General features: G+C 70.5%; 59 protein-coding genes and 1 pseudogene (2 of these 60 cut by a window edge). 27 read left to right on the plus strand and 33 right to left on the minus strand.

Going from position 1 to position 55,130, the window contains the following annotated elements; all coding sequences use genetic code 11:
- Positions 1–495 carry the start of an APC family permease gene (locus ABT070_RS23880; protein WP_351763864.1) on the minus strand. Its footprint begins 1,005 nt before the window's first position, so only the first 495 of its 1,500 coding nucleotides appear in the window; its start codon is at positions 493–495; its stop codon lies beyond the left edge, outside the window.
- A 94-nt stretch (positions 496–589) separates the two neighbouring features.
- On the opposite strand from ABT070_RS23880, the gene ABT070_RS23885 reads away from it, so the two are divergent.
- Complete coding sequence (locus ABT070_RS23885) at positions 590–1,480, plus strand: IclR family transcriptional regulator (protein ID WP_351763865.1); 891 nt, start codon at positions 590–592, stop codon at positions 1,478–1,480.
- On the opposite strand, the gene ABT070_RS23890 is transcribed toward ABT070_RS23885, so the two are convergent.
- Complete coding sequence (locus ABT070_RS23890) at positions 1,459–2,214, minus strand: IclR family transcriptional regulator (RefSeq protein ID WP_351763866.1); 756 nt, start codon at positions 2,212–2,214, stop codon at positions 1,459–1,461. The two genes, ABT070_RS23885 and ABT070_RS23890, sit on opposite strands and share 22 nt — an antisense overlap.
- A gap of 142 nt (positions 2,215–2,356) precedes the next feature.
- On the opposite strand from ABT070_RS23890, the gene ABT070_RS23895 reads away from it, so the two are divergent.
- Positions 2,357–2,950: a TetR/AcrR family transcriptional regulator gene (locus ABT070_RS23895; RefSeq protein ID WP_351763867.1), complete on the plus strand. Its 594-nt coding sequence runs from the start codon at positions 2,357–2,359 to the stop codon at positions 2,948–2,950.
- Positions 2,951–3,056: 106 nt separating this feature from the next.
- Here the strand turns inward: ABT070_RS23895 and ABT070_RS23900 are convergent, their stop codons facing one another.
- Entirely contained in the window at positions 3,057–3,764 is a 708-nt protein-coding gene (locus tag ABT070_RS23900; protein WP_351764047.1) for a 2-phosphosulfolactate phosphatase, read from the minus strand.
- A gap of 213 nt (positions 3,765–3,977) precedes the next feature.
- Between ABT070_RS23900 and ABT070_RS23905 the strand changes: the two genes are divergently transcribed.
- Positions 3,978–5,060, plus strand: a complete 1,083-nt coding sequence (locus ABT070_RS23905) for a barstar family protein (RefSeq protein WP_351763868.1) — start codon at positions 3,978–3,980, stop codon at positions 5,058–5,060.
- A 57-nt stretch (positions 5,061–5,117) separates the two neighbouring features.
- On the opposite strand, the gene ABT070_RS23910 is transcribed toward ABT070_RS23905, so the two are convergent.
- From ABT070_RS23910 to ABT070_RS23925, 4 genes are all read right to left on the minus strand, one after another.
- Positions 5,118–5,645 carry a DUF6584 family protein gene (locus tag ABT070_RS23910; RefSeq protein ID WP_351763869.1) on the minus strand — a complete coding sequence of 176 codons (528 nt, stop codon included), beginning with the start codon at positions 5,643–5,645 and terminating at the stop codon, positions 5,118–5,120.
- Between the two features lie 97 nt (positions 5,646–5,742).
- A complete protein-coding gene (locus ABT070_RS23915) occupies positions 5,743–6,822 on the minus strand; it encodes a hypothetical protein (RefSeq protein ID WP_451101467.1) in 1,080 nt (359 codons plus the stop codon).
- A gap of 131 nt (positions 6,823–6,953) precedes the next feature.
- A complete protein-coding gene (locus ABT070_RS23920; protein WP_351763871.1) occupies positions 6,954–7,460 on the minus strand; it encodes a hypothetical protein in 507 nt (168 codons plus the stop codon).
- A 5-nt stretch (positions 7,461–7,465) separates the two neighbouring features.
- The gene (locus ABT070_RS23925; RefSeq protein ID WP_351763872.1) at positions 7,466–8,461 is read right to left on the minus strand and encodes a quinone oxidoreductase family protein; all 996 of its coding nucleotides are present in this window, start codon (positions 8,459–8,461) and stop codon (positions 7,466–7,468) included.
- A 188-nt stretch (positions 8,462–8,649) separates the two neighbouring features.
- On the opposite strand from ABT070_RS23925, the gene ABT070_RS23930 reads away from it, so the two are divergent.
- The 3 genes from ABT070_RS23930 to ABT070_RS23940 all read left to right on the plus strand — a co-directional run bounded on the left by ABT070_RS23930 (position 8,650) and on the right by ABT070_RS23940 (position 10,878).
- A complete protein-coding gene (locus ABT070_RS23930) occupies positions 8,650–9,249 on the plus strand; it encodes a hypothetical protein (protein WP_351763873.1) in 600 nt (199 codons plus the stop codon).
- Between the two features lie 190 nt (positions 9,250–9,439).
- Positions 9,440–10,252 (plus strand): amidohydrolase family protein, encoded by an 813-nt coding sequence (locus ABT070_RS23935; RefSeq protein WP_351763874.1) that lies wholly within the window; start codon positions 9,440–9,442, stop codon positions 10,250–10,252.
- A gap of 110 nt (positions 10,253–10,362) precedes the next feature.
- Positions 10,363–10,878, plus strand: coding sequence for a hypothetical protein (locus ABT070_RS23940; protein WP_351763875.1), 516 nt, complete (start codon positions 10,363–10,365; stop codon positions 10,876–10,878).
- A 204-nt stretch (positions 10,879–11,082) separates the two neighbouring features.
- Here ABT070_RS23940 and ABT070_RS23945 read toward each other — a convergent pair whose 3' ends face one another.
- Positions 11,083–11,274, minus strand: a complete 192-nt coding sequence (locus tag ABT070_RS23945) for a hypothetical protein (RefSeq protein WP_351763876.1) — start codon at positions 11,272–11,274, stop codon at positions 11,083–11,085.
- Between the two features lie 433 nt (positions 11,275–11,707).
- Between ABT070_RS23945 and ABT070_RS23950 the strand changes: the two genes are divergently transcribed.
- The 3 genes from ABT070_RS23950 (at position 11,708) to ABT070_RS23960 (ending at position 12,944) form a co-directional block, all read left to right on the plus strand.
- Positions 11,708–12,238, plus strand: a complete 531-nt coding sequence (locus tag ABT070_RS23950; protein WP_351763877.1) for a GtrA domain-containing protein — start codon at positions 11,708–11,710, stop codon at positions 12,236–12,238.
- 83 nt (positions 12,239–12,321) lie between these two features.
- Positions 12,322–12,561: a hypothetical protein gene (locus ABT070_RS23955; RefSeq protein ID WP_351763878.1), complete on the plus strand. Its 240-nt coding sequence runs from the start codon at positions 12,322–12,324 to the stop codon at positions 12,559–12,561.
- On the plus strand, positions 12,561–12,944 hold the full coding sequence (locus tag ABT070_RS23960) for a toxin Doc (protein WP_351763879.1): 384 nt from the start codon (positions 12,561–12,563) through the stop codon (positions 12,942–12,944). Before ABT070_RS23955 ends, ABT070_RS23960 begins: the two co-directional genes overlap by 1 nt.
- Positions 12,945–12,992: 48 nt before the next feature.
- On the opposite strand, the gene ABT070_RS23965 is transcribed toward ABT070_RS23960, so the two are convergent.
- Positions 12,993–13,610: a MarR family winged helix-turn-helix transcriptional regulator gene (locus tag ABT070_RS23965; RefSeq protein WP_351763880.1), complete on the minus strand. Its 618-nt coding sequence runs from the start codon at positions 13,608–13,610 to the stop codon at positions 12,993–12,995.
- 21 nt (positions 13,611–13,631) lie between these two features.
- On the opposite strand from ABT070_RS23965, the pseudogene ABT070_RS23970 reads away from it, so the two are divergent.
- Positions 13,632–13,817 (plus strand): annotated as a pseudogene (locus ABT070_RS23970) (alkene reductase); the annotation flags it as partial.
- Positions 13,818–13,968: 151 nt separating this feature from the next.
- On the opposite strand, the gene ABT070_RS23975 reads toward ABT070_RS23970, so the two are convergent.
- The 3 genes from ABT070_RS23975 to ABT070_RS23985 are packed head-to-tail and all read right to left on the minus strand — an operon-like array spanning position 13,969 to position 15,519.
- Positions 13,969–14,790 carry a hypothetical protein gene (locus tag ABT070_RS23975; protein ID WP_351763881.1) on the minus strand — a complete coding sequence of 274 codons (822 nt, stop codon included), beginning with the start codon at positions 14,788–14,790 and terminating at the stop codon, positions 13,969–13,971.
- Complete coding sequence (locus tag ABT070_RS23980; RefSeq protein ID WP_351763882.1) at positions 14,787–15,161, minus strand: TraR/DksA family transcriptional regulator; 375 nt, start codon at positions 15,159–15,161, stop codon at positions 14,787–14,789. The genes ABT070_RS23975 and ABT070_RS23980 overlap by 4 nt, the downstream gene beginning before the upstream one ends.
- A gap of 31 nt (positions 15,162–15,192) precedes the next feature.
- On the minus strand, positions 15,193–15,519 hold the full coding sequence (locus tag ABT070_RS23985; protein ID WP_351763883.1) for a TraR/DksA family transcriptional regulator: 327 nt from the start codon (positions 15,517–15,519) through the stop codon (positions 15,193–15,195).
- A gap of 370 nt (positions 15,520–15,889) precedes the next feature.
- Between ABT070_RS23985 and ABT070_RS23990 the strand changes: the two genes are divergently transcribed.
- The 3 genes from ABT070_RS23990 to secD all read left to right on the plus strand — a co-directional run bounded on the left by ABT070_RS23990 (position 15,890) and on the right by secD (position 20,391).
- Complete coding sequence (locus ABT070_RS23990; protein WP_351763884.1) at positions 15,890–16,843, plus strand: HAMP domain-containing sensor histidine kinase; 954 nt, start codon at positions 15,890–15,892, stop codon at positions 16,841–16,843.
- Positions 16,840–17,505, plus strand: coding sequence for a response regulator (locus ABT070_RS23995; protein WP_351763885.1), 666 nt, complete (start codon positions 16,840–16,842; stop codon positions 17,503–17,505). Before ABT070_RS23990 ends, ABT070_RS23995 begins: the two co-directional genes overlap by 4 nt.
- 642 nt (positions 17,506–18,147) lie before the next feature.
- On the plus strand, positions 18,148–20,391 hold the full coding sequence (secD, locus tag ABT070_RS24000) for a protein translocase subunit SecD (protein ID WP_351763886.1): 2,244 nt from the start codon (positions 18,148–18,150) through the stop codon (positions 20,389–20,391).
- A 295-nt stretch (positions 20,392–20,686) separates the two neighbouring features.
- Here secD and ABT070_RS24005 read toward each other — a convergent pair whose 3' ends face one another.
- The 12 genes from ABT070_RS24005 to ABT070_RS24060 all read right to left on the minus strand — a co-directional run bounded on the left by ABT070_RS24005 (position 20,687) and on the right by ABT070_RS24060 (position 32,587).
- On the minus strand, positions 20,687–22,039 hold the full coding sequence (locus ABT070_RS24005; protein WP_351763887.1) for a phosphatase PAP2 family protein: 1,353 nt from the start codon (positions 22,037–22,039) through the stop codon (positions 20,687–20,689).
- Positions 22,040–22,357: 318 nt separating this feature from the next.
- Positions 22,358–22,984: a class I SAM-dependent methyltransferase gene (locus ABT070_RS24010; protein WP_351763888.1), complete on the minus strand. Its 627-nt coding sequence runs from the start codon at positions 22,982–22,984 to the stop codon at positions 22,358–22,360.
- Between the two features lie 120 nt (positions 22,985–23,104).
- Positions 23,105–23,230, minus strand: a complete 126-nt coding sequence (locus ABT070_RS24015) for a hypothetical protein (RefSeq protein ID WP_351763889.1) — start codon at positions 23,228–23,230, stop codon at positions 23,105–23,107.
- 35 nt (positions 23,231–23,265) lie between these two features.
- The gene (locus tag ABT070_RS24020) at positions 23,266–23,634 is read right to left on the minus strand and encodes a low affinity iron permease family protein (RefSeq protein ID WP_351763890.1); all 369 of its coding nucleotides are present in this window, start codon (positions 23,632–23,634) and stop codon (positions 23,266–23,268) included.
- A gap of 17 nt (positions 23,635–23,651) precedes the next feature.
- Entirely contained in the window at positions 23,652–24,074 is a 423-nt protein-coding gene (locus ABT070_RS24025) for a GvpU-like protein (protein WP_351763891.1), read from the minus strand.
- A 64-nt stretch (positions 24,075–24,138) separates the two neighbouring features.
- Positions 24,139–24,990: an RNA polymerase sigma factor SigF gene (locus ABT070_RS24030; protein ID WP_351763892.1), complete on the minus strand. Its 852-nt coding sequence runs from the start codon at positions 24,988–24,990 to the stop codon at positions 24,139–24,141.
- Positions 24,991–25,121: 131 nt separating this feature from the next.
- The gene (locus tag ABT070_RS24035) at positions 25,122–25,595 is read right to left on the minus strand and encodes a GNAT family N-acetyltransferase (RefSeq protein ID WP_351763893.1); all 474 of its coding nucleotides are present in this window, start codon (positions 25,593–25,595) and stop codon (positions 25,122–25,124) included.
- A gap of 276 nt (positions 25,596–25,871) precedes the next feature.
- Complete coding sequence (locus tag ABT070_RS24040; RefSeq protein WP_351763894.1) at positions 25,872–26,717, minus strand: carbohydrate ABC transporter permease; 846 nt, start codon at positions 26,715–26,717, stop codon at positions 25,872–25,874.
- A complete protein-coding gene (locus ABT070_RS24045) occupies positions 26,714–28,072 on the minus strand; it encodes a carbohydrate ABC transporter permease (protein ID WP_351763895.1) in 1,359 nt (452 codons plus the stop codon). Before ABT070_RS24045 ends, ABT070_RS24040 begins: the two co-directional genes overlap by 4 nt.
- A gap of 6 nt (positions 28,073–28,078) precedes the next feature.
- Positions 28,079–29,407 carry an ABC transporter substrate-binding protein gene (locus ABT070_RS24050; protein ID WP_351763896.1) on the minus strand — a complete coding sequence of 443 codons (1,329 nt, stop codon included), beginning with the start codon at positions 29,405–29,407 and terminating at the stop codon, positions 28,079–28,081.
- A 55-nt stretch (positions 29,408–29,462) separates the two neighbouring features.
- Positions 29,463–31,094 carry a glycoside hydrolase family 13 protein gene (locus tag ABT070_RS24055; RefSeq protein ID WP_351764048.1) on the minus strand — a complete coding sequence of 544 codons (1,632 nt, stop codon included), beginning with the start codon at positions 31,092–31,094 and terminating at the stop codon, positions 29,463–29,465.
- 224 nt (positions 31,095–31,318) lie between these two features.
- Positions 31,319–32,587, minus strand: a complete 1,269-nt coding sequence (locus ABT070_RS24060) for an ABC transporter substrate-binding protein (RefSeq protein WP_351763897.1) — start codon at positions 32,585–32,587, stop codon at positions 31,319–31,321.
- A gap of 124 nt (positions 32,588–32,711) precedes the next feature.
- On the opposite strand from ABT070_RS24060, the gene ABT070_RS24065 reads away from it, so the two are divergent.
- The 4 genes from ABT070_RS24065 to ABT070_RS24080 all read left to right on the plus strand — a co-directional run bounded on the left by ABT070_RS24065 (position 32,712) and on the right by ABT070_RS24080 (position 36,857).
- Complete coding sequence (locus ABT070_RS24065; RefSeq protein WP_310431145.1) at positions 32,712–33,227, plus strand: PadR family transcriptional regulator; 516 nt, start codon at positions 32,712–32,714, stop codon at positions 33,225–33,227.
- The gene (locus tag ABT070_RS24070) at positions 33,224–33,973 is read left to right on the plus strand and encodes an ABC transporter ATP-binding protein (protein ID WP_351763898.1); all 750 of its coding nucleotides are present in this window, start codon (positions 33,224–33,226) and stop codon (positions 33,971–33,973) included. The genes ABT070_RS24065 and ABT070_RS24070 overlap by 4 nt, the downstream gene beginning before the upstream one ends.
- 3 nt (positions 33,974–33,976) lie before the next feature.
- Complete coding sequence (locus ABT070_RS24075) at positions 33,977–36,271, plus strand: ABC transporter permease (RefSeq protein WP_351763899.1); 2,295 nt, start codon at positions 33,977–33,979, stop codon at positions 36,269–36,271.
- Positions 36,272–36,407: 136 nt separating this feature from the next.
- Positions 36,408–36,857, plus strand: coding sequence for a hypothetical protein (locus ABT070_RS24080; RefSeq protein WP_351763900.1), 450 nt, complete (start codon positions 36,408–36,410; stop codon positions 36,855–36,857).
- Here the strand turns inward: ABT070_RS24080 and ABT070_RS24085 are convergent.
- The 4 genes from ABT070_RS24085 to ABT070_RS24100 form a co-directional block, all read right to left on the minus strand.
- A complete protein-coding gene (locus tag ABT070_RS24085; protein WP_351763901.1) occupies positions 36,854–37,399 on the minus strand; it encodes a GNAT family N-acetyltransferase in 546 nt (181 codons plus the stop codon). The two genes, ABT070_RS24080 and ABT070_RS24085, sit on opposite strands and share 4 nt — an antisense overlap.
- A 68-nt stretch (positions 37,400–37,467) precedes the next feature.
- On the minus strand, positions 37,468–38,247 hold the full coding sequence (locus ABT070_RS24090) for a class I SAM-dependent methyltransferase (protein ID WP_351763902.1): 780 nt from the start codon (positions 38,245–38,247) through the stop codon (positions 37,468–37,470).
- Positions 38,248–38,252: 5 nt separating this feature from the next.
- Positions 38,253–38,378, minus strand: a complete 126-nt coding sequence (locus ABT070_RS24095) for a hypothetical protein (RefSeq protein ID WP_351763903.1) — start codon at positions 38,376–38,378, stop codon at positions 38,253–38,255.
- Positions 38,379–38,440: 62 nt separating this feature from the next.
- The gene (locus ABT070_RS24100) at positions 38,441–39,298 is read right to left on the minus strand and encodes an alpha/beta fold hydrolase (RefSeq protein ID WP_351763904.1); all 858 of its coding nucleotides are present in this window, start codon (positions 39,296–39,298) and stop codon (positions 38,441–38,443) included.
- Between the two features lie 94 nt (positions 39,299–39,392).
- Here ABT070_RS24100 and ABT070_RS24105 point away from each other — a divergent pair, with 94 nt between their 5' ends.
- Positions 39,393–40,295, plus strand: a complete 903-nt coding sequence (locus ABT070_RS24105; protein ID WP_351763905.1) for a LysR family transcriptional regulator — start codon at positions 39,393–39,395, stop codon at positions 40,293–40,295.
- A gap of 80 nt (positions 40,296–40,375) precedes the next feature.
- Complete coding sequence (locus ABT070_RS24110) at positions 40,376–40,885, plus strand: SRPBCC family protein (protein ID WP_351763906.1); 510 nt, start codon at positions 40,376–40,378, stop codon at positions 40,883–40,885.
- Between the two features lie 119 nt (positions 40,886–41,004).
- On the opposite strand, the gene ABT070_RS24115 is transcribed toward ABT070_RS24110, so the two are convergent.
- Positions 41,005–41,934 (minus strand): oxygenase MpaB family protein, encoded by a 930-nt coding sequence (locus ABT070_RS24115; protein ID WP_351763907.1) that lies wholly within the window; start codon positions 41,932–41,934, stop codon positions 41,005–41,007.
- A 351-nt stretch (positions 41,935–42,285) separates the two neighbouring features.
- Here ABT070_RS24115 and ABT070_RS24120 point away from each other — a divergent pair, with 351 nt between their 5' ends.
- From ABT070_RS24120 to ABT070_RS24135, 4 genes are read left to right on the plus strand one after another with little or no spacing between them, the layout of a single operon-like run.
- On the plus strand, positions 42,286–43,152 hold the full coding sequence (locus ABT070_RS24120; protein ID WP_351763908.1) for an ABC transporter ATP-binding protein: 867 nt from the start codon (positions 42,286–42,288) through the stop codon (positions 43,150–43,152).
- A complete protein-coding gene (locus ABT070_RS24125; RefSeq protein ID WP_351763909.1) occupies positions 43,149–43,994 on the plus strand; it encodes an ABC transporter permease in 846 nt (281 codons plus the stop codon). The genes ABT070_RS24120 and ABT070_RS24125 overlap by 4 nt, the downstream gene beginning before the upstream one ends.
- Positions 43,991–45,190, plus strand: a complete 1,200-nt coding sequence (locus tag ABT070_RS24130) for a sensor histidine kinase (protein WP_351763910.1) — start codon at positions 43,991–43,993, stop codon at positions 45,188–45,190. Before ABT070_RS24125 ends, ABT070_RS24130 begins: the two co-directional genes overlap by 4 nt.
- Positions 45,187–45,810: a response regulator gene (locus tag ABT070_RS24135; RefSeq protein ID WP_351764049.1), complete on the plus strand. Its 624-nt coding sequence runs from the start codon at positions 45,187–45,189 to the stop codon at positions 45,808–45,810. Before ABT070_RS24130 ends, ABT070_RS24135 begins: the two co-directional genes overlap by 4 nt.
- 30 nt (positions 45,811–45,840) lie before the next feature.
- Here the strand turns inward: ABT070_RS24135 and ABT070_RS24140 are convergent, their stop codons facing one another.
- The 3 genes from ABT070_RS24140 to ABT070_RS24150 form a co-directional block, all read right to left on the minus strand.
- Positions 45,841–48,507, minus strand: a complete 2,667-nt coding sequence (locus ABT070_RS24140) for a DUF7824 domain-containing protein (RefSeq protein ID WP_351763911.1) — start codon at positions 48,505–48,507, stop codon at positions 45,841–45,843.
- Between the two features lie 287 nt (positions 48,508–48,794).
- A complete protein-coding gene (gad, locus tag ABT070_RS24145) occupies positions 48,795–50,159 on the minus strand; it encodes a glutamate decarboxylase (RefSeq protein ID WP_351763912.1) in 1,365 nt (454 codons plus the stop codon).
- A gap of 209 nt (positions 50,160–50,368) precedes the next feature.
- The gene (locus ABT070_RS24150; protein WP_351763913.1) at positions 50,369–50,803 is read right to left on the minus strand and encodes a DUF7144 family membrane protein; all 435 of its coding nucleotides are present in this window, start codon (positions 50,801–50,803) and stop codon (positions 50,369–50,371) included.
- Positions 50,804–51,192: 389 nt separating this feature from the next.
- Here ABT070_RS24150 and ABT070_RS24155 point away from each other — a divergent pair, with 389 nt between their 5' ends.
- The 3 genes from ABT070_RS24155 to ABT070_RS24165 are packed head-to-tail and all read left to right on the plus strand — an operon-like array spanning position 51,193 to position 54,134.
- Positions 51,193–51,576, plus strand: a complete 384-nt coding sequence (locus ABT070_RS24155) for a hypothetical protein (RefSeq protein WP_351763914.1) — start codon at positions 51,193–51,195, stop codon at positions 51,574–51,576.
- Between the two features lie 3 nt (positions 51,577–51,579).
- The gene (locus ABT070_RS24160) at positions 51,580–52,473 is read left to right on the plus strand and encodes an oxygenase MpaB family protein (protein WP_351763915.1); all 894 of its coding nucleotides are present in this window, start codon (positions 51,580–51,582) and stop codon (positions 52,471–52,473) included.
- Positions 52,470–54,134: an aldehyde dehydrogenase family protein gene (locus ABT070_RS24165; protein ID WP_351763916.1), complete on the plus strand. Its 1,665-nt coding sequence runs from the start codon at positions 52,470–52,472 to the stop codon at positions 54,132–54,134. Before ABT070_RS24160 ends, ABT070_RS24165 begins: the two co-directional genes overlap by 4 nt.
- A gap of 15 nt (positions 54,135–54,149) precedes the next feature.
- On the opposite strand, the gene ABT070_RS24170 is transcribed toward ABT070_RS24165, so the two are convergent.
- Entirely contained in the window at positions 54,150–54,776 is a 627-nt protein-coding gene (locus ABT070_RS24170) for a TetR/AcrR family transcriptional regulator (RefSeq protein ID WP_351763917.1), read from the minus strand.
- A 133-nt stretch (positions 54,777–54,909) separates the two neighbouring features.
- Between ABT070_RS24170 and ABT070_RS24175 the strand changes: the two genes are divergently transcribed.
- Positions 54,910–55,130: the 5' portion of an acyl-CoA dehydrogenase family protein gene (locus ABT070_RS24175; protein WP_351763918.1), read on the plus strand. 919 nt of this gene lie beyond the right edge of the window; the window shows 221 of its 1,140 coding nt (coding positions 1–221); the start codon lies at positions 54,910–54,912; the stop codon falls past the right edge of the window.

Consider the following 55,130-nt stretch of genomic DNA (forward strand, 5'->3'; position numbering starts at 1 on the left):
GAAGCCGAACAGGACGATGCGAGCCGCCGCCCCCGCCAGCACCACCCAGCGGCCGATCCGCAGCGAGGCGTGCACGACGTACCCGGCGGCGCCGAGGAACAGGGCCCCCGCGACGTACTTCCAGGCGCCGGGCAGCGGGCGGAAGAAGGTCTCGAAGGTGGTGATCGCGACGATGCACAGCGATCCGCCGAGCCAGACCGGGTTGGAGATCCAGTAGAAGACCTGGTTGATGCCTGCCACGAAGCGGCCGAAGGCGAGCTTCGCCCAGACGTACGGGCCGCCCTCGTCGGGGAACGCGGAGCCGAGTTCCGCGATCAGGAGTCCGTACGGGGCGAAGAACAGCAGACCGAGCACAGCCATCCACACCAGCCCCTGCGGGCCGCTCGCGGACACTGAGCCGAGGGTGTCGAGCCCGACGATCGCGCACAACAGCATCGCCAGGATGTCGACGCGTCGCAGGGCCGGTTTCGACGTGGGCGGATCGGCCGAGTTCATACGGCCTCCTTGGTTCGGGGTTGCCCGAAGCATGAGTGCCGCATTCAATATCGTCAAGAGTTCATGCGTATTTTGAACACCATAAGATCGGGGCATGACCACGACCTTCGATCGGGCGCTCACCCTTCTCGACACGATCGTCGCGGCGGAGCTGGGGCCGGGCGGCTACCCGGGGAACGTCCAGCTCGCCGAGCGGACCGGCCTCGATCAGGCGCAGATCTCGCGGATGCTCAAGGTCCTGGCGTCGGCGGGGCTCATCGAGAGGGCCGGCCCCGCGCGGGGCTGGCGGACCGGTCCCGGCTACTTCGCCCTCGCCGCCGCGAGCGGCGACCGGCAACTGCTACGGGAGGCCCGTCCGCTGCTGCGCTCACTGGTGGCGCGCTGGCACGAGCCCGCCTGGCTCTCCGTACGAGCGGGCGCCGTCGCGCTCACGGTGGCGGCCGAACCCAGCCACTGGGGCGCCTATGTGGCGGCTGCGCCCGGGGCCATGACGCCGATCTGGTGCACCGGCCCGGGCCGGGCGCTGCTGCTCGATCACAGCGGGCAGCGGTTGTCGGAACTGCTCGGGCATGTGGAGTTCGTCGGGGGCGGGCCTCGGGCAGCGCGCGACGTGGCGATGCTGGCCGAGCGCAACGCGAAGGCGCGGGCTGCCGGAGTGGTCGTCGCCGACCGGGAGTTCGAGCATGACGTGGTCGACCTCTCCGCTCCCGTACGGGACGCGGCCGGGGCGATCGTCGCCGCGCTCAGCGTGGCGGTGCCGAGATTCCGGCTCGCGGACGGCCCGGATCCGGTCGCGGCCTCGGTCGCCGAGGCGGCCCGCATGCTGGAGTCCAGGCTCGGTGACGGCAGTGACGGCGGTGGCGGTGGCGGCAGTGACGGCGGCGGAGGCGGTGGCAGTGACGGTGGCGGAGGCGGAGGCGGAGGCGGAGGCGGAGGCGGAGGCGGTGGCGTGAGTTCGGCAGGTCAGGTACGCCCTGCGTCATGACCCAGCAGAGCGGACAGCCGCCCGGCCAGCTCCATGATCACCCTCCCGTGCTCCTCGGCCAGCGGCGCCAGCTTCCGCGACGGCCCTTCGGTGTGCAGGGCGCAGATCACCTCGCCGGTGAAGTCCCTCACCGGAGCGGCCACGGCGAACACCGCGGGCTCCGACTCCTCGTCCGCCACCGAGTAGCCGCGCTCGCGGGCCGCAGCCAGCCGCTCGGCGAACTGACCCACACCGCTCGGCGAGTTGGGCCCGTACGCGATGAACTCCGTGTTGGCGAAGACGATGTCGAGCTCGTCCCGCCCGCAGTCCCAGAGGAGCGCCTGGCCCGCGTCGTCGCAGTAGAGCGGGTACGACCTGCCCGCCCAGGAGAGCCCTGTCGGCACATGCTCGGCAAACGCCACCGAACCGTCCCCACGGACCTCGGCCAGGAACGTGGCCGCGCCCGTCGCCTCGGACGCCTCCCGCAGCACCTCCGGCCCCTCGGCCATCAGCCGCGCCCGCACCACCCGGGCCGCCCGACTGTGCAGCCGCCAGTCCAGGTCGTAGGTGAGGCCGACCGGATCGCGCGTGACCACCCCGGCCGCCACCAGGCTCTGCAGGGTCCGCACCACCTGAACACGGTGCCGCCCGAGCCCCTCCGCGATCACCGATCCCGGTGCGGGGCCGGCGCCACGCGCCATCGCCAGCAGCACGTCCAGTCCCCGCCCCAAGCTGCCGGTAGTCTCGTCCGCCATGCGGGAATGGTAGGCGAGACACCGCGCCCGGAGAGACGCGACAGATCGGTCTCCTGCCGTACGCGCGAGGCAACGTCTCCACTGACCGCCCCGGATTCCCGAGACCTAGACGACTGGTCTAATCCGAGCTAAGATTACTGTCATGCCAGTCACCGCACGCAGCGCCGACACGCGCAAGAACATCCTCGACGCCGCTCAGCGGATCATGGCCCACAAGGGCTACTCCGCGGTCGGCCTCAACGAGGTGCTCGCGGAGGCCGGAGTGCCGAAGGGCTCCTTCTACCACTACTTCCCCTCGAAGGACGCCTTCGGCGAAGCGCTGCTGAGCAGCTACTTCGCCGACTACGTAGCGGACATGGACCGCATCCTCGCCGCGTCAGGGAAGCCCGCCGCCGAACGACTGATGGCCTACTGGCGGCAGTGGCGCGAGACGCAGAGCCTCGACGAGTGCCAGGGCAAGTGCCTCGCCGTGAAACTCGGCGCCGAGGTCGCCGATCTGTCGGAGCCGATGCGCCTGCAGCTGAAGGCGGGGACCGACCAGATCGTCGACCGCCTCGAGCGGACCATCGCCGACGGACTGCGGGACGGATCGCTCTCCATCGAAGGCACCCCCCGCGAGATCGCCCAGCCCCTGTACGACCTGTGGCTCGGCGCGAGCGTCATGGCCAAGATCCACCGCAGCCTCGCCCCGCTCGACAGCGCCACAGCCGTGACTCGCACACTTCTGCACGTGTGAAGAGCCCGCCAGTACGCGTGAAGAGCCGCCAGTACGCGTGAAGTGCCCGCCAGGTAGCTCGACCGGCGACTCGCTCTCATATGCCGGGAGTTGGCCTCGCCGGCGATCAGACAGGGTCCTCGTCGGGCAGCGAAGGCATCGCGTGTGAACGCAGGACCATGAGGCCCCCTTCCAGGGTCGCCACCATGGCGAAGGGGAACCGGTCGACCTCGAGGCAGAGCGCGACGTCGTCAGGATGGACTCCTTGACGCACCCCCTCCGCCAGTTCGGCCGCGGCGCGCGACTCGGCAGCGCGGCGGAGGAACTCGGCGGCATCCGTCCCCGCCTCGGTGACCCTCCGAGCGATGTACTCAGCACACGCCAGATCCTCGTCGGCCTGCCCGTCCTCGCCGGTGACCACGAACGTGACACTGTCACTCTTCCGCGTCCGCGTCCGCAGGAGCCGAGCCGTCGCCTCCGCCACCACGAAGCCGGCGCACAGCACCAACGACGCGTCCTTGACCGCGAGGGCGCCGACCGTCCCTGCCGTGGTCTTCTGCACCACGGTCCGCCCGCCGAGGTCGGCAGATCGCAGCAGGCCCGGCGAGTTGACCATGTCGAAACCGGGCGCGGGCGGACCGTCCTTGAGCGCCACCCAATCCCGGTGCCGCGCCTTGAGCGCCACGGCTTCGTCCAGCGACTCGGCGAGAACGATCTTTTCCGCCCCCTGGGCGAAGGCCCAGGCAGCCACGGTGAAAGCACGCATGACGTCGACCACGACCGCCACGGACGGGACTTCGGCCAGATCAGGAATGCCAAGGAAACGAGCGTCCATTCGGATCATGATCGCGTACACCCGACCCGAAGCAGCCGCACAGTGATCCACATCACTCGGGCGACAGCCCGTGCCGACGCCATCCACCATCCACGTCTGCCATCCGCCATCCGCCATCCGCCATCCGCCATCCGCAGAGCTCAGCCTCAAGTCCCTCTGACCCACCACGAAAAGCGCCGCGCGGTTCACTCCCGGCCCGGGCATGATTGCCCTGTGCACAGGGACAGGGGCCGTCGCGAGCAGGGGCGTTACGCGCTGACGGACACAGAGAGCGGCCACGTCTGGGGCGTCTGCGCCGAGGTGGAGGGACTGTTCGGGGAACCCCGGCGCGGGACGTACGAACTGCTCGGCTGGGTTCCCGACGGAGCCGAGGTGCGCGGCTGGGTCGGCAGCCGGGTGTGGCTGGTGCCGGAAGACAAGACGCTCGACGCCTGGCTGCTGGAGGACGCGGAGAGCCTTGGACGGCACCGGGGAACGGACGGTCTCGTCCTCACCGGTCTGGACGACTACGAGGGCCCGCCCGAGGGACACCGGGCTCCTGTCCGACTGCACGACGGACACCGGTGGCTGGGCTCCTGCCGGGAGTTCGCCCGCGTCCTGCCGCCCGAACAGCCAGAGCCCCCGCTCGTTCTACGGGGGCTCACCACGGGTGATCGGCTACGGCAGGCACTGACGACGGGCACCCGGCGCACGCTGGACCTCGGCGAGACCCGGCTGGAGATACGGGACGACCGGGGCGAGCCGCTCACCGATCGGCTGTTGCGGCCCAGAATCCGCACCTGGCACCCGTCCTCCCCCGGGACGGACCTGATCGATCTCGAAATCGACGGACACCTCGCACCCGTACCGGGATACGCCCGGCCCGTCTGGAAGCGCTGGCTCACCGGCCCACCGGACGCCCCCGGCATCTGGGCCGGGCTCGAGACACGGCAGCGAGGCGCCTGGCTCGACCTCGTCCGCGAGCGGGGCTGTCGGCTCGCGCACCGGCCCCGGCCGGCCGGGCACGCATACGAGCTGGACGGCCGGCACATCACCGACGAACCGGGCCTCTATCTGGCACTCGGCGAGGCCGTCAACGGGCCGGGCGGATACTTCGGCGGCTGCCTGGACGCCCTCGTGGACTGTCTGCGCGGCAATTTCGGCTGCACCACCCCCGCGACCTTGCTCTGGCGGGATGCCGCGACCGCACGCGAGCACCTGTCCCGCGTCCTGGCGCCGGAGGGCGAGCAGTACGACCTGGTCGCCCTGGTGCTCGAAGTCCTGACCGAGGGCGGGATGCGCGTGACCCTCAGGTGAATCGGTTTCCACCGCGCCACCGCAGTGGTGGTTCAACGCTGTTGTCGGTCCCGTAAGTCAGTCGAAGAGCGCAACGAGTCCGTTCACCCAGATCGCGAGGAACACGAGGGCCACCGCCAGGCAGCCGACGCCCGCCAGCACACCGCCGACCGTCCACGGCTCGTAGGGCGCCTCGTACTGCCCTTCCAGGTCGTCCCGGTAGGAGGTGGGGTCGTCCCACTCGACGGGGTGCCCCAACTCCACGGCGCAGGCGGTCCGCACCGCGACCAGCTGCCGCTCTGCGAAAGCGGTGGCCGCCTCCGCCTCGGGGCCCCGCCAGGCGAGGGCTTTCATCCGCCACCGAGGAGACCCGTACCGCGCCTCGAAGGCAGCGGTCTCGTCGGCGTGCCGGTCCTCTTCGAGGTACATCCAGCGTCCGGCCTCGGCGGCGTCGCCGTAGAGCCGGTACACCTCGGCCAGACGACGGCGGAGCGTCAGGTCGTGCGGGAAGGACGAGATGAGACCGCGCAGGCGCTGGCGCGCGACGGGAACCCGGCCGGCGGCCAGGTCTGCGTCGACTCGGGCAAGGGTCTCTCTCAGAGGCATGAACGCATGATCGGGTACCGCACGGACCTACGTCGACCTGGTTTCGTCGCTCAGTACACTTCCGCCGCCCCGTGGTGGTGGCGGCCCGTCCACCGGGTCAGGAAGGCCGGCTGATTCCGTTGCCGGGCGATGTGCGGGCGAACCAGGTACGCGTCTCGTCTGCGGTGAGGACGCGGGTCAGTTCGGCCGTGCCGGGGAGATGCGGGAAGAACCGGTCGGCGTTCCAACTGCGCTGGTACGTCGGCTCGTCGAGCACGAGCAGGCGGCGTCCCTCCACCACGGGGATGTCATCGGGCAAGCCCTCGTTCCAGATCCGCTCGCCGTCCGGGGCGAGGAGTTCGAAGGCCCCGGTCGCGATGGCCTGGGTGCGTCCCTGGGCGGGCTCGGGGTCCGTGGCCAGGCGCACGCTCTCCGCCGAGGGCGTGGTGCCGGGCACATGGCCGCCCCCGATGAGGACGTGGGCGAGCAACGTGTGCAACTGGAAGTTGTCCCCGACGCCACCGATGCGTATCTCGAACCCGGTCCCGGTGGGCCTGTGCAGCACCACGAGGGGCTCGTCGTCCAGAACCGCCAGCGCGTAGGCCAGGCACTTGAGGTCGTGCCGGTCCAGGGCCGCCAGTTCGCGGCAGGCGGGAAGGATCGCGGACGCGTGCCGACGGCGCACCTCTGCGCTGCGGCACAGCACAGCCAGCGCGGGCGGCTGCCACTCCTCGATCGAGCACCAGGCCAGCGCCAGCCGCGTGGCCTCGTACGCGTCGCCGCCGAGGCGGGCCGACAGCGCGTCGTCGATGATCTTTTCGTCCGGCTCCGGCAGTTCGTCATCGGCCGCGCCGGTGGCGGTCCAGCGGCGGGCGAACTCCAGGGCGTCGAGCAGGTCGTGGTGGACGCTGCCGAGAACGGGCTCGGCGCAGGCCTCCGGATCAGCACCACGCTCGACGCAGTAGCCGGCCGCCATCGCCAGCATCGGCCGCGGGCCGGTGGGCGGGAAATCGGGAAGCAGCGCCGCCAACCGGGGCCCTGCCAGGCCGCATTCAGCGTCCGACGCCGACTGCACACCGTTGAGGACGGCGGTGAAGGCACGCCCGGTGCGGTCGCCGTCGCGAGCGGCCACGGCCCCTTCCAGCTCGGACACGATGGCGGCGAGACCCGAAGACCTCGGCTTCCTCTTGAAGATCACCGGCACACCTTAGGCCCGAGGTCTCGCCGGTGTCACCGGACCAAGACCGTTCGAATCTCTCGGACCGCCCTTCGCCGTCGAACCAGCGGTCGAGGGCGTGATGCTCTCCACTCCGGGCCAGGCGTGGGTACTTACCCCGGGTCCACTGAGCCTCGGTTGTCCTCCACGTGGACGACGTGAAGTTCGGTGCCATCCCGATGCCGCTTGGAACGCCCGAACAGCCCGACAGCGATCTCCGAGCTGTCTCGAGGCTCATCAGGGCCGACATAGGTGAGGACGTCGTTGTGCTGCCCGGTGACCACCCACCCCTCGGCGTCCTTCAGATCGATCACGCCGAAGTCTCCTGATGAAGATCCGGCATGCGCCGGGCCGTACTTCTTCAGGATCTCGGTGGCCTGTTCAGCGAGCTCTCCGTCCGGAGCCATCACCACGACACAAGTGCCGTGCTCGAACAGCACCCACGACTTGCGAGGGTCTGCGAGAAGCCGCTGCCAGACGTCTGTCAGAATCCCGGTGTCCATGGCGATCATCATGCCGCAGAGCACTGACAGAGACTGACGACGTGCTCCTGCTTGTGCCGAGCGCCCGGACACGAGCGGATCGCTCTCGGATGTGCGGGCGCCGGTCACCACGTTCACGTGTGTCAGGCGAGCGAGAGAAGGAACTTTCCTCGGCCTGCTCCCGTCTCCAGGAGCCGGTGCGCCTTCGCCGCCTCGGCCAAGGGCAGGATCTCCGTCACCCCGGGCCGGATCCGTCCTGCTGCGAGCAGTTGCAGGGCTTCAGCGAGGTACTCGCCGATCCGCTCGGGAGCCCGACGGGCGACATCGCCGATGTTGAACCCGGCGATGGTCTGGTTGCCCTTCCACAAGTCACGCACCGAGGCAGTCCATTGCTCGTGCCGTCCGAGGTCCCCGTAGACCACCACCCGGCCGAACGGCGCCAGCACGCTCAGACTCTGCTCCCGGATCGGCCCGCCGACGGGATCAAGGACCAGGTCCACGCCTCGGCCACCGGTCACCTCGGTCAACCGCTCGGCGAAGCCCTCGCGCAGGAACACTTCGTCGTAACCCAACTCGGCGGCGTACGGAATCTTCTCCACGGAGCCGACCGTGCCGTACACCCGGCCGGCGCCCGACTCCCGGGCCAACTGCACAGCCGCGGATCCCACACCCCCCGCTGCGGAGTGGATCAGCACATCTTCCCCGTCCCGCAGCCGGCCGGCGTCCTTGAGCACGCCGAAGGCCGTCGGATAGACACAGGGCAGCCCCGCTGCCTGGGCAGGGTCGGCCTCTCCCGCCTCGGTGCGCAGGGACCTGACGAACCGGATGTCCGCTACCGCCACCTCGGCGTAGCCGCCGAAGGCAGGAAGGTACGCCGCGATCGGCTCGCCGACCTCCAGCCCGGTGACCCCCGTGCCCAGCGCCATGACCGTCCCGGCCACCTCCAGGCCGGGGATGTCCACTCCACCCGGCCCGTCCGGGCTACCGAACTCGCCCCGGCGGTGCTGGATCTCGGCGAAATTGACGCCCGCGAAGGCGACCCGCACGGCGACCTGGCCGGCGGTTGGCACCGGCTCGGGCAGATCGAACTCCTCCAGTACCTCGGTGCCTCCGTTGACCCGGAACCCGACCGCCCGCATCCGACGCTCCCCTCGTAGTCACGGCCCTCCCCGGTGCGGGCCGTGCCCGGGCGACAACTCGGGGGGCGATCTTGGTATTCCCCCGACACGCCCAGCTCGACGGCGAAGCCGAACTTCGGCTACAGGAGCACCCGTTGTCGGCGAGAGGCTCATGCCGTCGGCGGGAGGCCGTGGTCCAGAATCAGGGCATGGACGTCCCCAAGCTGCTGGAAGCCGCTTCTCTGCTGGTTCCCGAGGAGATCGCCACCGAGAAGGACATCACGGTGAACGACGTCTGGGAGTACCTCACTCGGGACGAGTGGGAAGTGGCCCTCGGGCTGCTGGAAGAACTCGGTGACGTCGGCCCGCTTCCGCTCGGTTTCTGGGAAGCCCTGGCCACCGCAGCCGAACAGATGCGGCTGGACAAGAGCGCGGCCTGGTGCCATTGGCGTTGCTACGAGACTTGCAACGGCATCATCCGAGCCGACCTCACTCTCCGCCCGGCCGGCGAAGCGCGACGGCAGACGCCCATCTCCGGTGCCGGCGTCCTGCGACCGATGTGGAACATCGGCAACCGGGCCCCGACCGGCGAGCCGGCCCTCGACATCGCCCGGCTCTGGGTGGAGTTCGCGCCCTTCCTGGAGCCCGGCGGGCAAGCCTCGGTACGACTAGCTCCTCTTGACGCCTCGCACTGGCAGCACCTTCGACCCGGCCAAGTGATCACCATGCACGAGGACCGATCCGTGGCGGGCACGGCGATCGTCCTGGACGTTCATCGACCTACGACCGCGTCCACGTTCACCGCATAGACCACGAGCGCCTGGTCAGCCCGTCATTCGGGGTCGCCGCATCCGACAAGTCGGCCGGCGGAAGGCGCGGGCCCGGAGGCTGGCTCCTGCCGGATGGTTTCCACGGGGTCCCCTCGATAGCCTCCCGACAAGCGATTGCTCAGCAATGCCGTGTGGGCTCAGCACGTACGGCCGGGAGAGGAGCGGGTACATGTCCGTCGTCGACGCGTGGATGCAGCACCCGACACTGCGCCATTCCAACCACGAGATGTTCGAGTCGCTGCGCCGGTGGACCGGCCAAGGCCTGCTCGAGAAGCAGGTGCCCGTCGACGTCACGGTGTCCGCACTCGAGGCCGCCGATGTCGAGGTCGGACTGTCCTCCGCCTGGTACGGCCCGCACGGGGCGCTGATCAGCAACGATGAGGTCGCCGGGTTCGTCGCGGAGGCGGGTGGCCGGCTGCGCGGGGTGGCCGGCGCCGATCTGGCCCGCCCGGTGCGAGCGGTGCGGGAGTTGCGGCGAGCGGTTGAGGAACTGGGATTCGTCGGGCTGCGGGTGGTGCCGTGGCTGTGGGAGTTGCCGCCGACCGACCGGCTGTACTACCCGTTGTACGCGGCCTGCGCAGAACTGGGCATCCCCTTCTGTACCCAGGTCGGACACACCGGTCCGCTCAAGCCGTCGGAGACCGGACGGCCCATCCCCTACATCGATCAGGTGGCACTGGACTTTCCCGAACTCACCATCGTCTGCGGGCATATCGGCTACCCGTGGACGACAGAGATGATCGCGGTCGCGGACAAGCACGAGAACGTCTACATCGACACCAGCGCCTACACCGCCCGCCGCTACCCGGCGGAACTGGTGCAGTATCTGCGCGGCCGGGGCCGCCGCAAGGTCCTCTTCGGCACGAACTACCCGATGATCACCCCCGTCCAGGCGCTGGAACACCTCGATCAGTTGGAGCTGGACGACGAGGCCCGCGAGCTGTTCCTGTCCGGCAACGCCCGCCGCGTGTTCGCCCTATAGGCGATACAGGCGATATGAGCGATACAGGCGATCTCGAAGGGTGACGCCGGCTGTCACGGGCAGGGGCTGAGCGCGGGTCTGCCGGGTCGTTCCAGGAGAGACTCTTCGACGTGCCTGACAACTCGTTACTCGTCGCCGTCCTCACCGGTCTCACGGCGATCACTGCCAGCTCACTGGCGAGCTGGCTGACAAGCAGGGGCAACGCCCAGGCTGCTCGGATCCAGGTCAATGACGCGTCCGCCGCCCAGCGCCGCGAAGGTATCCGGCAGACCCGAAGGGCCGCCTATCTGGATCTCATCGAGCATGCCCAAGCCGTCGCCGACGGACTGCGGGGAGTCAACGGCGTCTCCACCGCCGACTACGAAGCCGCCTTGGTGGCTCACCGCGACCGGCATCAGCGGCTGCGTCGCGCGGCCACGCTGATCGATCTGGAAGGCCCTTCCACCGTCCAGGTCGCAGCATCAAACCTGCTGATCATGTCGGGCACACTCGGCACCGCTCTGGCGGCCACCGTCGAGAACACCGGCAGAGAGAATCGGCGGGAATTCCAGGAGACCCTGCGCTCCTTCATACGGCTGATCAGTCCCTTCGTCGACACAGCCGCCGCGGCACTGGACGAAACATAGGAACACCGGTGTACGCACCTACCGCGCATCCCGGGCAGTTGCGCGGCCGGGACCGCACGACCGCCTGCGTTCCGAACGGGGTTGCCCCTCACCGGTCCTGAGCCCACCCCCCGCCGTCCACCCCCCGCTGACCACCGCCCGCTGCCCGCACAGCACTTGAGCAGAGCTGCGAGGACAGCGGGGCGCCGGGAGTGACGGGAGACGTCAGTTGTTGGAGCCGACGGTGTTGTCGTTGCCCGCGTTGAACACGTCGTCGCCCGCGAACTGAAGCCAGTCACCGAAGACGATGGTGTACGACGGCTGCGGACCGAAGTCCACGTTCACGTCCGCACTCGCGATACCGGCAGTGCCGAACACCATGGCGCCCGCGGCGAGCGCGGTCAGCAGGGAACGCATGGGAAACACCTTTCAGCAGGGGGCAAAGCGTTTCCTCAAGCTAGGACCCCCGGCCACCGATCACGCCCCGCCCCCGCCGGGACCACCCCGAGCTTCAGCCGCTTGGTGCACAGTCGCGGGCGCGGACCGCCGGCGCAGGCGTAGTCCGATCACCGGCCCGCGCGTGGCGCCGGGTCCAGGACCGGGCGGAGGCCCCCCGCATAGCGTTCACTTTCCATCCGTTGCAACGACCGAAGGAGGCTTGTTGCGTTGACGCGTAAGTCATTGCAACGATTTCAGCTCAACCACCTGGATCTATGCTGGATTTCGTCGAATAACTTGTTGCCCGGTTGATGAATGCAACGTAGCGTTTCCATCACAGGAAACAAGAAGCCGAAGGCCTCACAGGTCGAGAGGTGCACGTTTCACGGAGAAGCGATCCAGGGGGCGGATCATGGAGACAGCACAGGAACCGCGGCAGGCGACACCCGGCGCCTTCAGCGCTTTCGCCCGCTTCGCGCTCTGCGGCGGCGGAGTAGGGCTCGCGTCCAGCTTCGCCGTGGCCGCACTCGCCTCCTGGATTCCCTGGATCCTGGCCAACGCCCTGATCACCGCGGCCTCCACGCTCCTCGCCACCGAGTTGCACGCCCGCTTCACCTTCGGCGCCGGCGGGCGCGCGACCTGGCGCCAGCATGCGCAGTCGGCCGGGTCAGCGGCGGCCGCGTATGCGGTGACCTGCGTGGCGATGCTTGTCCTGCAGCAGTTGGTGACGGCACCCGGCGCGGCGCTCGAGCAGGTCGTCTACCTGTCCGCCTCCGCACTCGCCGGCGCCGTGCGGTTCGCGGTGCTGCGCCTCGTCGTCTTCGCCCTGTCCGGCAACCACTCGCAGGACGCGCCCACCGTCCGCTCCACCCGTCCCCCGCACACGTCCATGGTCCGCGCCACCGCACCCACTGACCCGACGGTTCTCTGCCGCGCCGCCTGACCGTTCCGCCGGGCGGCCGCCCCTCCCAAGCTCTCCGCCCCTATGGGTCGCGCGCCAAGGTACCGAGTAGGTACCATGCCCGTATGCCATCACTGAACGTGTCCTTCACCGAGGAAGAAATGGAAGGCGTGCGCGCGGCTGCCGCCGCCGAGGGCAAGAGTCTCAAGCAGTACATGCACGACCTCGGCGTCCGTGAGATGCAGCGCAAGCGGTTCGTCGCCGGCGCCTCCTCGTGGGCGGAACGGCTGCGCGCCGAGTTCGACGAGGCCTTCCCCGACGAGATCCCTCCGTCCCAGCGCGGCGAGGGAGCCAACGCCGCCTGATGAGCGAGATCTTGTACATCGATGTCCCCTGGCTCCTGGACGTCCAGGACGCCGCCCTCGACAACGACGACGTGTCGGTCACCGACTACTCGGCCCTCGTGGCGGCTGTCGCGCGCCACAAGACGCGCATGCCGACCCTCGCCACGTCCAACCCCGACACCGCGTGGCGCGCGGCCGCCCTCCTGCACACCATCGTGCGTCTCGAACCGCTCCCCCACCGCAACAGCCTCTTCGCCGCCTTTGTCACCGGCCAGTACATGGACCAGTCCGGGGAGGGAATCGACGCCCCCTACGGAGCACTGTCCGACCTGATCAGGAAGGTCCGCGAATCCCGGTTGAGTATCTACGACATCGCGGACACACTCCGCTCCTGGCGGATCTGACACCGGGCCGAGCGTCGCGCCTTGGAGCGGACATACGTACGAAGGCCCCTAACGCCTCCTTCCGGAGGAAGGCGAGGCACGACGGCGTGCCCTGCGTGGTGCGCACATCGACGAAGGCCCGTACATGCCGCCGCCGCTCTTCCACGGCTGCGACCGGAGTTCATGCGCGAGGTCGGGCCCGCGCGGCGTAGCGGAAAGGCAGGTGCTCCGCACCGACCTGGCAGCCGCTGACTTCTTCCGCGCCGAAGAGTCACCCGGCCGCAGGACTGTCCGTCGAGGTCGGTCGGCGGCGAGGTTGCCTTCCAACCGGGCCAGCAGCCGTGCCAGTTGCGTCTGATCGACGTCGTTCAGACCGGCGAGCGTGCGCCTCTCGAGCTCCTGCCACACCCGGTCCACCTCGCCGCGCAGCGCCTCTCCGGCCGAAGTGGCCTCGACCAGGACGGCACGGCGGTCCTCGGGATCGGCGGTCCGGGTGACGAATCCGGCCTGCTCCAGCCGCTGCACCATGCGGGTCACCGTCGACGGGTCGAGGCCCGGATGCCTGATCATCAGGGACTGGCGCTGCGGACCGGCCTCCCACAGCCGCATCACCAGCAGCGCCTGCCTCGCGTACAGGCCGATGCGTCGCAGCAGCTGTCCGGCGGTGGCGCGGTGAGCCCGGGCCACGCGTGCGATGGCATGCGAGACGGTCCCGAGGAACTCGCCCTGGTCGAGGACGGCACCGCCGACCTGATCGCCTTCGGACAGCTCTTCCTCACCAACCCCGATCTGCCCACCAGGCTCGCGGCCGGCGGCCCGTTCGACCCGGCCGACCCGGCCGCCTTCTACGGCGGCGACGCCGCGGGCTACACCGACTACCCGGCCCTGTCCGCCTCACAGCCCGCCCCCTCGGAGGGCCCACCCGCCCCGGCCATCCTGCCAAAGGCACTCCGCCTCGCCGCGGCCCGGTCCTGGGCCTCGTCTCGCGCTCGGGTTGTCAGCGGCTGCCGGACCCCGCGCATCTGCGGGAGCGGCGGGGCGTGGGCTAGTTGCGGGGCGCGGTGTCGGTGATTGCGGTGGTGGAGGGGTGGGCGTGCGCTGCTTGGAGGAGGCGTGCGGCGCCTCGGACGGCGGCGGTGTGCGGGGCGGGGACGGGCTGGACGGGAGCGCGCAGCCGGTCGGTGAGGCGGTAGGTGATGTCGGGTCGTAGCGCGCCCCCGCCGGCGAGGAGGGCGCCCCGTCGGAGGGCGTCGAGCGTCTGGGAGGTGTGGTCCTGCTCCAGCATGCCGGTCACCATGGCGGCGACGGCTTCGGTGATCTGTGTGGGCGGGGTGAGGCTGTCCAGGTCGCTGGTGCCCAGGGCGGTGTGGCGGGCGTCGGTCACCGCGCCGTCGGCGAGGAGGGTGACCTCGGTGAGGTGGGCCCCCAGGTCCACGACGAGCAGGGGACGGGTCAGGTCGGCGCCCGCCGCGACGGCCACGGCGCGCGCGGAGGGGACGGTCAGGACCGTGCGCGGGCGCAGGATCTCGACAGCGGCGCGGGCTTGCGTCCGGTAGGCGATTCCGCCCAGTACGGGTGTGGTCAGGATGAGCAGGGGCCGGCCGAAGCGGGGCAGGCGGTGGCCGAGCAGCCGGTTCAGCATCCGGGCGGTTCCCGGGGTGTCGACGATGGTGCCGCGCTGGATGGGGTAGGTGGCGCCCGCGCCCGGGAAGGTGACCGTGGGCACGTCGAGGATCAGTCGCCGCCCGGACATCCAGGCACGAGTGCGGGCGCTGCCCAGGTCCAGGGCGATGCCGCAGCACTGCCGGCACCAGGGCCACGAGCGGTGCCGGACGGTCGCGGGGCCGGGCCCCAGGGGGATGGTCACCGTCCGACCTCCCTGATGTGTTGACAGCGGGCGCAGTAACGGGCCTGCGGCACGATCATGAGTCGTTCGCGGGCGATGGGCCTGCGGCACAGATGGCAGGTGCCGTAGCCGCCCTGGTCCATCCGTGCGAGGGCGGCTTCGACGTCGGTGAGGACCATGCGGGCGGAGGCGGCGAGCTTGACGCGGACCTCGATCTGGGAGGAGGCCTGCCGGTCGAGAAAGGCGTCGGCGCGGGTCGTGGCGACGGATGAGAGCTGCTGCAGCTGTTCCTGGCGGAACAGGAGCTGTTCGTGCAGGTTCTCGCGCAGTGCGGCGAAGTCCTCGATCGACAGTGTGGTGTTGCTGTCGTCGATGATCTGGTGGTTCACCAATTCACCCCCGGGGCATGCGGACGGGCGGTTGTCAGGCGGCAGCGCGCTGGCAGGGGACGCAGCACGGCGTGTAGGGCAGGATCTCCAGGCGCTCGACCGGGATGGGCTGGGCACAGTTCCGGCAGACGCCGTAGCTGCCGTCCTGGACGCGGACGAAGGCGGCCTCGATCTCGGTGAGCACTCGCCTGATGGTGTCTTTCTGCGTCGACATGGCCTGTTCCTCCCGGCCCGGCACGGCCTCGGCGAGGGCCCGCAGCTGCACCAGGCGGGAGGCACGTTCGTGTTCGAGGCGCTGGAGGGCCTCGTGCGCCGTCAGCCGTTCACGGCGGGTTTCGGTCTGAGGCGTATCGAGCGACATGGCGGTTCCTTCTTTCGATGCGGAGGTGCGGCGCGCCAGTCCGGGAGGTCTCGGGCAGGGCGGCGTCGGGAGGCGAGGGCCGGGAGGAGAGCCCGGGGACGTCAGCAGTGGCGGTTCATGTCTCCACCGTGGCCGCAACGGCACGCGGAAACCATCGGGCGCAATACCCATCTCCGGCCTGTCCCGTGACCCATCGCGGCGTGGGCAGGCCGGGTCCAGGAAATGGGCATTGGAGCCCATCGACGGCGGGTCCGGGAGCGGGCAGCCTGGAAGCAGGCCGGTCAAGACCACAGGCGGCAGCTCACGTTCGGGGTGCGCGGTGACCGACAGTAGTGACAAACCGTGTCACCCAGAGAAAGGCGTCAGCCCGGTGTCCCTGTTCTGGCGGATCTTCGTGCTCAACGCGGTCGTGCTGGGCGGCGCCACAGCGCTGCTGCTGTGGGCTCCTGTGACCGTGTCCGTACCCGTGGTACTGACCGAAGCGGTCATCCTCGTGGCCGGCCTCGTCGTCATGCTGGTCGCCAACGCGGCCCTGCTGCGGATCGGTCTGGCCCCGCTCGACCGGCTCACCCGGCTGATGACCACCGTCGATCTGCTGCGCCCCGGGCAGCGGCTGCCGGAAGGGGGCCGCGGCGAGACCGCGGAGCTCATCCGCACCTTCAACGCGATGCTCGAGCGCCTCGAGCACGAGCGTGCCTCCAGCAGTGCCCGTGTCCTGCTCGCCCAGGAAGCGGAGCGGCGCCGCATCGCCCAGGAACTGCACGACGAGGTGGGCCAGAGCATGACCGCGATCCTGCTCTCCCTGGAGCGGGCCGCCGACGAGGCGGACGAGCCCCTGCGCGGTGAACTGCGGCAAGTACAGGAGATCACCCGCGGAAGCCTGGACGAGGTGCGCCGGCTGGCGCGTCGACTGCGGCCGGGCGTACTGGAGGACCTCGGTCTGATCAGTGCCCTGACCTCGCTGACCACAGAGTTCTCCACGCATGTCGGACTGCGTGTGGTACGCCGCTTCGACACCGGCCTGCCCCCGCTGGACCAGCAGACGGAGCTGGTGCTGTACCGCGTCGCCCAGGAAGCGCTGACGAACGCCGCCCGTCATGCCGAGGCCGGTCAGATCGAGGTGAGCTTGCGCCACACCGGCGAGGCGGTGGTGCTGGCCGTCGTCGACGACGGCCGCGGAACCGGGGTCGCCCGCGAGGGGGCCGGGATCCGCGGCATGCGCGAGCGGGCCCTGCTGATCGGGGCCACGCTGGACGTCATCTCACAGCCGAAGGCCGGTACGCAGGTCCGGCTGACCGTGCCCCTCCTCAGGAAGCAGCCATGACCACGCCCGACACACCCGTGATCCGCATTCTCCTCGCCGACGACCACGCGCTCGTACGTCGCGGGGTGCGCCTCATCCTCGACCGGGAGCCGGACCTCGAGGTCGTCGCCGAGGCCGGGGACGGCGCGGAGGCCATCGACCTGGTCCGCACCCATGAGGTCGACCTGGCGGTGCTGGACATCGCCATGCCCCGGATGACCGGCCTGCAGGCCACCCGCGAACTCCTCGCGCTCAAGCCGGACGTGCGGGTGCTGATGCTGACGATGCACGACAACGAGCAGTACTTCTTCCAGGCGCTGAAGGCCGGGGCCAGCGGATATGTGCTGAAGTCCGTGGCCGACCGCGACCTGGTGGCCGCATGCCGGGCCGCCATGCGCGACGAGCCCTTCCTGTATCCGGGCGCGGTCACCGCGCTCATCCGCAATTACCTGGACCGTGTCCGCAACGGTGAGGAACCGCCCGACCAGGTGCTGACGGCGCGCGAGGAGGAGGTCCTCAAGCTCGTGGCCGAGGGCCATTCCTCCAAGGAGATCGCCGAGATGCTCTTCATCAGCATCAAGACCGTCCACCGGCACCGGGCGAACCTGCTGCACAAGCTCGGTCTGCGTGACCGGCTGGAACTCACCCGCTACGCGATCCGGGCCGGCCTCATCGAAGCCTGACGCTGCTGGCGGCTGACCGCTCGCGGCCGACGGCCGACTGACGGCTGACGGCACAAGGCCTTCGGCTGCCCACTCCCCACTCTCTCTCCTCCCCCGCCGGGGCCCGGAGGGACCCCCCACCGCCCCGGCATACCGCCACCACACGCGAAGAGGACGGCCATGGCACGCTTCACGCACACCGTCCCGCGCACCCGTGGCCTGAGCCCGAGATCGGCGGCGGCCGTCCTGCTCGCCGTGCTCGTCTGTCTGCTCGGCACCCCGGCACTCGTCGGTCCACACCCTCATGCACTGGGCGCCACGGCACCGGCGGCCCAGGCCACGTCGGCACACGGCGGGCCGTACGCGGACGATGTGGAGTCCGCTGTCTCCGCCGCCGCGAGCCGGAGCCATCGGGACGCTTCCGGCGAGCGTCATCCGCCGCCGGTCTCCGTCCCCGCTGTGTCACGTGGCACAACGGCCGGCCCGCTCCGGGCCACGCGTAGCCCGCTGTCGGCAGCGGACTCACCTGCCTCCGAGCAACCGGCACACCGTCACGGGGTACGGGCACCCCCCTCCGGCACCTGAACCCCTCCCTTCCCTCGCTTCTCCTCTCCCTGACCGCAGTCAGTGTCCTGGCCGCGGTGTGCCTGCCGGAGGCCTGTTGTGAACCGATCCCCGCGTATCAGAGGGCTGATCGCCCTCGCTGCCGTAGCTCTGTCCCTGTACGTCGCCCTGACCGTGCCCGTCCATCTGGGCCTCGATCTGCGGGGCGGCACCCAGATCGTGCTGGAGACCCGCCCCACCACCACTGCCGACGCCGGCACCGAGGCCACGGACCGCACCGTCGAGGTGCTGCGCGGCCGTATCGACGCGCTCGGTGTCGCCGAACCCACCATCACCCGCTCCGGCGGCGACCGGATCGTCGTCGAACTGCCCGGCCTGCAGGATCCCCGGAAGGCCGCGGATGTGCTCGGCCGCACCGCCCAGCTCACCTTCCACCAGGTACTCGGCACGGCAGCCGGCACCGACGACATACCCGATCCGCTGCCAAAACGGCCTCACGAGCAGGTGATGGCCGATGAAGCAGGCCACCTTCTGCGCCTGCGGTCGGCCTCGCTGACCGGCAAGGACGTCGAGGGGGCGGCCGCCCGATTCGACCAGCAGGGCGGTGCCGGATGGCACGTCACCGTCGACTTCAAGGGATCAGGCGGACAGGGTTGGGCCCGCCTGACCGGAGAGGCCGCCTGCCGTCCGGCCGGGGATCCGACCCGCCGGGTCGCCATCGTCCTGGACGACAAGATCATCTCTTCGCCGCAGGTCGATCCGTCGGTGGCCTGCCGCTCCGGCATCAGCGGTGGCTCCACGCAGATCACCGGATCCTTCGACGACGGCGAGGCCAAGGAGCTGGCCCTGCTCATCAACGGCGGCGCCCTGCCGGTGCCGGTCGAGACCATCGAGCAGCGCACCGTCGGCCCCACCCTGGGCGCGCAGGCCATCGCGGCCAGTGCCTGGGCAGCCGTCATCGGCACCGCTTTGACCTCGCTGTTCATCATCGCCGTCTACCGGTTCATGGGAGCCTTGGCCACGGTGGCCCTGGCCTGCTACGGCCTCATCTCCTACGCGGCCCTCGCCGCCCTCGGCGCCACCCTCACCCTGCCCGGCCTCGCCGGGTTCGTCCTGGCCATCGGCATGGCGGTGGACGCCAACGTGCTCGTTTTCGAGCGCGCCCGCGAGGAGTACGCCTCTCGCCACCGCCCCACCCCGCGGTCGTCGTTGACCGCCGGGTTCCGCAAGTCCTTCAGCGCGATCGCCGACTCCAACATCACCACGCTCATCGCCGCCGGCCTGCTGTTCTTCCTCGCCTCCGGCCCGGTGCGCGGGTTCGGTGTCACGCTGGGCATCGGCGTCCTCGCCTCCATGCTCAGCGCCCTTGTCATCACCCGCGCCCTCGCCGACCACGCCGTGGCCCGCCCCCGTCTGCGTCGCCGCCCCCACCTGACCGGCATCGCCCACATCGGCGCCGTCCGCGCCCGTCTCACCCGCACGAACCCGAACCTGATGCGCAACCCGCGCCGGTGGCTGGCCGCCTCCGCTGCCGCCCTCGTCCTCGCGGCCTCGGGAATCGCCGTGCGCGGCCTGGACTTCGGCGTCGAATTCACCGGTGGCCGCCTCATCGAATACACCACGGCCACACCCGTCGACCCCGACCGGGCCCGTACCGCGCTCGCCGAGGCCGGGTTCCCGCACGCCGTCGTCCAGACCTCCGGCGAGAACCAGTTCACCGTCCGCACCCACCACCTGAGCAACACCCAGGCGGCGGCCATCACCGACACGGTCACCGACCTGGCACGCAACGCCGACAAGATCCGCGACGAGGCCATCGGGCCGAGCCTCGGCAAGGAGCTGCGCCAGGGCGCCCTCATCGCGCTCGGCGTCGCCCTCGGCGCCCAGCTGATCTATCTCGCGGCACGCTTCCGCTGGCTGCTGGGAACCTCCGCGGTCGCCGCTCTCGCCCACGACGTCGTGATCCTCGTCGGCATCTTCGCCTGGCTCGGCAAGCCCGTCGACGGTGTCTTCCTCGCCGCGCTGCTGACCGTGATCGGCTACTCCGTCAACGACTCCGTCGTCGTCTTCGACCGGATCAGGGAACTCGGCCGCCGCGATCGCAAGGAGCCCTTCGCCCGCATCGCCAACCAGGCACTCCTGCAGACGCTGCCCCGCACGGTCAACACCGGCATGGGCGCCGCATTCATCCTCACCGCGCTGGCCGTCTTCGGCGGCGAGACTCTGACCGACTTCGCCCTCGCCCTTCTCATCGGCCTCGTAGTGGGCACGTACTCCTCGATGTTCACTGCCACCCCACTGGCCATCGAACTGCACACCGCACGTAGGCGGGTGCACCGCTGAGGGCGCGCGGAGGAGCGCCGGTATGCGGCACCGTTGAGTGATCCCCTCCTCGGCGCGGGCCCGGTCCCGTGGACCGGGAGGCGTGTGACGACGATCGCTGCCGTCCCGCGGACCGAAGACCGCCCGAGTCCACCCGAGTCCGCTCGGGTCGGACCGGGTCGGTCCTAGGCGGTCCGGGTCGGTCCGAGGCGTCTAGGGACGGCTCCCCGTCGTGAGCCGGGATGCCGTCTCCGTCAGGCGTCCGTACCTCGGCTCACTCGGGCGGCGCTCGGCCCGCACCACGGCGTGGCTCGACTCAGATGAGTTCGGGCTCCGGTTGTGGTTGCCGTGCCGGTGCGGTCGTCGATTCCCACAGTGCGGTGGTCCGGACGTAGCCGTAGACCACTGAGGTCATCGCCAGCAGGAGAAGCGGTCCGGACACCCACGGGTGCCTGGCCATCTCCAACGGCAGGTAGCGATATGACAGCAGGAGCGCGACGAAGACCGTCGCACCGTAGGCGACCAGCTGGATCCCTGAGCGATCCCAGCCGCGGTCGAACGAGCGCAGACCCGCCTCGATCGTATACGTGAACACCACCCCGGCGATGAGATCCACTCCGTAGTGGTAGCCGAATCCCAGCGTTGCGGAGAGCGTGGCGATCAGCCAGAAAACGCCTGCGAACCGCAGAAGCCGCGGGCCCTTGCGGGAATGAATGAAAATCGCGGTGGCCCACGCCGTATGCAGGCTCGGCATGCAGTTGCGTGGGGTGATCTCGTCGAACGGCATGTGGTGCGGAACGTTGATCGGCGACGGCGTCACCGGCCACAGGTCGGCCACCGCCCACTGCTCGCTGCCGGGCATCGTCGGGGACCACAGGCTGACCGACGCCCAGTGCTCGGCGCCGGTGCCGTAGGCGAAGACCGGCCCGACCACCGGGAAGATCATGTAGATGGCCGGTCCGAGGAGGCCGATCACCAGAAAGGTGCGCACGAGATGGTGCCGCGGGAAGCGACGGTCGACGGCCACGCCGCGCAGTTGGTAGAGCGCGACGATGACCGCGGCCACGGCGAGCTGGCCGTAGACGACGTCGAGGAAGTTGAAGCCGATCGAGCCGGTGGCGGTGATGATCCGGCCTGCCAGCCACGACGGTTCGCCCAGCGCGTGATCGGCGGTCGCCACGTACTGGTCGAGCACCATGGGGCGGGTCTTCGAGGTGATGACCAGCCAGATGTCCCCGGTCTTGCGGCCGGCCACCAGCAGCAGGCCAAGCCCGACGCCCTTCAGCAGCAGGACACGTTCCGCGCCGGTGCGGCGCGTGACCGCGATGACCGCACAGCCCAGCATGACCCACAACGCACCGTTGCCGAACGGGTGGCCGCCGGTCACCTTGACGTCGAGCATCCATCGGACCAATGCGAAAACGGCGTCGATACCGAGCGCGGCACCCAACGCGACGAACCGTTGCCGCCAGGTGAGAACCACCATCGTCAACGTCAAACTGGCATACAGCAGGAAGCCCGATTTGGGAGGGAATATCAGCTCCCCCACCTGATTGCGGATCGGCCCCGGCAGACCGCAGCGATGCGCCGCGCTCTCCAGCGCGATGAGGAACACGAGGGCCACGACAGTCGCCGCGGCCCACAGTATCGCCCGGGGGCGACGCTCCACGGAGAGCGCGGTTCTGCCCTTTATTCGCGAAAGCGCCCGCAATACTACGTTTATCAATTGCCTGACCAATTTGCTCGATTTTGACTAGCCAAGTTACCTATCACGCCGGGTGGCATGCTTTTTCGGCGAAGGACGGGTGATGGGGGGCGTTCATCGCGAGGTTCGAACATGTTAACGGAGTGGTGCGGGTGGGTTCCGGCGAAATGTGCATCGCAGGGTCAGACGCGCGCCCAGTGCGCGTCCGGCGCCCGGCCGGAGTCGCGGTCGCCCCGGGTTTCGGCGATGCGTCGAGCGAGGCCGTGACCGACGCGTTCGCGTTCAGTCGGTGGGTCGGGAGTGCACGCTGACGGCGTAGCCGCCGTCTGACCGGTAAGGGTCGCCGCCCCAGGTGGCGAAGCGTTGCCGCAGCGTCAGTCCGGCCTGTGTGCACCAGTGGTCGAACTCCGGCAGCGTCACGGTCGGCTCCGGCAGCGGCAGGTGTTCCGCGTCCAGTCCCATGCCGGTGACCAGCAGTCCGCCGGGACGCAGTACGGCGGCCAGGTGCCGTACAACAGCCGGTCCGGTGCCGGGGGCCAGCAAGGGGACGACGTTTCCGGCGGCGAGTGCCAGGTCGAAGCCGGGTTCCAGGCCGAGTGCGTCCAGGCGGGCCAGGTCGCCGTGGAGCCATTCCTGGTCGGGGGCGTCGCGGCGGGCGACGGCGAGCATGGAGCGGTCGACGTCCACGCCCGTGCAGAGGTGCCCCAGTGCGGCAAGCCGGATCGCGATCCGCCCGGTGCCGCAGCCGGCGTCGAGCACTCGCGCCGCAGGTTCCAGCAGCGCGTCGCAGAAAGCGGCCTCACCGTGGATGTCGTGGCCCGATTCGGCGAGCCGCGCGAACCGCAGAGCGTACTCCTCACCAGCTTGTCCGCCTGTCAGCTCCGCCCAGCGGTCACGTCGGCTGCTCATGGTCTACGTGTCTCCAGGATGACTCGGTGGGTGGGTGAGGGCCGTGGCCTGAGCGGAGTTGAGTCGGTTGGTCAAGGAGGTGGCCTGCCGGTGGTCGCCCCTCTGGCCTTCCGGCACAGGTCAGGAGTCTGCCACCAGTGGTCGACAGCCGACGTCCATGGTGCCGAGTTCGCTGCCGAGCAGAATCAGAATGGTGTCGAGTGAGATGCCGAGCAGAGTGGCCCGGCCGGCGGCTCGGGACGGCACGGCTGTCGTCGAAGGCGGGACCGTGTCGTTCGGGGTCAGGTCTGCTGTTCCATCCTGATGGCCTGCCGGAGTTCCTCGCTCGCCGCTCCCGGTTCCTGTCGCTGGATCTCCAGCAGCGCGGCGGCGATGGCGTCCAGCTTGCGCTGGATGGCGTGCTCGGCCCGCCGTTCGGAGTTCTTGAGCAGTGCCAGGAGCAGCAGCGAGACAGCGGACATCGCCTCGCCCACCATCAGCAGCCACGGCGTGGGCAGCTTCAGCGCGTGCGCGGTGATCGCGCCGGCGACCAGCACGAGACACACGCCGAAGAAGGCGGGTGAGCTGGTGAAGTTCGAGGCGTGTTCGGCCAGGCGCGTGAACCGGCCCGGCCGGTCGCCGTCGCGGTGCGCGGGATGCTGAGGTGCCATCAGGTCACCAGCGGTCTTCACGAGACCGGCCGGTCGACGGGAGCTCCCAGGGCCCAGCCGGAGACATCGCCCAGCCGCCCACGCCACAGCGGAGCGGTCGCGGTCCCGGGCACGGACAGGAACGTGACGTCGACGAGATGGATGAACGTGTGCAGCCCGTCTCCGGTTCCCGGCTCCGACTCGGCCTCCTTCAGGGCCGACCGGACGGTGTGCGCCAGGTGTGCCATGTGGTCGGCCGAGTCTTCCGCTCCGGTGGCCGTCGACACCACGTGCTCCCACCGGTCGGCCCAGGTACGGGACCCGACCAGGTTCCCCGCGACGATTCCACCGGGCGTGGTCAGACAGATCGTGAGGGCGGCCTCGGGCTGCGCGTCGACGAGCCGCAGCAGGATCTCCAGATGTGCGTCGATCGGCGGGAGCGCGGCACCGTGTTCGCTCACCACAGGTCCTCTCTGGTACGTGCGGTCCCAGGCGGGTTTCCGCGTCGGGCCACGGGTGATCGGTTCAGTGGGTGGTGAGCATGCCCTTGCGCAGGCGCTTCAGGGTGCCGGAGAGCAGGCGGGACACGTGCATCTGGGAGCAGCCGAGCCGTTCGCCGATCTGTGCCTGCGTCAGCTCCTCCACGAACCGCCAGTGGAGGATGAGCCGTTCACGCTCGTCGAGCTGGGTGAGCAGCGGTGCCAGCGTGTGGAAGTCCTCCACCAGTTCCATCGCCGCGTCGTCGGACCCGATGAAGTCCGCCAGCGCCGTCTCGCCGTCGGGGCCGCCGCCGATGGTGGCGTCCAGAGAGGCGGAGTTGTAGCCGTTGGACGCGATCCGCGCCTCGATGACCTCCTCCTCGGTCAGGTCCATCAGCTTCGCCAGCTCGTTGACCGTGGGGGTCCGGCCCATACGGCTCTGGAGCTCCTCGGTCGCCTTCGCCAGTTGCACGCGCGCCTCCTGCAGACGGCGCGGCACGTGTACGGACCAGGAGGTGTCCCGGAAGAAGCGCTTGATCTCGCCGACGATGTAGGGGATGGCGAAGGAGGTGAACTCCACCTCACGGGATATCTCGAACCGGTCGATGGCCTTGATCAGCCCGATGACGCCGACCTGGACGATGTCCTCCATCCCGTCCGCGCCGCCCCGGTTGCGGAACCGGCCGGCCGCGAAGCGGACCAGGGACATGTTCATCTCGATCAGCGTGTTGCGCGCGTACTGGTGCTCGGGCGTGCCTTCCTCGAGCACCGCCAGCTTCGCGAAGAACAGCTTCGACAGGGATCGGGCGTCCTTGGGCGCCATCTTGCCCGGTTCGGGGACGTCCGGCAGCGCCGCTGTCGTCCGGTCCTCTGCCGCCTGTGCGATCGTCGTCGTCATCTGTGATCTCCCCGCCCGGCCGGTGCCCTGTGCGTTGCGCTCGAGCTGCTGTGGCCGCGCCTACCCCGTCGCCCGCAGAGCATGCACATGCTTGGAGAATGCGTCGGCGTGGGCATACGTCCGGCAACCGCTCAGGTGCCGACGGGAACGATGACGCCGGGGCGGCCGTGGGAGCATGTGCCGCCCCTGGCCGCCCTGGGGATGCGCATCCGGCGCAGCAGATCGCGAGTGAGGCGGGTGTCGAGCGTGGTGCGCCAGGTGACGTCGGGGTGTGTGGAGCGCAGGTGCGACAGCGCCCTGGTGCCCAGCCCGCAGCCGCGGAACGGTTCGTCCAGGACGACATCGGTGATCACGCCCTCGGCGCACTCGCCGCACGCTCGATAGGTGACCCGTCCGACCACCTTGCGGATGTGCACCAGGAGCAGGCACTCCTCGCCCACGCCGCCCTCCAGGGAGGACGACGGCAGCAGCTCGACATCGCGATAGGCCAGGAGCCTGCGGTGCCACCGGCCCCCTCGTCGTCCGGTGCGCCGGTGCCTTCCCTCGGCCCGTCGTGGTGCGGCGACGCCTTCCCGTACTCCAGGTCGGCCGTGCGCGTCGCTCATGGCATACGTCTGGTTTCCCTGCATTCCATCGCGTGTGCCCGCTACCACGGACCCCATGTCACAACACCGTGAACGCGTCTCGGTCGTCACCGACCGCCACCGGCCGCCCGCGACGACGAACCGTCCGTCGGGGGTGCGCTCGGGCTGTGCGTCAGGTGTCACGGCACGAGTCTGCCGGTGGGCGACGGCGGACCGGGGACGCCGTTCGGGCCTGCCCGCGTCCGGGGGCGCCGGAGGCCCCCGTCCGGCCGCGGGCGGGGGACTCCGGCGCCGGGTCTACTTCACGGACCCGGCCATGACCCCCTGTACGAAGTGCCGCTGGAAGGCGAAGAAGACGGCCACCGGGACGATCAGGGACAGGAACGCCCCCGGCGCGAGCACGTCGATGTTGCTGCCGAACTGCCTTATCTGCGACTGGAGTTCCACGGTCAGTGGCTGTGACGAGCTGTCGGCGAACAGCAGTGCCACCAGCATGTCGTTCCACACCCACAGGAACTGGAAGATGGCCAGGCTCGCCAGGGCGGGCCGTCCCACCGGCAGCACGAGCCGGGTGAAGATGCGCCACTCGTTGCCCCCGTCCATACGGGCCGCCTCCAGCATCTCCCGGGGTATCTCGGCGAAGTAGTTCCGCAGCAGGAAGATCGCGAACGGCAGTCCGTAGGAGACGTGGAAGAGGACGACGCCGGGAATCGTGCCGAACAGCCCCAGTTGGCCGAAGAGTTTGGCCACGGGCAGCAGGCCGATCTGCACGGGGACCACGAGGAGCGCGACCACGAGGAGGAAGAGGGCGTCACGGCCGGGGAAGTCCAGCCAGGCGAAGGCGTACCCCGCCAGCGCGGCGATCGCCACCACCAGGAACGTCGCCGGCACCGAGATCAGCACGGTGTTCCAGAACGCCTGCGTCATCCCGGCGTTGCCCAGCAGCGACGTGTAGTTGTCGAAGGACAGCTGCCCGGGAGTGGTGATCGCCGTCCACCAGCCGCCCTTGGCCGTGTCCTGCGCCGATCGCAGGGACGACACGAGCAGTCCGGCGAGCGGGGTGAGCCAGAGCAGTCCGACGACCACGAGGACGGCCTGCACCAGGCTGTTGCCGAGCCCGCGCCGAAGCGCACTGAGGTTCATCGCTGACTCCCTCGGAAACGACGGACGTTGAGGACCATGGCGGGGATCACCAGCAGCAGGAGCAGCACACCGAGGGCGCTGCCCAGTCCCTGGTCGTTGCCGCCGCCGAAGGACACCAGCCACATCTGGGTGGCCAGCACGGTGGCGTCCTCCTGCACCGGGCCCGGCGCGATGATGTAGACGAGGTCGAACACCTTCATCACGTTGATGACGAGGGTCACGAAGACCACGGTCAGTACGGGCGCCAGCAGCGGCACGGTGATCCGGCGGAACACCTGCCACTCGTTGGCCCCGTCCATCCGCGCCGCCTCGAGCGAGTCGCGCGGCAGCGCGGACAGGCCCGCGCCGATGAGCACCATCGCGAAGCCGGTCCAGATCCACAGGTAGGCGCCGATGATCGCCGGGGTGACCAGCGCCGGGCCCAGCCAGGAGATGCCGTCGTAGGGCGGGGCGAAGTTCGAACCCGGAAGGATGACGGTGTACGAGCCCGGCTCCAGGCCGGGGAAGCGGAAGGAGCCGTCGGCCGCGGTGGTGGTGCTCGCGGCGGTCTTCCCTTCGCGCACCGCCTCGACCTTCATCCTGGGCAGCCCGCTCTCCTGACGGTCCACCGCGCCCGTCTTTCCTCCCCCGCCGGGGGTGAAGTCCAGGTAGACGACTCCGCGCAGTTCGTCGGGGCCCGCTGTGCGGGCGGCCGCCGGGTAGGCCGGTTCCGCGCCCGCCGGCAGGTCCTTGGGCGCGACGCCGACCAGGCCGAGGGCGACCGTGTCGCCCGGTGACACGCTCGTGCCCGTGCGGTACGAGCCGCCGGCGCCCCGGGTCAGGCCTTCGCCGTCACGGGCGCGGGCGGTCGGGTAGGTGGCGGTGCCCTGGAAGGCGTCGTGGACGCCGACGGCGGCCGCGTTCAGGACGCCCTTGTCGGGGTCCTCGTCGTAGGCGAGGCGGAAGATGATGCCCGCGGCCAGGAAGGAGACGGCCATGGGCATGAAGAGGAGCAGCTTGAACGCCGTGGCCCAGCGGATCTTCTCGACGAGCACGGCGAGGATCAGACCCAGGCCGGTCAGCAAGGTCGGCGCCACGACGACCCAGATGGCGGTGTTGCGCACGGCTTTGAGGGTGGCCGGGTCGCGGAACATCTCGGTGTAGTTGTCGCCGCCCACGAAGCGCGTCCCGGAGGCGTCGAAGAAGCTGCGGCCGACCGAGAACAGCACGGGGTAGACGACGAGGGCGCCGAGCAGGAGCAGCGCGGGGAGGACGAAGAGCAGGGCGAGGGCCCTGCCCCGCCGCCGGGCGCGCCGCTTGCGGGCGGCGGTCGCGGCGGCGGAGGGCACGGCCGGCTTCGTGAGCGTGGCGGTCATCGCCGGTCAGCCCTTGTAGGCCTTGGCCGCGGCGGTCTCCAGCTGCGCCGCGGTGGCCTTCGGGTCGGACGGGTCGCGCAGGAAGTCCTGGAGCAGCTTCCACTCGCCGGCGCCCTTCGTCCCGCCGAACGCGGCCGGGGCCTGGTCGGACATGTCGAAGCGGACGGAGTCCCCGGCGGCGATGAGCGACTTGGCGGTGGTGCGAGTGACGTCGTCGCCGTAGGCGGCGAGGTCGAGCTTCTTGTTCGGGGAGAGGAAACCGCCCGTCTCGGCCCAGACGGCGGCGGCCTCCGGGGTGGCGAGGTACTCCAGGAGCGCCATGCCGGCCTTGGTGTTCTTGCCGTCCTTGAGGACGACGGCCGCGTCGCCGCCGCTGACCACGGGTGCCGCACCGCCGCCGACGGGCGGGAAGGCGAAGAAGTTCGCGTCCTCCCCTATCTTCCGGCCGAACTGGTCCTTGGCGACGCCTGCGACGAAGTCGCCCTCGTAGACCATGCCCGCCTCGGGCTCGGGCCCGAAGACCTTCTCGACGGAGCCCGGGAAGTCGGTGTTGAGCGCTCCCTTCTGGCCGCCCGCGAGGAGCTGCTTGTCCTGGAAGAGCTTGCCGAGCGTGGTGAGGGCGTCGACCACGCTCTGGTCGGTCCACTTCAGTTCGTGGGCGGCGAGGGCGTCGTACTTCTCGGGTCCTGCCTGGGAGAGGTAGACGTTCTCGAACCAGTCGGTGAGCGTCCAGCCGTCCTGGCCCGCGACGGAGAAGGCGGCGAGGCCCGAGTCGGAGACGGTCCGCCCGGCCTTCAGCATCTCGTCGTAGGTCTTCGGCGGCTGCACGCCGGCCTGGTCGAGGGCGGCCGGGCTGTACCAGACCGTCGACTTGTGGGCGGCCTTGAAGTAGAGGCCGTAGAGGGTGCCCTCGACGCTGCCGTAGTCCTTCCAGACGGTCGCGTAGTTGGCGGCGACGGACTTCTGGGTGGCCGACGACAGCGGCTCGAGCCAGCCGTTCCCGGCGAACTGCTGGAGCACGCCGACCTGCGGGACCATCACGACGTCGGGGGCGTTGCCGCCTTCGATCTTGCTGCCGACGACGGTGGAGACGTTGTCGCCGGTGGAGACGAACTGGGTCTTGGCGCCGGTCTTCTCGGTGAACGCCTCCAGCACCTTCTGGAAGTTCTTCTGCTCGGCACCCGACCAGACGCCGGCCACGGTGACCGTCTGGCCGTCCAGCGACTTGTCGCCGCCGCCCGCGGACACGGGGTCGCCGCCTCCGCAGGCGGTCGCGCCGAGGGCCAGGGCGAGGGCGGTGCAGCCGCTGAGCAGGGTGGTACGTCGTCGCATCATCGTCGATGTCCGTTCGTAGAAAGGGAGTTGGCGGCGGGTGGGGCGGTGGTCGTGCTCAGGAGTCGGTGTCGTCACCGATCCACCAGGCGGCCGTGGAGCCGGGGAGCACCCCGGCCCGGCAGGGGCCGCTGGACAGCAGGGGGTTGCCCGGAACGGGCGCCGGCGCGGGCGCCGTTCCGAAGTTGACGGCGCAGACGAGGCCGTCGCCGCGGGCGAAGGCGAGGACGCCGGGCTGGGTGTCCAGCCAGCGCAGCGAGCCCTCGCCGAGCTGGGGAAGGGTGGCGCGCAGGTGGAGGCCGTCGCGGTACAGGTGCCAGAAGGAGCGGGTGTCGGCGAGGGCGCGATCGGTGGCGTACTCGGCGAAGTACTCGGGCTGCGGCAGCCAGGGTTTGGTGCCGTCGACGCCGGAGGTGAAGCCGAACGGTGAGGCCTGCCCGGACCACGGCAGCGGCACCCGGCAGCCGTCCCTGATGCGGGCCCGGCTGCCGGTGCGGCGGAAGATCGGGTCGGTGAGCACGTCGTCGGGCAGGTCGACGACCTCGGGCAGGCCCAGTTCCTCGCCCTGGTAGATGTAGGCGGCGCCGGGCAGCGCCAGCAGCAGCAGGGCGGCGGCGCGGGCGCGGGCGGCGCCAAGACCGCTGCCCTCGACGGCCGGCTCGCCATAGCGGGTGACCGTGCGGACCTGGTCGTGGTTGTTGAGGACCCAGGTGACGGTCGACCCCGTTCCCGCGATGTCCTGCATGGCCTCGGTGATGACCTTGCGGAAGGCGTCGGCGTCCCAGGAGGCGCTCAGCAGGTCGAAGAAGAAGGCCTGGTGCAGTTCGTCGGGGCGGACGTACAGCGCGTGTTCGCGGGCGGTCGGGACCGAGACCTCGCCGACCAGGAGCCGTTCGCGGCCGTCGCGTGCCGTGTACTCCTCGCACACCGCCCGCCAGTGCCGCCACACGTCGTGCACCTCGGGCTGGTTCCAGGCGAGCGGGTTGACGGAGTCGCGGGTGCGGGCGTCGGCCTCCGGGTCCGGCGAGTCGGGCAGCTCGGGGTGCTTGAAGAGGCCGGCGGCGACATCGATGCGGAAGCCGTCGACGCCCCGGTCCAGCCAGAACCGCAGGGCGCGGTCGAAGGAGGCGCCGACCTCGGGGTCGCGCCAGTTCCAGTCGGGCTGTTCGGGCGTGAACATGTGCAGGTACCACTGGCCCGGGCGGCCGTCCGCCTCGGTCACCCGGCTCCAGGCCGGGCCGCCGAACATGGCGTGCCAGTTGTTGGGCGGCTCGGCGCCGTCGGCTCCCCGTCCGTCGGCGAAGTGGAAGCGGGCCCGGGCGGGGCTGCCCGGCGCCGAGGTCAGCGCCTCGTGGAACCAGGGGTGCTCGCTGGAGCAGTGGTTGGGCACGATGTCGAGCAGCACCTTGACACCCAGTCGCCGCGCGGCCGCCACCAGCCGGTCGAACTCGGCGAGGTCGCCGAAGAGCGGGTCGACGTCGCAGTAGTCGGCGACGTCGTAGCCGTGGTCGGCCTGCGGGGAGGGGTAGAAGGGGCTCAGCCAGATCCCGTCCACACCCAGCTTCTTCAGATACGGCAGTCCGGCGCGGACTCCGGCGAGATCGCCGACGCCGTCGCCGGTGCTGTCCAGGAAGCTGCGGACGTACACCTGGTAGATCACTGCCTCACGCCACCAGTGGTGCGTGTCGATGCGCGTGTCGATGTGCTGGGAGCTCACCCGTTGGCCTGTCTGTGCGGGCTGACTGTTATGCATGCATGTTAGGTAGGTGTTTCACGGGGGTGTCAACGAACAGGCAGCAGGTATCTGACAGACAGGGGTCTCAGATACGTTGATACCGGGGCAAATCGCACCCGGTTGATATGGCGACGTTACCTAACATGTAAGTAGGGGAAATCGGTGTCGGCTGAGGAGTGTCAGCCGCGACGGGAGATGTCCGCCAGCTCCCGGGCCAGCCGCCGCACCGCCGCCTCGGGCGTCGAGTGCCCGGACATCGCGTCGTGCACGACCGCCTGCACCACCATGCTGACCTGGTCGTAACGGGGGCTCTTGGGGCGCGGTGCGGCCGTCAGGACACTCGCGCGCAGGGTAGGCAGGTACGGGAACCGGCGCACCAGCTCCGGGTCCTCGTACAGATCCGCGCGTACGGGCGGCAGCGCGCCCCGGGTGAGCACCTGCCGCTGGACGCCCTCACTGGTGAGGTACGCGATCAGCCGCGCGGCGGTGTCGGGATGCTCGGCGTGCGTGTTGACGGCCAGATTGGAGCCGCCGAGCACGCTGGTCCCGGGTCCGTCGCGCCCCGGCAGCGGTACGGCGCCGACCTTGCCGGCGAGCGCGGACCCCGCGGCGGAGGCGCTGACGTACGCGTAGGGCCAGTTGCGCAGGAAGAGGAGGTGTCCGTCCTGGAAGGCCTGCCGGGACTCCTCCTCCGTGTAGGTCAGGGCCTCTTTCGGCACCCACCCGTCACGGACCCCGCGTGCGAGGAATCCGATGCCCTCGCGGGCGGCCGAGTCGACGGTGACGCGGTCGCCCTCGTCGCCGAGGATCGTGCCGCCCGCCGAGTACACGGCCTCGGCCGCGTTGACGGTGAGCCCCTCGTAGGGCAGGAACTGTCCCGCGTAGCCGTCGAGTCCGTGCCGGGGCGCGATGGTCTTGGCGGCCCGCTCCAGTTCGGCCCAGGTACGGGGAGGTGGCACGCCCTCCTCGGCGAGAATGTCCTTGCGGTAGAGGAGCAGCCCCGCGTTGGTGACGTACGGGACGGCGTACAGCCGGCCGTCGTACGTCGCCGTGTCCACGACCGGCCGGAGGAAACTGCCCAGCGGGAAGCGGTCTCGTGGCAGCGGGCGGATCCAGCCGGCGGCGGCGAACTCCGAGGTCCAGGCGACGTCGATGTTGAGGACGTCGAACCGGCTGCGTGCGCCGCCGCGCAGATCGGTGATCATCTGGGCGCGCGACTCGTCCGCGGAGTCCGGCAGTTCGACGAGGGTGACCTTCTCGCCGGGGTGGGCGCGGTTCCAGCCCTGGAGCAGCGGGCCGAGATAGCCGGTGAGGTCGCCGGCGGTGGCGAGGGTGAGCGGTCCGCGGCCCTGCAGCCCACCGGCCGCCCGGGCGCCGGACGCGCCGTAACCGGCCAGGACGACGGCGAGAACGAGGAGGCCCCTACCGGCGGCGCGTATCCACCGCATAGGTTCCTCCCTGTACACCGGCGCCGGGCACCCTCGCCCGGAGTCAGAGGCTATGTATACCCGTTAGGTATGGGCGATACTAGGGCCTGGACCACAATACGAGGCTGCGAGGAGGACAGCACGAGTGCGCCTGCCCCTCCTGGCCCTGCTGGCGCGCGGCCCGGCCCACGGCTACGAGCTCAAGCAGGACCTTGAGCGACTCCTGGGCGCCGCGTACCCTCAGCCGAACATCGGCCAGATCTACGTGACTCTGAGCCGCCTCGAGAAGACGGGGCTGATCGAGGGCGAGGAGGTCGAGCAGTCGAGTCGGCCCAACAAGAAGATCTACCACCTCACGGACGCCGGGCAGGAAGCGCTGCGCGTCTGGTACGAGGAGACGGCGGACGAGCCGCGGTTGCGGGACGAGTTCTTCATGAAACTCGCGCTCGCCCCGCAGACCGGTCTCGCCGACCAGATCGCCCTGATCAACAAGCAACGACGCCACTACCTGAACACCATGCGCACCCTGTCGAAGCTCGTCACGGGCGAGAACCGCGACAACCGGACGGCCCGACTGCTCATCGAGGGCGCCATGCTGCACCTGCAAGCCGACCTCGACTGGTTGGAGCGCTGCCAGGAGGAACTGGAGGAGCCGGAGTGAAAGACACCCCCACTCCTGCGCTGCGGGCCGAGGGCCTCACGAAGACCCACCACGGCGAGGGTGCTCCCGCCCACGCCGTACGCGGGGTGGACCTGTGTGTACGGCAGGGTGAGTTCGTGGCCGTCACCGGGCCCTCCGGCGCCGGGAAGTCGACGCTGCTGCATCTGCTCGGCGGCCTTCAGCGGCCGGACAGCGGCAGCATCTGGCTGGACGGCGTGTGCACGGACGGCTACAGCGAAGCGCAGTGGGCCGTGGCCCGCAGGCGCCGTATCGGCGTCGTCTTCCAGTTCTTCAACCTGGTCTCCAACCTGTCGGTCGCCGACAACGTCGAACTGCCCGCGCTGCTGGCCGGGGTCTCCCCCAAGCGGGCCCGCGCGGAGCGGGAGGAACTGCTGGCCGAGCTCGGCCTGACGGGCAAGGAGCGGAGCATGCCGGGCGAGCTGTCCGGCGGCGAACAGCAGCGGGTGGCGCTGGCCCGGGCCCTGGTGAACCACCCTCCCCTGCTGCTCGCGGACGAGCCCGCGGGCAGCCTGGACAGCAAGGGCACCCGCGAGGTGACCCGGCTGTTGTCCCGGTTCCACCAGCGCGGCCAGACCATCCTCCTGGTCACCCATGACGCGCGTATGGCGAGCTCCGCGGACCGGGTGATCAGCTTCTTCGACGGCAGGATCGCCGACGACGCGGCCCTGGACGCCATGCCGTCCTCCGGCAAGGGGATATCCGCGGTCCTCGAGCTGAGGGACTGACCCGTGCGAGCCACGTTGCGCTGGGCGCACTCGGACCTGCGGACGCATCGTGGCGAAGCGCTGTTCCTGGTGCTCGCCACCGTCGGCGTCGTCACCTCCCTGCTGCTGGCGGCGGCGCTCTTCGGGTACGCGACGAACCCGTGGGAGCGGGTCTTCACCCAGTCCCGGGGCGCACACGTGTCGATCCACACCGGCCCCTCGGCCGAGGCGGCCAAGCTCGCCGGGCTGGACGGCGTCGAGGCCGTAGCCGGGCCCTATCCCACCGCTGCCACCACGGTCGCCTCCCGCGGCGCCCGCGCCTCCGTCGAGCTGCGCGGCACCACCGCACGACCCGCCGTCGGACGTCCCCTGCTCGTCTCGGGCCGCTGGCTCGACGCGGCGGCGCCCGACGGTGTGGTGCTGGAGAGCAGCCTCGCGCGGGCGCTCCTGGCCGAGCCCGGAGACGTGCTCACGCTGCCCGGCGGCGCCTCGACGCTGACCGTGCTCGGCGTCGCCGACAGCCCCGAGCCGCGCTACCGGCAGGGCGAGCGGCCGGGACTGGCCTGGGCGCTGCCGCCCGCAGTGCCGCGCACCGGCTCCGACCGCGGCCAGGTGATCGGGCTGCGCCTGACGGATCCCGGGGACACCGACTACGCCGTCCAGCGCGCCGTCACCGTGCTCGGCTCCGGCGCCGTGCGCGAGGTGTCCACCTGGCAGCAGGCGCGAGCCGAGGCGCAGGGCGACGACCGGCTGCTCGGCCAGATACTGGGCCTGTTCGGACTCGGCGCGCTCGTCGCCGCCGGGCTCGCCGTGCACGGGGCCATCGGCACCCGCATCCGGGGTCATCTGCGGGACATCTCGATCCTCAAGGCGATCGGTTTCACGCCGGGCCAGGTCATGCGGGTCTTCCTGCTCCAGCATCTCGCCTACGCGCTGCTCGGCGCCGTGGCCGCCGCCGGGCTCGTACAGGCGCTGGGCAGCCGGCTGCCGGGGCGGCTGGGAGACGCGGTCGGGGTGTGGCAGGGGCTGCCGGGTCACGCGGCGACCCTGTTCGTGGTGCCGGTGGGGGCGGTGCTGTTCATCGGCGCGACCACCGGGCTCGCGGCCTGGCGGGCGGGGCGGGTGCCGCCGGTTCCGGTGCCCCGGACCGCCGCCCCCGCCGGCGGGCGTCTGTCGGGCGTGGCGCGCCGCGCGCTCGGCCTGCGGCTGCCGCCCGCGCTGGTCCTCGGCTGGCACAAGGCGTTCGCGCGTCGCCCGCGCTCGCTGGCCACGATCGTCCGGCTCGCGCTGCCGCTGACGCTGATCGTGGTGGCGATGAGCGCGTGGACGACCATGGACCGCTTCCGCAGCACACCGGAGGAGATGGGGATGGCGGCCGCGCTCACCGTCCGCGCCGACGACGGTCTGAGCGACGCCGCTACCCGGACGCTGCTGGAGCGGCGTCCCGAGGTCGCCGCCGCGTATCCGGGCGTCGAGGTGGCGGCCCTGGTTCCCGGCCAGACGGCGACGATCGCGCTGCGCGGCCTCGGCACCCGTACGGACCCGTACCCCTACACGCTGGCCGAGGGCCGCACCGCCCGCGGTGCCGACGAGGCGGTGGCCGGGCAGGGACTGCTGGATCTCCTGGACGTCCGGGTCGGCGACTGGGTGCGGATGACCGTGAGCGGCCGGCCCCAGATCCTCCACATCGTGGGCCGCAGCATCGAGCCGGAGAACGCCGGCCGGGTCATCTCCACGTCGCTCGACACCCTGCGGGAGAACGACCCGGCACTTCAGCCGACGTTGTACCAGGTCCGGCTGCGGGACGGCGCGGATCCGCGTCGCGTCGCCAGCGAGCTGAGCGCCTCGGCCGGGCGTGGCCGGCTGGACGTGCACACGGTGACGAACCCCGCCGACGGGCTGTCGCCCCTGCGCAGTGTCGTCGTCGGCCTGCTCGGCGTCCTCGCGCTCATCGGCCTCGTCGATCTGCTGACCGCCATCGGCGGCGCGGTGCGCGAGAGCGAGCGGGATCTGCTCGCTCTCAAGGCGATCGGGCTGACTCCGCGGCAGATCACGGCGATCACCGTCACGGCCACCGGTTGCACCGTGCTGGCCGCGGTCGCCGTCGCCATGGCACTGGGCATACCCCTCTCCCACTGGCTGATCGACGCCCAGGGCCGGTCGAGCGGCATCGGGGCCGGTATCGCACAGGCGCCGTCCCCCCTCGCGCTGTCCGCGTTCGGCGCGACGGCGTTGCTGGGCGCTCTGGCGCTCGCGGCGCTGCCCTCGGCCCGCGCCTCCCGGCGGCGCCTCGCGGACACGCTGAGCGCGGTGGCGTAACCCGGGGAACCGGAGGGCTTTCAGGTGCCCCGGCGCCGGGCATGACGTGTACCGGGGTGGCCGAGGAACCGGGGGACGCATTCACGTCAGAGTCGAGCACCTGATCAGACACGGGGTCTCCCGCCGGGCATGGGTGGTGGGGGCCGGTGCCGCGTACTGGCTCTGCGCCGTGGCCGGAGTCGGCTACCTCGTCGGGCAGGGGACGACGGCCGGGAACGTCGTCGCTCTTCACCTGGTCTGCTTCGCGATCGAAGCGGTCTCGGTGCTCGGAGTCCTGTGGCCCGGAACGGGAGCCGGGTCGCAACAACTCGTGGACGATCACCAGAGCGTGACGGTGTCCGCCTCCTGCTTCAGCGGGATCTTCCTCATACCCCCCGCCCTGATCACCCTGGGCTCACTCGGTCTGACCGGCCGCCCGATGGAGGCCGTGATCGCTTCGGCCTCGGCGCTGACGCTGGCCTCGTTCGTCGGCCTCGTCGCGGTGACGGCCCTCGCCCCCTCGGTCCGCCCGGCCCGGGAGGGGGCCGGCCCGCCGGACGGCCCGGACTGGTCCGACGGCGGGGACTTCGACTCGGGCGGCGACTAGCGGGGCCGCGAGTCCGGCTTCCAGTCCTGGACGAGGAGACCGAGCAGCACCTCGTCGAGGAACTCGCCCATCACCCAGGCCGAGGAGCGCAGGACGCCCTCGCGGACGAAGCCGTTGCGTTCGGCGGCACGCAGCATCGCGGCGTTGTCCGACAGCGTCTCGATCTGCAGCCGCTGCAAGCCGCGCACGATGAAACCGTAGTGGCAGAGGACCGCGACCACGTCGGTGCCGTAACCCTGACCGCGAGCGGACGGCAGCAGCCCGAGGCCGATGTGCGCGAACCGGTTGTGGCTGTCGATGCCCCACAGCGTGGCGCTGCCGACCAGCGTGTCGCCCTCCAACTCCACGACGGAGAACGGAACATGCCCCTGTTCCTTGTCGTCCACCACGAGCCGCGCGTCCTTGGAGCCGGGAGTGATCGGCCGCCACGGCCGGCTCTCGGCTCGCGAGGCGTTGACCACGTCGTCGTAGAGCTCGGCCCGCAGGATCGGGATGTCGTCCTCGTGCCGAGCCCTGAGCCCGACCTTGTTGCCTCTAAGCATGCAAACTTCCTATCCGACGGAGTTCTCCGACGGCAAACCAATAAGGACGGCGAACCCACGAGACCCGGTCAGTGACGGCGGCGCGCTGTGACGATCCAGGCGCGTGAGTCGAAGTACACGCCGCCGTCGGTGTGGTGGGCGTCGAGGGTGGTGCGCAGCCGCGTGCGTGCTTGCCGCGCCGCCACGGCGTCGAGTTCGGCGAGCAGGCCCTTGAATTCCCACAGGCGGAGCACGGCGTCGAAGGCGGTGGCGCCGTCCGGGCCGTAGTAGACGGGCTCGTGCACGTCGGTGAAGCTGACGTCCTCGAAGCCGGCGGCCGCCAGGATGCCTTCCGTGACGGTCGGGTCGGCGAGAGAGAACGGGTCCGGACCGCGGGGTACGGCTGACGCGGCGGTGAGGCTCCGGCGGATCGCGGTGGCCCACTCGTTGCGGTCGCGCCCTTGCCAGACCAGCAGCACCAGGCGCGCCGCCGGGCGCAGAGCCCGCCCGATATTGCTGAACGCGGCGACCGGGTCGGCGAAGAACATCGTCCCGAACCTGCTGATACAGAGGTCGAAGCGCGCCGACGGGAAGCGGTGGACCTGGGCGTCCGCCTGTCGGTAGGTGATGTTGGTCAGACCCTGCTCGTCGCTGAGCCGGCGGGCCCGTTCGAGCATGGTCGCGGAGAGATCCACGCCCAGCGCGCTTCCGGTGACGGCGGCGCGGGCGGCCTCACGCGTGGACTGCCCTGTGCCACAGCCGATGTCGAGCACATGGTCGCGAGCGAGTACGCGGGCAGCGGCGCGAAAGCGTTCGTTGTGCAGGCGCAGTTCCGCGTCGTAGTCGAACAGGTCTGACAGGTCTGACATGACCGTCACCCGATCCTCTCGATGCCGATGCCGATGCCCATGCCGATGCCGATAGCGATAGCGATAGCGATGTTGGTACCGATATCGACCGGGCCGTCGCGGAGTGTGCCTCGCGCCTGGTCCAGCGTCATGGTTTCCCCGGTGCGAGCTCGTCGGAGATCGGCAGCCGGAACACCCACCGACCGCCGCCGGGTCATGGTCGGCCGCCTCCGGTGTGCTGGAGCAGAGCCGGGACGAACACGTCCCACAGCGGCTTCGGCAGGTCGTGACCGGCGCCCCCCAGGGTCAGCAGCGTCGCGCCGGGAATCGCGTCGCGCAGCGCATGTCCGTGCGGGAGCGGGAAGACCGGGTCGTGGTCGCCGTGGACGACCAGAGTCGGCGCCTCGACGGAGGCGAAATCGCGGGACGACCCGTCGAAGGTCATCGCGTAGTGGTTGACGAGGGTGGCTGCCGGGTCGCGGGTGCGGGCCACGTCCCGCTCGACCAGCGCGCGCGTGGCCCTCTCGTCGAAGTAGGGCGAGCCGCCCGAGCACGCCTTCGCCGATGCGACGACGAAGTCCACCACCGCGCCGGAATCGGCGGGGTCCGGGGAGGCGGGGATGCCGCCGGTGAGCTCGTCCGACGGCGGCGGGAGTCCGTCCTCGCCCGTGGAGGTGGAGACGAAGGTCAGTGACTCCACCCGGTCGGGGTGGTCCACCCCGAGGATGAGCCCGATTCCGCCGGACATGGACCGGCAGACGATGTGAGCGCGCTCGACGTCCAGGGCGTCCAGGATGCCGAGCGCGTCCCCGGCCAGGTCGGTGAACGTGTAGCCCGGCCTTCCCGGCGGGTAGCTGGTGGATCTTCCGGTGTCCCGGTTGTCGTAGCGGATCACGAACCGGTCGCCGCGCGCGATCCGTTCGCACAGCCCGGTTTCCCACCACAGCATCGAGGCGGTCGCACCGTCGATGAGCAGGATCGCCGGGTTCGCGGGGTTTCCGAAGGTCTCGAGGCACAGCTCGACATCGTCGATCTCGACGAGCTTCTCACCGTGCGAAAGGTGATCGGTCATGAGGACCACGCTAGACCTGGCAGTCCATCGCCAAAAGCGATGGTTTCCGATCAAGTCGATCGCGAGGAGCGATGGTGCCGGTTACGGTGGGCTCATGTCCGACGTGGAACTGCGGCATCTCACCACGATGGCCGCTGTGGCCGACGAGGGCTCGTTCGGGCGGGCGGCCGCGCGGCTCGGGTACACCCAGTCGACGGTGAGTCAGCAGATCGCGGCTTTGGAGAGGGCCGTCGGTGGTGCCGTGTTCGACCGGCCCGGCGGGCCGAAACCGGTGCGGATCACCCCACTCGGCACGGTGGTGCTGGCCCACGGACGCGATCTGCTGGCGAAGGCCCGGGCGATGGCGGCGGCCGTCGACCGGTTCAAGGCCGGCGACGGCAGGGTCGACATCGGCACCTTCCAGAGCGTGTCCAACGTGATCCTGCCGCTGGTCGTACGCGGGCTTCGGGACGAGCACCCCGACTGTGACATCAGGCTGTTCGAGGAGGAGACCGCCCGGCCACAAGTCCATGAGCTCGACCTGATGTTCTTCGACGGCCGCGTGGACGGCGACGTCGAACACCGCAAACTGCTCGACGACCCCTACCTGTTGGTGGCCCGCCGCGGCACCTTCCCCGACGGTCCGGTGCGCCCGGCCCTGCTCGACGGCGTTCCGATGGTGGCGCACCCGCCGATCTGCGACCAGGCCCGGATGGAGCAGGCGCTCGCGGGCCACGGCGTCCGGCCGCACATCGTGTGCCGCACCGCCGGCAACGAAACCGTGCTGTCGATGGTGCGCGCCGGCATGGGTTCGGCGATCCTGCCGCAACTCGCCCTCCACAGTGCGGACATCGGCTCCGATGCGTCGCTCTGCGTCCACGAGCTCAGGCCGGCGCTCCCGCCACGCGAGATCTTCCTGCTGTGGCAGGCGCATCGCACTCACTCCCCGCTCGCGGCACGGGCGATCGAGATCGCCGTGGCAGTCGCGGGCAGGATCGCCGAGCGCACGCGAAGCTGAGCGGCCCGAGCCGGCGCCGACGCGTTCCGCACATTTACTACTGGCGAGTAAGCTGCGCGTTCCCGGAGTTTGGAGTGGTCGTGGTCCGCAGGTTCACCGTGTCCGACAGCATTGTCATAGAGGTCCCGCCGGAGGTGGCCTACGAGGCGGTCAGCCGGCCCGCGCAGATGAGACGGTGGAGTCCGGAGAACCTCGGGGCCACCGTGCCGGCGCCGGACGTGTCGGCCCCGCTGGGGACGACGTTCGAGGGCCGCAACAAGCGCGGGGCGTTCCGTTGGGTCACCCGATGCACGGTGACAGCGGCGGACTCGGGGAGCCGTTTCGCCTTCCGGGTGCACGCGATCGGGGTGAAGCGGCCCCGGCTGCGGGGCCCGATCGCCACCTGGGAGTACCGCTTCGAGCCCGAAGGCGGTGCCACGCGCGTCACGGAGTCCTGGACGGACGACCGGCGGGCCTGGCCGTCGGTCGTCGCCAATGCCTTCGACCGGGTCGCCACCGGCGGCCGGACGTTCGCCGACTTCCAGGAGGGCAACATCGCCCGGACGCTGCGCAACCTGAAGCGCGAGCTCGAAGCGGAGTCCGCTTCCTGATCCCGGCGCCCCGGCCCGTGCCGTCCCCGGGTGGCGCGACGGCGGGGCGACGGCGGGGCGGGTCTCAGGCGCGGGTGGCGTGGCGGGCGGCGGCGGGGTTCTCGGGGCGGGCGTTCACGTCAGCACGCGCCCAGGGTCCGCCGGGCGGCGGGATCGGTGCCGGGGCGGTGGGTGGCCCAGTAGGCGAGGGCGAGGGCGAGGGTGATCCTCAGCGGCGGGAGCACGAGGGCCATCGTGACGCGTACGACGCGGGCGAAGCGGCGCAGGGCGCGTTCCTGTCGGGCGCTCCAGGTCAGGTGCAGCCGCTCGCGCAGGACGGGTGGCAGGGTGCCCACGGTGACCAACAGGGCGTAGTGCGCGGCGAGTCGGGCGATCGGCGACCAGAGCGGACCGGGCAGCCAACGGAACGGCTTGGCGGGGCTGGCGAGTTCGTCGAGGACGTCCTGGACCGACCGGTTGAACTCCAGGCGGTGGATGACCATCTCGTCGTAGTAGTCGAGGAACGACGGCCAGTCCGGAGGAAGGTGATGCTCTTTCAGGCCCCATATGCGGCCCACGTCCCGCATGCCGCGGTAGTACTCGTCCAGTTCGTCGGCCGACATGCCCTTGCCGAACAGGCGCTGCGCGTCCACGGGGCCCTTGACCAGGGTCGCGTGCACCCAGTGGTACGCCTCGGGGTTGAGGGCGTGGTAGCGGTGCCCCAGCGAGTCGGTGCCCTTCATGCCGGTGTGCACGTGGAGAAGGCGGCGCGCCTCGGCGGTGGCCGCCTCCTGACCGCCGTAGACGACCGTGGTGAGGGAGAGCAGGGTCCGGATCAGGCGGGGCCAGGGTTCGGCGCGGAAGTTGCTGTGGTCGGCGACGCCCGCCCCGACCACGGGGTGCGAGACCTGGAGAAGCAGCAGCTGGGGTGCCATCAGGGTGGCGCGGGCATCGCCGAAGCGGCGCCAGACGACCCCTCCCCTGCGCGGCGCGCGGATCTGCGCGGGTATCTCGGCTTTCCCCGCGTTCAGTCGATTTGCCCTGTCTGACGTGTGCGGTACGCCGGTCATGACGCCTCCGTCCCTCCGCCGCGTCCGGAGTATTGACGCGCCCAGTGAAACAAGTCAATAGTTTTTGTATCTTTGACTCTCCGGACCCTCCGGACCCTCCGGACTCTCCGGCCCCCCGGACTCCCTGGGCGACACCCCCGACGCGGGGCCCCGGGGATTCGCCTCCCACGGATTCACCTCTACAGGCAAGGAAAACACGAAAAGGTTCATATATGCACATATCAGACACGCGGTCGAACGGCGTGCACGCACGCGCCGCACGCGCCGCACGCGCGTGTCCACCGTTCGGTGGACACAACGAGGTACGCACGGTCGTACCGGAACGTCCGATTCCCGCCGAGTCTGATCGGCATGACAACACACGCGAACGAACTCGTGGTCGACGTACGGGGACTGCGCAAGCGGTACGGCGACGTGACCGCGGTCGACGGCATCGACCTGGGCATCCGCAGAGGTGACGTGTTCGGCCTGCTGGGGCCCAACGGAGCCGGCAAGAGCACCACGGTGGAGATCCTCCAGGGCAACCGCTCCCGGGACGCGGGCCAGGTCTCCGTACTGGGCGCGGACCCGGCACACGGCACGCGCGCGTGGCGCTCGCGGGTCGGCATCGTCTGGCAGGACGAATCCGCGCCCGCCGAGCTGACGGTCGGCGAGACCGTGCGGCACTTCGCCCGCTACTACCCGAGGCCACGGGACCCGGAGGAGGTCATCGGCCTGGTGGGTCTTGAGGCGAAGACCGGCAGCCGGATCAAGGCGCTGTCCGGCGGGCAGCGCCGGCGGCTGGACGTGGCCCTCGGGGTGATCGGCGACCCCGAGCTCCTGCTCCTGGACGAGCCGACGACCGGCTTCGACCCGGCGGCCCGGCGCCAGTTCTGGGACCTGATCCGCAAACTGGCCGACGAGGGCACCACCATCCTCCTGACCACGCACTACCTGGAGGAGGCGGAGACGCTCGCCGACCGGCTGGCCGTGGTCGCCGGCGGCTGGGTCGTCGCCGAGGGCGAACCGAAGGCCCTGCGGGAGCGGTACGGCACCGGGGCCACCGTGGAGTGGACCGAGCCGGACGGCGCCACGCGCACGGAGCGCACGGACACGCCCACCCGGACCGTCGCCGAGCTCATGCGGCGCTTCGACGGCGAGATTCCGGGGCTCCGGATCAGCCGCCCCACGCTGGAGGACGTCTACCTCCGGCTGACCGGACAGGAGGACGCCCGATGACCACGACCGTCGCACGCACCCGCACGAAGGCGCACACCGACCGCCTGCCCGGAGCATGGCGACTGGGGCTGGGGCGTGGCGTCCTGGAGCTCAGGCAGTTCTTCCGGCAGCGCGACCAGGTGCTGTTCACCTTCGCCTTCCCGGTGGTCTTCCTGTTCCTGTTCGCGTCGATCTTCCGGGACGACGTGCGCGGAGCGGGCATCACCGCCTCGCAGCTCTACGTCCCCGCGATGATGGCCGCCGGCATCATGTCGACCAGTTTCCAGTCCCTCGGCATCTCGATCGCGATCGAGCGGGACGAGAAGGTGCTGCGCCGGCTGCGCGGTACGCCGATGCCGCCGGCGGCGTACTTCCTCGGCAAGATCTGGCTGGTCCTCGTCACCGGGCTGCTGGAGACGGCGATCCTGCTGCTCGTCGGCGCGACCCTCTACGACGTCGATCTGCCCACGGACCCGGGCCGCCTGTTCGACTTCGCCTGGATCTTCGTGCTGGGTCTCACGGCGTGCGCGCTGCTCGGCATCGCCGTCAGCTCCGTCCCGAAGTCCGGCAAGAGCGCCACCTCGGTGGTCGTACTCCCGTTCCTGGTCCTTCAGTTCATCTCCGGCGTGTACATCGCGATCGACACCATCCCCGACTGGATGCTGAACATCGGCGCCCTGTTCCCGCTGAAGTGGATGTGCCAGGGGCTGCGCGGGGTGTTCCTTCCGGAGTCGGCGCAGGTCCTGGAGCAGACCGGTGGCTGGGAATTCGGTCGGGTGGCCCTGGTGCTGGGGGCCTGGTGCGTCGGAGGATTGCTGCTGTGTCTGCTGACCTTCCGGTGGAAGAACCGGCGCGACGGATGAACGAGCCGGAACGGGCCGGGGGCGCGTACACCTGGGACCGCTCGTTCCGGATCTGGGACAGCTACTTCGCGTTCGTCTGGCTGGCCACCCTGGTGTTCGTGCTCGGCACGGGGTATCCGGGCCGGCCGGTCAGACTGGTCGCGGCGGCGCTGCTGGTTCTGCTGATCCCGCTGTTCGTGTGCGTCGGGCGCCCCATCCTGCGGGAGGATCCGCCGGACCCAGGGCGGGCGCTGGGCTACCTGGTGGCGGCGATGGCGCTGTTCCTGCCGTCGGCGATCCTCGTGGGCGAGACCCGGCTGATGACCTTCGCGCTCGTCCCCCAGTGCTTCATGACGCTGCGCATCCGGTGGGCGCTGGTGGCTGTGGCCGTCATCAACCTCGTGCCCGTGGTCGGGTGGGCGCTGGTGTGGTGGCCCGACGACGAGGCCGTCTTCTTCAACGGGATGTTCGCGGTGGTCACCTTCGTCTTCTCGACGGCCGTCGGCACCTGGATCATCCGGATCATCGAGCAGAGCCAGGAACGGGCCGCGCTGATCGCGGAGCTGGACACGAGCCGCCACGAGATCTCCCGGCTGTCGGCCGAGCACGGCGCGCTGGCCGAGCGGGAGCGGATGGCCCGGGAGATCCACGACACCCTCGCCCAGGGTTTCACCAGTCTGCTGATGCTGGTGCAGGCCGTCGAGGCGGAACTCGACGACGACATCATGCAGGCCCGACGCCATCTGGCCCTGATGGACGAGACGGCCAGGCAGAACCTCGCCGAGGCGCGCGCCCTCGTCGCCGGAGGCGCGCCCGCCGACCTGCACGACGCCTCGCTGCCGGATGCCCTGCGCCGGCTGGCCGCACGTCACGGGACGGAACTGCGGATGACCGGTCCCGTACGTCCGCTGCCGGCCGGCCCCGAGGTGGTGGCCCTGCGCGCCTGCAAGGAGGCGCTGGCCAACGCCCGTCGACACGCAGGGAGTTCAGCCACGATAGGCATCGTCCTGACGTACGCCGAAGAGGCCCTCACCGTGTCCGTACGGGACGACGGCTGCGGCTTCGACCCGCACAGGGCGACGGGAGGCTACGGTCTGGCAGGACTGCGCGCCCGGGCCACCGAGGTGGGCGGCACCGCCTCCGTCGACAGCACACCCGGCGACGGCACCACCGTGACCGTCCGCCTGCCCGTACCGCCCCCGAGGAGCCCATGGTGATCCGGATCGTCCTGGCCGACGACCATCCCGTCGTACGGGAGGGCCTGCGGGCCATGCTCAGCGCCGAACACGACCTGGAGGTGGTCGCGGACGCGTCGAGCGGACCGCAGGCCGAGGCGCTGGCCGCGGAGCTGCGCCCCGACATCGTGCTGATGGACCTGCGGATGCCCGACGGCGGAGGCGTGGACTCGATCGTGCGGATGAGCGCGGCCGGACTGCCCTGCCGGGTGATCGTCCTGACGACCTACGAGACGGACCGCGACATCCTGCGCGCCGTGGAGGCCGGGGCGGCGGGCTACCTGCTGAAGGACCTGCCACGGAGCGAACTGGCGAACGCGGTACGGGCCGCCGCGCGAGGCGAGACGGTGCTGGCGCCGACGGTGGCGGCCCGCTTGGTGGACCAGTTGCGCACCCGACCGGAACGCCCGCGGCTGTCCGAGCGGGAGACGGCGGTGCTGCGGCTGGTTGCGGAGGGGTGCACGAACGCGGAGATCGGCCGCCGTCTGTTCATCGGCGAGTCGACGGTGAAGACCCATCTGCTGCGGGTCTTCGGCAAGTTGGGTGTCGACGACCGAACCGCCGCGGTGACGAGCGCGATGCGCTACGGCCTGCTCGACTGACGTTCCCCCCTGCCTGAGGGCAGGCACGAGTCAGCGCAGCGCGTCGCGCAGCAGCCTGGCGTTGCTCACCGCCCGGCTCGACCCCCTGCGTTCGGCCAGCGCCGTGACCTCGGCGATCTCGCCCTCGGCGCCGCAGCGCGACACGCACTCCACGGCGAGTGCGAGCAGTTCGCCCACGCCCCGGGCCGGTGTGCCGCGCAGCAGGCCGGGCAGCGCGGCTTCGAGTACAGACCACACGGTGGCGTAGGCGCCTGTCTCCGCGGCGGTCCTCAATGAGTCGCTCGCCCGGTTCGCGTCGGGCCATCCGTCGTTCAGCAGCGCCTCCAACTGCCGCCCGAGCAGCGCCCCGTCCAGCTGCCGCCGCGCGGCCAGTACCAGCACGGCATCCACCACCGCGTCGGTGTCCGTTCGCCAGATCAGCCCGAAGGCCAGTGCCAGGTGCACCGAGTAGCCCGCCGGGCCGCCGGACTCCGCGACGAGCGGCAGGACACGGGGCCACCCCTTCTGCGACATGCGCGGCTCGAAGTAGTCGCGCGCCATCATCTCCTCGCGGTGATGCGGCACTTGGGCCACCCAGAAGGGCTGGATCGGGTCGGCCAGGCCGTTGTTGCCGACGTACGGCCCGACCAGGGCCGCGGCGGTCGCCGGGAGCGGGGGGTCGACGACCGCTCCGGGGCGGGCGGGTGTCCACCACCCCTGCGAAGCGGGTTTCGGCGGCTTGCAATGCGGCCAGCCCTTCGGCTCCGAGTCCTGGTGCGGCAGACCGCCCTCGCGCAGCCAGCGCGCCAGCCGCTGTCCGGCGTCGGAGGTGAGCGCGTCGGCCGCGCGCAGCACCTGCCGGTCCGCTGTCGGAGTGACGCGCAGCAGGGCCTGGGCCAGGTCGACCGGCGCGGGAGTGACCCCGAGCTCGTCGAGCGCGGAGATCCGCTCCACCAGTACGGCGGCGTCCAGCGCGCCGGTGGCGAGGGTCGGGACGGCCAGCAGGAACGGCTGCGTGCCGGCCTCGATGACGTCCATCGCCTCGGTCAGACGTGTCGCGAGCAGGGAGCCGGCCAGGGAGTGGTGGCTGCTCGGACGGGTCCGGCAGACGTGGACGGCCCGGTGCATCTGGACGGCCCGTCGCCTCGGCTCGTCGCCCCGCACCGAGCGCGCCACGTCGTAGAGGTCGGCCTGCACCCAGTCGAATGTCTCCTTGGGTTCCCGGCGCACGACGGGCTTCAGTGCCTGGGCCAGTGCGGTCCGGTCCAGGTGGGAGTGGCGGACCAGTCCGTCCAGGGCGCGCTCGAACGCCACCACGTCCCGGTCGTCGGCGACGACCGCCGCGACCTCCTGGGCGACCTCGGCGGCCGTCGCGGCGGGCCCCGGCACCGGGCTGGACTCGGGCACGTGGGGCAGCACGTCCGCGTACGGCTCGGTGGTGGTGTCCCGCGGTGCGCCGAGCAACTCGGCCGCGCGCGGGGCGAGTCCGGCGCTGAGCCGTTCGGCGGCGGTCCGCAGCTTCGGCAGCACCGAGTCCCCGGCGGTCTTGAGATGGCGGGCGACCACGGTGAGCGCGCGCTCCTGCACCGCCATGTCCCGGTGGTCGAAGGCCGTGGCGATGTCGACCAGCAGCCGGTCGGCGCGTGCGGGGTCCCGCCGGACCGCGCGGTCGAGCCAGTCCAGTTGGGCGCGAACGAGCTTCTTCTCGGGGCGGAGCAGGACCCGTTCGCATGCTTCGGTGAGTATGTCGGGTTCCAGCAGTCCCGCTTCGTCCAGCCCTGTCAGGACCTCCTGGGCGTGGTCCGCCACCGGCAGGGTGCGGTCGAGCAGTGCCAGACAGTCCCTCGCCCCCGTTGCGTTCTCGGCCGGTGTGGGGGCCAGGGCGCGAAGGAACGCCAGGAACGGCGCGGTCTCCGTGCGCGTGCCGTCCTCGACCAGACGCCCGAGAAGGTGGTCGACCAGCGCGGCACGCTCGCGGGCCACCCGGGCGTGTTCGGTCGGCGTGAGCGCGAGCGCCTCCAGCAGGACCACCGCCCGGGTCCCCCACGGCGGATCGCTGACCATGTCCGCGAAGACGTTGTCGATCAGCTCGTCACGGTCGGCGAGCCCTTCGGCAGTGAGGCTGATGAGCCCGTCCAGCAGCCAACGCTCCCGGGCGAAGACGAAGCGCCCCGGTCGCGCCACGGCCACCGGGAGGAGCTGCGCGGTGAAGTCGTCCGCGAGCAGCCGCTCCAGGAGGTCGGCGCCCGGTGCTCCGCCCAGCATCCGCGCGGGTCGCTCTCGGTTGTCGGCGCGGTCGGTCAGCCAGGCCAGGACGAACTCGTGGGAGGTCGGCACCGGGCAGCCGGTGTCGCGGACCAGGTGTTCGATGATTTTGAACAGCGTGTCCGGAGCCGTCGCCCGTGCGTCGAGCCGCGCGACCAGCTCGGTCCGCCATGCCACGGGGTACAGGTTCAGAACGTCCACCGTCCAGGTGTCCACCTCGAAGTGCCGGTACGTCGAAAGCCAGGCGGCCGCGGCCTCGGGGGTGACCTGGCACCCCAGTTCCGCCGCGAACAGGGCGGCCTTCGCCTCCACGGTGTTCTCCCGCCGGGCGATCGCCTCACGGTGGGCCGTCAACCCGGCGGCGCACGCCCCGCGCTGAGTTGTCGTCAGCACACCCAGTTCCCGGACCACTCCGCCGACGTCGCCGGCCTCCACAAGCTCGACCAGCTTCATCGTGCCGCCCCCGTCGTCGGTCTCTCAGCCATGGAGCGGACCGTACAGTGCACGTCTGACAGTGGGAGTCGCTTTTCTGGGGGCCTCGGAATCCGGTTCCTGGGGGCTTCGGAAACCGGTTCCTGAGGGGATCTCAGCAGCCGGCTTCTGAGGGGGACCTCAGCAGCCGGCGCCGCGACCGCCGTCGACGCGAACCCGAACTCCCCGGAGCACCTCCTGGGAGGGCTCGGCCAATTGGCCGTCTTGACCGGACACGAGCAGCACGGGTGTCACGAGCAGCACGGGTGTCAGTAGCCGGTGCCGCGCTTGACCTGGGTCCGTTCGACCCCGTGGGTCGCACCCTTGTCGTCCAGCGTGCGGCACGCGTCCGCGATGTCCTGGCTCAGGCGATCGATCTGCTCGCGGCTCAGTGTCTCCTTGACCAGGGCGCGCAGGATCTTCACCCGTTCCGCGTTGGGCGGGAGCGTGTACGCCGGCACCATCCAGCCCCGCTCGGCCGAGAGTTGCCAGGCGATGTCGGACTCGTCGTAGGCGTGTTTGCCCGCGAGACGGAAGGCGACCAGCGGCAGCTGTTCGAGGTCGCTGCCGATGACTTCGAAGCGGCCGGTGCCGCGCAGGTTGTCCGCCAGCGCACGGGCGTTCTCCTGCATCATTTTCATGACGTAGGTGTAGCCCTGACGGCCGAGCCTCACGAAGTTGTAGTACTGGGCGAGCACCATCGACGCGCCGGTGGAGAAGTTCAGTGTGAATGTCGCGTCGGTCTTGCCCAGGTAGTTCTCGTAGAAGACCAGGTCCTTGGCCAGGTCGGACTCCTCGCGGAAGATCAGCCATCCGATACCGGGGTAGACCAGGCCGTACTTGTGTCCCGAGACGTTGATCGAACGGACCTGCTCGAGCCGGAAGTCCCATTTCGAGTCCGGGTAGAGGAAGGGCCATACGAATGCGCCGCTGGCGCCGTCGACGTGGATGGGGATGTCGAGGTCCCGCTCTTTGCGGACGTCCCGCAGGAGCTTGTCGATCCCGACGACATCGTCCTTGTGGCCGGTGAACGTGGTCCCGAGGACGGCGACGACGCCGATCGTGTTCTCGTCGAGATGGGGCTCCACGTCCTGCGGGCCGATCGTGTACTTGCCCTCGGCGAGCGGCACGATCCGCGGCTCGACGTCGAAGTAGCGGCAGAACTTCTCCCACACGACGTGGACGTCTCCGCCGAAGATCAGGTTGGGCCGGTCGATCGACAGGCCGGCCGCCTGGCGGCGTTCGCGCCACTTCCACTTCAGCGACAGCGCGCCGAGCATGATCGCCTCGGACGAGCCCTGGGTCCGGCAGCCGGCCGTCTTGCCCGGCGCGTGGAAGAGGTCGGCGAGCATACGCACGCAACGCTGCTCGATCTCGGCGGAGATGGGGTACTCCGCGTGGTCGATGAAGTTGCGGTGGAGGTTCTCGGCGATCAGCCGTTGCGCCTCGGGCTCCATCCAGGTGGTGACGAACGTGGCGAGGTTGCGCTGCGGGTCGCCCTCCATGGCGAGGTCCACGTCCACGAGCCTCATTGCGTCCGTCGCGGCCATGCCCTCTTCGGGGAAGGTCTCCGAGGGAGCGGGCACCGTCAGGAATCGGTTGCCGAAAAGAACCGAATCGTCATGCTTTGTCATGCAGTGATTCAAACAGCGGCGGAGTCCGCCGCGTGCGAGGGACACACCGCACCTGCCGGACACCCGCGATCAGCGGACCCGTCCGGGGAGGCTGCCGGTTCGGCTCGCGAACGGCGCCGGCGTAGGCATCGGCGTCCCCGACCCCCCACCGGTCGTCCCCCGACGCCCAGGACGGCCCCGCCCGAGTCTCGACGACCTTTGCAGGCCTGCTACACGCGCATCCCGTGGACGTGCCGCGGCTCGACCAGCAGCCCGTAGAGGACCAGCACGGACACCAACATGGTGGCCAGCGACCAGAACGGATAGACCGGAAGGAAGATCATCTGCCCGACCAGACAGAACGCCGCCAGGCAGATGCCCGTCAGTCGCGCCGCCCTGGAGCCCACGAGCACGCCGATGCCCGCCAGGGCCATCACCATGCCGATGACAACCCAGATCCAGCCCCAGGCCGTGTAGTTGAGGATGAGCAGACGGTTGCCGTCGGAGTAGGCGGTCGAGTAGTAGCCGTGATTGAAGATCGCCACGAATCCGTTGAGCAGGTTGAAGAGAGCGCTCACCATCAGCAGGATCCCCGCGAAGGCGACCCAGTGCGAGCGCTCCATCGGGGGAACGGCGCCGTCCGGCGGAGAGACACGTTGCTGCATGGGATCCATGAGACGCAGCACCACGGCAGGCCGCAATCGGTAGGACCCTTTCGTGTCGGCGACGCCCTGGTGACGGCCGTGCGCCGGGCCGGGCGGATGGTCGATGTCCTCTCGAAGGCAGCGGCCCTGACACGCACCCGAAGCATCACCACTGAGTACGCGGATCTGTGCGGGTGCAATCAACTCTCCCTGTCTCCAACCGAGTTGACGGTCCGAGGTGCACGGTACGCCAGCCGCTGCACCTCCGCCCCTCCATCGTGTCCGGAGTATTGACGTGCCCCGTGAAACAAGTCAATAGTTTTTGTATCTTCGACTCTCTCGACGGCACCCCCCGACGGCACCCTCCGACGCAGGACCCCGGCGTTTACCTCTATAGGTAAGGAAAACCAATGAGGGACAGAGCGGCGCACACAGGCAGCCCGGGAGGAGGGCGCACGCACTGGCGGCGCAGCGCGCTCCTGTTCGTCCCCTGCACCCTGGCCGTCGCCGCTTCGGGTGTCGCGCTCGCGGAAGGGTCGATCGCCGCCTCGTTCGCCGTGCAGGGCACGGCGTTCAAGGTGTCACGCCGCTCACTGCGCGACTGGCGCAGGAGCCGTCCGTTCCGGGCCGCGGTATGGGGCGTCGCGGGCGGGATCTTCTTCCTCGTCCAGCCCGACCAGCGCATGTTCGTCTCGGTCGTCACCGCCATGGAGGCCGGCCAGGTGCTGGTCGACGCCGAGACGGTCGAGTTCTCCGGCCTGAGCGCGCACAGCCACGACCGACAGGAGGCATAGCCCATGGGCCGCTACAGCCGGCTCGAACGGATCCGCCGGATGGATCCCCGGCACGACCACGAGGAGATCTTCCGGTGGATCACCCGGTACGAGTTCCCCTGGGACTACGTCCAAGGCGTGTCCGTCGCCTTCCTGCGCGACTACGGCGTGCCCCGGATCTCACAACTGCTCGACCGCACACAGGAGTTCGAACGCGCGGGACAGAAGCGGTACGACGACACCGTGCTGATCGCCTACGAGATGGTCCACCACGGCATGGACTCGGAGCACGGGCGGGCCACCGCCCGGCACCTCAACCGCATCCACGGCCGCTACCGCATAGCGAACGAGGACTACCTGTACGTCCTGGCCACCACCGTGGTCGGGCCCAAGCGATGGATCGACCGGTACGGCTGGCGTCCGCTGTGCCGGCAGGAGACCGAAAGCCTGGCCCTGGTGGGCCGGCGCATGGGCGAGATGATGGGCATCACCGGACTCCCCGCCGACTACGCCGGCTTCGAACAGCTCCACGACGCCTACGAGAACGAGATGTTCGCGTACGACCCCGCCAACCGGCGCGTCGCCGCGGCCACTCTGCGGATCATCACCGACTGGTACCCACGGCCGCTGCGGCCGCTCGTGGCACGCTTCTCGCTGGCCGTCCTGGACGAAGCGCTGCTGACCGCGCTCGGCTTCCGCCCGCAGCCGCGCCCGATACGCGCGGCCGCCCACCGTGTCCTGCGCACCCGCGCCCTGCTGACCCGCCACCTGCCCGCGCGGCCCGGCTGGTGGCCCAGCCGGCCGAAACCCCGCAGCTATCCCTTCGGCTGGACGCTCGACGACCTCGGCCCGCACTGGGCGCACCACAGGCCGCCGGCTCCGCTCCCCGACGAGAACCCACCGATGGAGCACCGATGACACACACCGCCGAGAGCGCCGACCGGCCCGCCGGACCCACCGATACCGCCGGGCGTACGGATCCCGAGAGCACGGCAGACGCCGCCGTCCGGCAGACCACCACCGCCGGGCATACGGATTCCGGGAACACCGCAGACGCCGCCGTCCGGCAGACCGTTACCGCCCAGCAGGACACTCCCCCGCCGGACACCTTCGACTCCCGCTCCCCCGCCACCGGCGAGACGCTCGCCGCCCACCCGGTCCACGGGCCGCTGGACGTCGACCGCGCCGTGCGGCGGGCGCGGACGGCCGGGGCCCGCTGGGCGGCTCTCCCCGCGGCCGAGCGGCGTGGGCATCTGCTGCGCTGGAAGCGGGAGTTGGCGTCGTCCCTGGACACCGTGGCGGGAACCGTTGCGGCGGAGACGGGCAAACCGCTTCAGGACGCCGAACTGGAACTGTTGCTCACCCTGGAGCACCTTTCCTGGGCGGCCCGCAACGCCGGGCGCGTGCTGCGTCGGCGCCGGGTGCGCACCGGGGCGGTGGCGATGCACCAGGCGGCGACCGTGGTCCACCGTCCGCTCGGCGTCGTCGGGGTGATCGGCCCCTGGAACTACCCCGTGTACACGCCGATGGGATCCATCGGCTACGCCCTGGCGGCCGGCAACGCCGTGGTGTTCAAGCCCTCCGAGTACACCCCCGGCACTGGGGTGCTGCTCGCCGAGCTGTTCGACGCGGCCGTGCCCGACTGCGCGGGGCTGTTCACCGTCGTCACCGGGGCCGGGGCGACCGGCGAGGCGCTGGCCCGCTCAGGCGTCGACAAGATCGCCTTCACCGGCTCTCCGGGGACCGCGCGCAAGGTGATGGCGGTGTGCGCCGAGTCGCTGACGCCGTTCCTGGCGGAGTGCGGCGGGAAGGACGCGGTCATCGTGACGGCGGACGCGGACCTGGATGCCGCGGCCGACGCGATCGTGTGGGGCGCGATGGGCAACGCCGGTCAGACCTGCGCGGGCGTGGAACGGGTGTATGCCGTACGGCAGGTGCACGCCGCGCTGTGCGAGAAGGTGGTGGAGCGGGCCGGCACCCTGCGTCCGGGGGCCGGCCCGGACGCCTCCTACGGGCCGATGACGATGCCGGGCCAGACGGCGGTGGTGCGTCAGCATGTCCACGACGCGCTGGCGGCGGGGGCGGGCGCGGCGTTCGGCGGCGCGGAATCGGTGCCCGCGTCCGGGAACTTCGTGACGCCGGTGGTCCTGGTCGACGTACCGGAGGACTCGCCCGCCATGACCGAGGAGACCTTCGGGCCGACGGTCGCGGTGAACGCCGTGGCGGACGAGGAGGAGGCCGTCCGCCGGGCGAACGCGTCGCGCTACGCGCTGGGCGCCGCGGTGTTCTGCGGCAGGGGCCGCGCCGGTGCCGCGCTGGCCGCACGCTTGCGCGCGGGCGCGGTCTCCGTCAACTCCGTGCTGGGCTTCGCCGCCGTACCGGCCCTGCCGTTCGGCGGGTCCGGCGACTCCGGCTTCGGCCGGATCCACGGGGCGGACGGACTGCGGGCCTTCACCGCCCCGCAGTCGGTGACCGTCCGGCGTTTCGCTCCGCCGCTCGATCTGACGTCCTTCGCGACCCCGGCCGCGACGAAGGCCAGGGCCGTCGCGCTGATGCGGTGGCTGCACACCCGGCGCTGACCGGGCGGGGCACGGTCAGGCGTCGAGGAGCGGCGCGAGGTATCTGCGGGCGAAGGCGCGGGCCTGTTCCTCGTCGTCCAGTTCGATGCAGCCGGCCGGGTTGAGGAGGAAGGAGACCGCGACACGCACCATCAGCTCCGCCACCGGCCGGGGGTCGGTCCCGGGGCGGCCCTCGGTGTGCTGGGCTCGCCGCAGATGCGCGGTCAGGTAGTCGGTGGTGGCGGCGAGGGAGGCGCCGCCCTGCACGGTGAAGTAGGGGAGCACCACTTCGGGTTCGAGCCGCAGCAGCCCTCCGAAGAGCGGATGGGCCCTGGTGTACCGCAGGGCGACCACGAAGCCCTCGACGACCCGGTCCTCCATCGTCGGCAGCGCGGCGACGGCGGAGTCCAGCTGCTGGAAGAAGCGGCTGCCCTCGCGCAGCAGGCACGCCTCGACCAGTCCGTCCTTGCTCTGGAAGCGGCGGTACACCGTGACGCGCGAGACGCCGGCCCGTTTGGCGACGTCCTCCACCGAGGAACGGCGCAGGCCGAACGTCGTGAACTGCTCCAGGGCGGCGTCGAGGATCTGGCGCGCCAGCTTTTCCTCTGTCTCCGGCCGGGCGATGGCCCGGGCCAGCAGGGAGTCGTTCGCAGATGTCTTCATGGTGCCTTTCACGGTACCCGCACACCTATCGACAGAGACAGTGAAACATCGACCATACATCTGTATCTCATCCTATGTCCCTCGTACGTCCCTCGTACGTCCCACCACGCCATCCCTTGTGTTCGGAGGACCCATGGGCAGTCGCCTCACCCCGCAGCAGTCCGACTTCGCCGCCGTCGTACGTGAATTCGCCCAGCGCGAGTGCGGAAGTCCCGTACAGCGCGACGCACTCACCCAGGGCGGCCGGGATCCCCACAACCCCAAGATCTACGGCATGCTCGCCGACCTCGGCTGGCTCGGTGTATGTCTGCCCGAGGAGTACGGCGGCGCGGGCGGCGGCCTCGCCGACGCCTG

The organism is Streptomyces sp. NPDC002884 (genome assembly GCF_040295245.1).
Taxonomy (GTDB): Bacteria; Actinomycetota; Actinomycetes; order Streptomycetales; family Streptomycetaceae; genus Streptomyces.

Bases quoted from the DNA above. Each gene is read 5' to 3' on its own strand.
- ABT070_RS23885 (WP_351763865.1), top strand. From the start codon at position 590: ATGACCACGACCTTCGATCGGGCGCTCACCCTTCTCGACACGATCGTC.
- ABT070_RS23890 (WP_351763866.1), bottom strand. From the start codon at position 2,214: ATGGCGGACGAGACTACCGGCAGCTTGGGGCGGGGACTGGACGTGCTG.
- ABT070_RS23895 (WP_351763867.1), top strand. From the start codon at position 2,357: ATGCCAGTCACCGCACGCAGCGCCGACACGCGCAAGAACATCCTCGAC.
- ABT070_RS23900 (WP_351764047.1), bottom strand. From the start codon at position 3,764: ATGGACGCTCGTTTCCTTGGCATTCCTGATCTGGCCGAAGTCCCGTCC.
- ABT070_RS23910 (WP_351763869.1), bottom strand. From the start codon at position 5,645: ATGCCTCTGAGAGAGACCCTTGCCCGAGTCGACGCAGACCTGGCCGCC.
- ABT070_RS23925 (WP_351763872.1), bottom strand. From the start codon at position 8,461: ATGCGGGCGGTCGGGTTCCGGGTCAACGGAGGCACCGAGGTACTGGAG.
- ABT070_RS23930 (WP_351763873.1), top strand. From the start codon at position 8,650: ATGGACGTCCCCAAGCTGCTGGAAGCCGCTTCTCTGCTGGTTCCCGAG.
- ABT070_RS23935 (WP_351763874.1), top strand. From the start codon at position 9,440: ATGTCCGTCGTCGACGCGTGGATGCAGCACCCGACACTGCGCCATTCC.
- ABT070_RS23945 (WP_351763876.1), bottom strand. From the start codon at position 11,274: ATGCGTTCCCTGCTGACCGCGCTCGCCGCGGGCGCCATGGTGTTCGGC.
- ABT070_RS23950 (WP_351763877.1), top strand. From the start codon at position 11,708: ATGGAGACAGCACAGGAACCGCGGCAGGCGACACCCGGCGCCTTCAGC.
- ABT070_RS23955 (WP_351763878.1), top strand. From the start codon at position 12,322: ATGCCATCACTGAACGTGTCCTTCACCGAGGAAGAAATGGAAGGCGTG.
- ABT070_RS23960 (WP_351763879.1), top strand. From the start codon at position 12,561: ATGAGCGAGATCTTGTACATCGATGTCCCCTGGCTCCTGGACGTCCAG.
- ABT070_RS23985 (WP_351763883.1), bottom strand. From the start codon at position 15,519: ATGTCGCTCGATACGCCTCAGACCGAAACCCGCCGTGAACGGCTGACG.
- ABT070_RS23995 (WP_351763885.1), top strand. From the start codon at position 16,840: ATGACCACGCCCGACACACCCGTGATCCGCATTCTCCTCGCCGACGAC.
- ABT070_RS24010 (WP_351763888.1), bottom strand. From the start codon at position 22,984: ATGAGCAGCCGACGTGACCGCTGGGCGGAGCTGACAGGCGGACAAGCT.
- ABT070_RS24020 (WP_351763890.1), bottom strand. From the start codon at position 23,634: ATGGCACCTCAGCATCCCGCGCACCGCGACGGCGACCGGCCGGGCCGG.
- ABT070_RS24030 (WP_351763892.1), bottom strand. From the start codon at position 24,990: ATGACGACGACGATCGCACAGGCGGCAGAGGACCGGACGACAGCGGCG.
- ABT070_RS24035 (WP_351763893.1), bottom strand. From the start codon at position 25,595: ATGAGCGACGCGCACGGCCGACCTGGAGTACGGGAAGGCGTCGCCGCA.
- ABT070_RS24040 (WP_351763894.1), bottom strand. From the start codon at position 26,717: ATGAACCTCAGTGCGCTTCGGCGCGGGCTCGGCAACAGCCTGGTGCAG.
- ABT070_RS24045 (WP_351763895.1), bottom strand. From the start codon at position 28,072: ATGACCGCCACGCTCACGAAGCCGGCCGTGCCCTCCGCCGCCGCGACC.
- ABT070_RS24050 (WP_351763896.1), bottom strand. From the start codon at position 29,407: ATGATGCGACGACGTACCACCCTGCTCAGCGGCTGCACCGCCCTCGCC.
- ABT070_RS24060 (WP_351763897.1), bottom strand. From the start codon at position 32,587: ATGCGGTGGATACGCGCCGCCGGTAGGGGCCTCCTCGTTCTCGCCGTC.
- ABT070_RS24085 (WP_351763901.1), bottom strand. From the start codon at position 37,399: ATGCTTAGAGGCAACAAGGTCGGGCTCAGGGCTCGGCACGAGGACGAC.
- ABT070_RS24090 (WP_351763902.1), bottom strand. From the start codon at position 38,247: ATGTCAGACCTGTCAGACCTGTTCGACTACGACGCGGAACTGCGCCTG.
- ABT070_RS24095 (WP_351763903.1), bottom strand. From the start codon at position 38,378: ATGACGCTGGACCAGGCGCGAGGCACACTCCGCGACGGCCCGGTCGAT.
- ABT070_RS24100 (WP_351763904.1), bottom strand. From the start codon at position 39,298: ATGACCGATCACCTTTCGCACGGTGAGAAGCTCGTCGAGATCGACGAT.
- ABT070_RS24105 (WP_351763905.1), top strand. From the start codon at position 39,393: ATGTCCGACGTGGAACTGCGGCATCTCACCACGATGGCCGCTGTGGCC.
- ABT070_RS24115 (WP_351763907.1), bottom strand. From the start codon at position 41,934: ATGACCGGCGTACCGCACACGTCAGACAGGGCAAATCGACTGAACGCG.
- ABT070_RS24120 (WP_351763908.1), top strand. From the start codon at position 42,286: ATGACAACACACGCGAACGAACTCGTGGTCGACGTACGGGGACTGCGC.
- ABT070_RS24125 (WP_351763909.1), top strand. From the start codon at position 43,149: ATGACCACGACCGTCGCACGCACCCGCACGAAGGCGCACACCGACCGC.
- ABT070_RS24130 (WP_351763910.1), top strand. From the start codon at position 43,991: ATGAACGAGCCGGAACGGGCCGGGGGCGCGTACACCTGGGACCGCTCG.
- ABT070_RS24140 (WP_351763911.1), bottom strand. From the start codon at position 48,507: ATGAAGCTGGTCGAGCTTGTGGAGGCCGGCGACGTCGGCGGAGTGGTC.
- gad (WP_351763912.1), bottom strand. From the start codon at position 50,159: ATGACAAAGCATGACGATTCGGTTCTTTTCGGCAACCGATTCCTGACG.
- ABT070_RS24150 (WP_351763913.1), bottom strand. From the start codon at position 50,803: ATGCAGCAACGTGTCTCTCCGCCGGACGGCGCCGTTCCCCCGATGGAG.
- ABT070_RS24155 (WP_351763914.1), top strand. From the start codon at position 51,193: ATGAGGGACAGAGCGGCGCACACAGGCAGCCCGGGAGGAGGGCGCACG.
- ABT070_RS24160 (WP_351763915.1), top strand. From the start codon at position 51,580: ATGGGCCGCTACAGCCGGCTCGAACGGATCCGCCGGATGGATCCCCGG.
- ABT070_RS24165 (WP_351763916.1), top strand. From the start codon at position 52,470: ATGACACACACCGCCGAGAGCGCCGACCGGCCCGCCGGACCCACCGAT.
- ABT070_RS24170 (WP_351763917.1), bottom strand. From the start codon at position 54,776: ATGAAGACATCTGCGAACGACTCCCTGCTGGCCCGGGCCATCGCCCGG.